Origin of the sequence: Streptomyces sp. NPDC051041, from assembly GCF_044456065.1 — a bacterium.
GTDB classification, from domain to species: Bacteria; Actinomycetota; Actinomycetes; order Streptomycetales; family Streptomycetaceae; genus Streptomyces; species Streptomyces glaucus.
Map to the genome: position 1 here is coordinate 55,965 of NZ_JBITFM010000003.1, position 54,937 is coordinate 110,901.

The window sequence follows — 54,937 nt, forward strand, 5'->3', positions numbered from 1 at the left end:
GTTGTCCGTCCTGGTGGCGGTGCCCATCAGCTCCCCGTTCCCGCGAGGAAGCGCTTGTTGATGGCCCGGAGCGTGCGGAAGTCCTCCAGGTCGATCTCCTCCGGGTCGATGGTCTCGCCGCTCAGCTCCTCCAGCAGGTAGAGGAACTCGACGAAGGCGAGCGAGTCGACCGCCCGGCGGTCGATCAGGTCGTCGTCCATGCCCAGCTCCCCCACCTCCGGGTTGCGCTGGTGGATGAAGTCGAGGATCTTGCGGAGCTTGTCGTCGCTCATGCCGTGGCTCCCTGAACCTGAAGGCCGTTGCGGGCGAGGAACTTGCGGGTGCGGTTGAGGATGTTGTCGTGGGCCGCCTTCCGGGCCGGGTGCTCCAGGAGCCGGCGCCGCAGCTCCAGGGGTTCGGGCAGGCCGGCGTCCCGGTAGACGGCGGGGTTGTACAGACTGCGGACGCTGTACTCGAGGTAGGAGTCCAGGTACTTGGCGAGGACGGGGATGTCCTGCGGGCTGGTCTCCCTGACCTGCTCGAGGAGCTGGGCGAACAGGTGCCGTCCGAAGGCGACGTGCCGGCTCTCGTCCTGGTGGTGGACCCGGTTGATCTCGCGTGCGATCTCCGGCAGGGCCTGGTCCGTGGCCATGCGGGCGTTGAAGTAGTCGACGATCTCCTCGAAGATCAGGATGCGGGCGAAGATCACCAGTTCGCTCGCGGCCTCGCACACGCCCTCGATCCGGTTGATGCCGACCTGCGGGACCGGTGGGTACACCTTTCCGCCGTACTTCAGGCAGAAGGTCCCGAAGAACCACATGTGCTCGTTCTCCTCGCCGATGAAGTGGTGGAGGAACTCCGACGCGTCGGCGTACACCTTGGTGTGGATGCGGAGCACGACCTCGCTGAGCAGTTCGCGGATGCCGTGCACGTTGAGGCTGAAGAAGTGCACGGCCTCGTGGCGGGTCAGGGCGAGCTGCTGCTCACGCGTCAGCGCGTGCCACTCCTCGGTCCCGGCCAGGGTGACCAGGTCCTCGCTCATCCACGGCCGGTCCTCCTCCAGCCTGTCCGGCCAGTTGAAGATCGTGTAGGGGTTGTAGTAGTCGGACTCCGCCATCGCTTCGAGCCGGTGCAGATCCAGCTTCACGGGCTTGACGGTCGTCACCATCGGCAGACCTTCTTTCCGAATGGGTGTGGTCGTGCGGGAGGGCGAGGCGGACGCCGGGCAGGCGGTCAGGCACGCTCGGCCAGGACGGACCACACGGGGAGCTGCGTACGCCCCTGAGCGTCGACCTCCACCCGCGTGCCGGTCTTCGCCAGGAACTCCCTGGTGGCCTCCGCCACGCCCCAGTAGACGGCCCGGCTCACCTCCGTCACCCTCCAGCCGGCCTCGGTCAGGATCCGACGCAGCGTCTGCTCGGGCACGGCGAGGGGCTCGGGCATTCCGCCGGGAACCGCGGCGAAGCACAGCATGTCGAGCCAGGCGCCCGGCCGGGTGGCCCGGTGCAGCGCGGCGGCGTACCGCCGGCGGCCGTCGGCGTCCAGGGTGTGAAAGAGCGCGCTGTCCAGCACGGTGTCGAAGCGGCCCTCGAAGCCGGCGAGGCTGGTGGCGTCCGCGACGGCGAACTCGACGTCCGCGCTCCCGGCCCGCTTCCTCGCCTGCTCGATCGCCGTGGACGCCGCGTCGACGGCGGTCACGTGGTAACCGCGGGACGCCAGAAAGACGGCGTTGTCGCCAAGGCCGCATCCGGCGTCCAGCACGGCACCGCGAATCCGTCCGCGCCGCTCGAATTCAATCACACCGGGCTGCGGTTCGCCGATGTCCCAGGGAACTCGGGTGATGCCGGCGTTCTCCAGCAATTCACCGCCCTGGTAGACGGCGTTGAAGTCGGCAGTCGAGAAATCGTAGGGCTGCTCGATGTTTTTGCTCATACGGGTCTCCCGGGGTGAAGGGTCCGGCATCCGGCGCTGCCGAGCCAAAGGAACTACCACGTGCTGTTCCGTGTGTAACAGGTGCGGTCGCTGTTCGACCGCGGCCGTGTTCAAGTGAGGAATCTCCTCGGTTGCACGGGTGGGGGACGTGCTGGTGGCGCCGGAACTCTCCGTCCCGAGGAACGGAATGCTCCATTTCTGGGACGCATTCGTTCGGGGTGGCCCGGGCAACCCGGCCCACGTACGATGCCGTGGCGGTCGGGAAAAGCGGACCGTTCAATAGCCGAGTGACAGCCGTGTCCAGGCATCCGCATCCCGAGAATCCGGAAGGAAATAAATTGCGTGGTTCAGGAGAGAACTCAGGTTCCCGCAATGCAGAACTGGTGAGCCGGGCCGCCGAGCTCCGGGAGGAACTCTGGAAGAGCGCCGTGGAGAGCGACCGGGCGCGCCGCCTGTCCGACGAGGTCATGAGCCGGATCACCGGCGCCGGCCTGACGGGGCTCATGACGCCCGCGCGTCTGGGCGGCCATGAGGTCCCGGTGCGTACCCTGCTGGATGTCTGCGTCGAGCTGGGCCGCGGCTGTGTGTCGGCCTCCTGGGTCACCGGTGTGCTCAACGTGGGGAACTTCGTCGTCTCCCTCTTCCCGGACCGGACCCGGGAGGAGGTGTGGGGGCAGAATCCCGACGCCCGCACAGCGCTGATCCTGGGCGTTCCGGTACGGAACGTGGAGCGGGTGGAGGGCGGCGTCCGGGTCAGCGGCGAGTGGCCGTACGCCTCGGGCTCGCTGCACGCGGAATGGATCGGCGGCCTCGTCCTCGCGGACAGCGGTGACAGCGGCCCCCAGGCGCACTTCGCGCTGATGCCCGCCACCGACGTGCGCATCCGGGACACCTGGCACTTCACCGGTATGCGGGGTACCGGCAGCAACACGGTCGTCGCGGAAGGGGTCTTCGTCCCGGACCACCGACTGCTTCCGTACCGTCCGCTCGTCGACGGCGAGACCGACGGCCTGGTGCCGGCGGACCGCCCGTATCGCAACAGCCTGACCGGGGTGTTCATGGTGGGCCTGATCGGCTCGCTGATCGGCGGCGTCGACGCGGCCCTCCAGTACGCGCTGGAGCAGGCACCGACGCGCCGGGTGGCCGGCTCGACCTACGCGAGTCAGGCGGAGTCGCCCAGCGCCCAGCTCGGTCTGGCCGCGGCCGCCACGAGGCTCGACACCGCGGTGTTGCACGCGCGGCGGCTGGCCGACCGGGTCGACGAGTTGGCCCGCGCGGGCGAGAACGCCTCCCTGCTGACCCGGGCACGGGCCCGCATGGACTCCACCCATGTCGTTCAGCAGTGCCGCGCGGCGGTCGACGAGATCGTCACGGTCTACGGCTCCTCCGCCTTCGACGAGTCCAACCCGCTCCAGCGGATCTGGCGTGACGTCAACGTCGGCAGCAGGCACGCCGGATTCGGCATGGGCATCCCCCAGCAGGTCTACGGCAGCGCCCTGGTCGGCAGGGATCCGCGCACGATCAGCATGCTGGTCTGACCCGCGCGGACGAGTCCCCCGTACCGCCGCCTGGGCCTCCCGCCGCCGCTTCACCGCACCGGGCTCCGCCGGCTCCCCGCCGCCGGATCCGTTCACCGTGCCCATGCGGGCCGTCCCGAACGGCATCAGTCCCGCCTCTCGACGGAAAGCGAGACCACGTATGTCCGACGACAACGAGATACGCGAGCACAACCGCGCCATCGTCGCGCAGTACATGAACACCCGTGGCCAGGACCGCCTGGAGCGGCACCTGCTGTTCACGGAGGACGGCACCGGTGGCCTGTGGACCACGGACACCGGCGAGCCCATCGTCATCCGGGGGCGGGACCGGCTCGCCGAGCACGCCGTCTGGTCGCTGAAGTGCTTCCCGGACTGGGTCTGGACCAACGTAGAGATCTTCGACACCCAGGATCCCAACCGGTTCTGGGTGGAGTGCGACGGCGAGGGCCAGATCCTGTTCCCGGGCTATCCGCCCGGGCACTACCGCAACCACTTCCTGCACTCGTTCCTGTTCGAGAACGGCAAGATCAAACAGCAGCGCGAGTTCATGAACCCCTGTCAGCAGTTCCGGGCCCTGGGCATCGAGGTCCCCGTGGTCCGCCGAGACGGCATCCCCACCTGACGTCCGCCACCGACCGTCGATCCTCGACCTGCAGGGAAGACCGTGCGCACCACAGTCCAGGACATCCACGCGTCACCAGCCCTTCAACAGCCCCGATGGGAGGACGCCGGCGCGGTACGGCGGGTGCGGGAAGCTCTCGGCGCCCGTCCGCCGCTCGTCACCGTCGAGGGCACGGCCCGGCTGCGGCACCTGCTCGCCGACGTGGCCGCGGGCCGGGCGCACCTCCTCCAGGCCGGCGACTGCGCCGAGGACCCCGCGGAGTCGACGTCCTACCACGTCCGGCGCAAGGCCGCGTTGCTGGACGGGCTCGCCGACACCGTGGCCGCGGTCACCGGGAAACCGGTCGTGCGGGTCGGGCGGATTGCCGGGCAGTTCGCCAAGCCCCGCTCCAAGCCGGTGGAGCAGGTCGGAGACCTCACCCTGCCCGTCTTCCGCGGGCACATGGTCAACGGGCCGGAACCCGACCCCGACCGCCGGCGCCCGGATCCCGAGCGCATCCTCACCTGTTACCGGGCCGCACAGGACGTCGTACGGGAGCTCGAGGTGGTCAACTCCGGCCGCCGGGACGCCGAACGGGTGTGGACCAGTCACGAGGCGCTGCTCCTCGACTTCGAGGTGCCGATGCTCAGGCCGGCGGGAGCAGGCCGGACGTTCCTCGGCTCCGCGCACCTGCCGTGGGTCGGCGAGCGGACGCGCCAGCCGGACGGCGCCCACGTCCGCATGCTCGCCGGTGTCGTCAACCCCGTCGCCTGCAAGATCGGTTCGGGTACGACGGCCGAAGACGTTACCGCCCTGGCCGCCCGGCTCGATCCGGCACGGCAGCCCGGCCGGCTCGTCCTCATCGCGCGGATGGGCACCGGATTCGTCTCAAGCCGGCTGCCCGCGCTGGTGGAGGCCGTACGGGCGGCCGGGCACCCGGCGATCTGGCTCTGCGACCCCATGCACGGCAACACCATCACCAGTCCCGACGGCCACAAGACCCGTCTGCTGGACGCGATGCTCGCCGAGGTCCACGGCTTCGGCGAGGTCATGACCCAAGTCGGCGGTCTCAACGGTGGGCTGCACCTGGAGACGACCCCCGACGACGTCACCGAGTGCGCCGCCGACGTCTCCGAGCTCGGCTCGGTGGGCGATCGGCACACCACCTTCTGCGATCCCCGGCTCAACCCCGGGCAGGCCCTGCGCCTCGTATCGGCCTGGGCCGAGGCGCTCTGAGAGCCGCCGTCCGGGCGCCGTCGCCGCGCCCGGACGGCCGCGCGGCCCGGCCCCTCCCGGTCCTCGTCCCTCACGGTCCCTGAAAGGAGCCGACCGGTGGTTGGCATACCCGTCATCGCCCCGTACGCCCTGCCGGCGCCGGACAGCCTGCCGGCCAATGTGGCCGACTGGACGCCGGATCCCCGGCGCGCGGTTCTGGTCGTCCACGACATGCAGCGCTTCTTCCTCCGCTCGCTGCCCGACCCGCTGCGCTCCCAGCTCGTCCACAACGCCGCGCTGCTGCGCAAGCGGGCCGCGAGCCTCGGAGTACCGGTCGCCTACTCGGCACAACCCGGTGGGATGACCCAGCAGGAGCGCGGGCTGCTGAGAGACTTCTGGGGCCCGGGCATGCGCACGGCGCCCGAGGACCGGGAAGTCGTGCCGGAGCTGGCCCCGGCAGAGGGCGACTGGTTGCTGACCAAGCGGCGCTACAGCGCCTTCTTCCGCTCCGGACTGCTGGAGAGGATGCGGTCGCAGGGCCGTGACCAGCTCGTGCTGTGCGGGGTCTACGCCCACATCGGTGTGCTGGCCACGGCGATCGACGCGTTCAGCCACGACATCCAGGTGTTTCTGGCCGCGGACGCCGTCGCCGACTTCTCGGCCGAGTACCACCGCCTCGCGCTGGAGTACGTGGCCCAGCGCTGCGGGGTCGTCACCGTCGGGGCGGAGGTCTTCGGATGAGCGCCCCGCACACCGGGCGGCACCTTCCCGGGCAGGGCGTCGGCGACGCGAGCGCGCCGGGCCGGCGGACCGGGCCCGAGCTGCTCGACCGGGTGCTGGACGGGCCCACGCCGCCCGGCTTCGCGCTGCTGCACCGCCCGGCGAGCGGTACCCCGGGCACGGTCGACATCCTGGTGGGTGAGGTCTCGTACCCCGAATCGCTGACCCGGCTGCCGCTGCCCGACCCGGCCGGCCGGCCTCCCGCCACGCCCCGTCACGAGGTACTGGTCGTGGTGCCCTACCGGCAACTCGCCGAACGGGGCTTCGCGGCTCCGGACGACGGAACACCCCTGGTCGCCCTGACCGTCACGGAGCAGGCCGCGCTGCCCCGCGCGGACGTCGTCTCCCGGCTGCCCGACGGCCCGGTCGCCGTGTCCGGGCAGCGCTTCGACCTGTCCGACGAGGAGTACGCCGAGGTGGTGCGGCGCGTCGTGGCCGAGGAGATCGGCACCGGCGAGGGCGCCAACTTCGTCGTCAAGCGCACGCTCCTGGCCGACCTCGGCGGCGCCTCGGCGCACACCGCGCTGGCCGTCTTCCGGCGGCTGATCGCGCTGGAGCCGAGCGCCTACTGGACGTTCGCCATCCACGTGAACGGCCGGACCCTGGTCGGCGCCACCCCCGAGCGCCACATCTCGCTGCGGGAGACCCACGCCGTGATGAACCCCATCAGCGGCACCTACCGCTACCCGCCCGGCGGCCCGACCCTGGAGGGCCTCACCGCGTTCCTGAGGGACCGCAAGGAGACCGACGAGCTGTACATGGTCCTCGACGAGGAACTGAAGACGATGTCCCGGATCTGCGACAACGGCGTCCGGGTCACCGGCCCCGGCCTCAGGGAGATGGCGCGGCTCGCCCACACCGAGTACTTCATCGAGGGCCGCACCGGCCGGGACGTACGGGAGGTCCTGCGCGAGACGCTGTTCGCGCCGACCGTCACGGGCAGCCCGGTGGAGAGCGCGGCCAGGGTCATCGCACGTCACGAGCCGCAGGGCCGCGGCTACTACAGCGGAGTCGCCGCGCTGATCAGCCATGAGCCGTCGGGCAGCCGGTCGATGGACTCGGCCATCCTGATCCGCACCGCCGACATCGCGCCCGACGGCCGCCTGGCGCTCGCCGTCGGGGCGACCCTGGTGCGCCATTCGTCCCCGGAGGCCGAAGCGGCCGAGACCCGGGCGAAGGCAGCCGGGCTGCTCGACGCCCTGGGCGCCGGTCCGGGCTCGGGTCCGGCACCGGGGCCCGGCGGCAGCCCGGCACCGGCCGCCCCCCGCTTCGCCGACCATCCCGCGGTACGGGACGCCCTGCGCGCCCGCAACACCGGCATCGCCGACTACTGGCTGGCGCCCACGGCCACCCGCCCCGTGACCGTGCCCGAGCTGGAAGGGCTGAAGGCCCTGGTGGTCGATGCCGAGGACGCCTTCACCGCGATGATCGTGCAACAGCTCGAGGCGCTGGGCGCCACGGCGGAGGCCCTGCGCTACGACCAGCCGTACGCCCTCGACGGGTACGACACCGTCGTCATGGGCCCCGGACCCGGCGACCCCCGCGACACCGCCGACCCCAGGATCGCGGCGCTCGACGCCGCCGTGGCGAGGCTCCTGGACGGCCGCCTCCCCTTCCTGGCCGTCTGCCTGAGCCACCAGGTGCTCAGCCTCCGGCTCGGCTTCGCTCTGGTGCGGCGGGCCGAACCCAACCAGGGCGTCCAGCGGACCATCGACCTCTTCGGCCGGCGCGAACGCGTCGGGTTCTACAACACCTTCACCGCCGTCAGCCCCGCCGATCACCGCGACGTGCCCGGGGTGGGGCGGGTCGCGGTCAGCCGGGACCCGGCCACCGGGGAGGTGGACGCGTTGCGCGGCCCGCGCTTCGCCTCCTTCCAGTTCCACGCCGAATCGGTGCTCACCGTCGACGGCCCCCGCTTGTTCGCCGATGCCCTGCGGTGGGTGATCGACCGGTGAGGCTTGAGATCGCCTGGTGGAACCTGGACGGCTCGCCGCAGACCGTCGAGTCGCTGCGCGAGCATCTGCGGGACGGCGTGACCGACGACTGGGCCGACGTACCCGGGCTGCGCCTGAAGTTCTGGGTGGCCGACCGGGCCCACAACCGCTGGGGCGCCGTCATGGTGTGGGAGACCGACCGGCCCACGGGCCGTCCCCTGCCGCCCAACCGGGCCGCCGAGCTCATCGGCCGGCCCCCCGGCCACCGCCTGCGCTTCGACGTCGAAGCCGTCGCCGAGGGCGTGCACACCCTGCCCGTCCTGCACGGACTCGGCGCCGCGCTGACCGATTGACACCCCTCCCCGCCCCTTTCAGGAGCCTCCCTCATGCACGAGTACGTCCTGGTGGACGCCTTCTCGCGAAGGCCGCTGTACGGCAATCCGGTCGCCGTGTTCCTGGAGGCGTCGGATCTGACGGCCGACCTGATGCAGCGCATCGCGCGGGAGATGAACCTCTCCGAGACCACCTTCGTGCTGCCCGCCACGCAGGGCGGCGACGCGCACATCCGGATCTTCACCCCGGTCAACGAGCTTCCGTTCGCCGGCCACCCGCTGCTCGGCACCGCCGTCGCCCTCGGCGAGACCCTCAAGCGGGACCGGCTCCGGCTGGAGACGGCGATGGGCGTCATCCCTATCGAACTCGGCGACGACGACGGCGCGGTGACGGTTCGTATGCGTCAACCGCACCCGGTCTGGGAGCCGTACGAGCACGCGGAGGAGCTGCTGGCCGCACTGGGCGTGGCCGCGTCCATCGCACCGGTCGAGGTGTACCGCAACGGGCCCCGGCACGTCTTCGTAGGCCTGGAGAGCGTGGCCGCGCTCTCGGCGCTGCGGCCGGACCACCGCGCCCTGTCCCGGTTTCCCGACATGGCGGCCAACTGTTTCGCCGGGGAGGGCCGGCACTGGCGCACCCGGATGTTCTCGCCCGCGTACGGCGTGGTGGAGGACGCCGCGACCGGCTCGGCGGCCGGGCCGCTCGCCATCCACCTCGCCCGGCACGGCCTGGCCGCGTACGGGCAGCGGCTGGAGATCCTCCAAGGGGTCGAGATGGGCCGCTCCTCGCTGATGCTGGCCACCGCGGAGGGCGACGGGGAACAGGTCCGATCCGTCCATGTCGGCGGCCACGGGGTTCTGGTGGGCCGCGGCGTCCTGCACCTCTAGGGCTGCCCTGAGGCCCCCGGACACCCGCCGCGAGGAAGGCACGGCATGCACGCAAGCAGGAACGCAAGTACGTACGAGAGCCTCACCGGGAAGACCGACCTCGGCTTCCCGGAATACGAGGACCCCCCGTCCGAACCGATGGGCCTGGTCCAGCGGTGGCTGGCCCGCGCCGTCGAGCTGGGCGTGCGCGAACCACGGGCGCTCGCGCTGGCCACCGCGGACAGGAAGGGCCGGCCGTCCACCCGCGTCGTGGCGTTCACCGCGGTCGACGACCAGGGGGTGCTGTTCACCACCCACGTCACCAGCCGCAAGAGCCGGGAGATCGGCGAGACCGGCTGGGCGTCCGGATTGCTGTACTGGCGGGAGACGGGCCAGCAGATCAGCCTGAACGGGCCGGCGGTGCCGGTCGGCGAGGCCGAGGCGGACGCCCTGTGGTACGCCCGGCCCGTCCCGCTGCACGCCATGTCGGCGGCGTCCCGGCAGAGCGAGCCGCTCACAAACCCGGCGGCCCTGCGTGAGGAGGCCGAACGCCTGGCCTCGACCGGCACGGCCCTCGCCCGCCCGGACCGCTTCGTCGGTTACCGGCTGCGGCCCCACGAGGTGGAGTTCTGGTGCGCTCGGCCGGACCGGCTCCACCACCGCCTCAAATACGAGCGGCACCGGGACGGCTGGCACGTCACCAGGCTCCAGCCCTAGCCCCGGCAGGCGACGTTCGCCCCGTCGCGACGCCCGGCACGCTCCCCCACCGCCCTCAAGGGCTGGAAGGTGCCCCCAGCCGCACCGGCCGAAAGCCCGACGGGCGGCCGAGCAGACCACGACAGCCATCGACCCCAGGAGCCACCCGCCCATGCAGGAGCGCGCGTTTCCCCTGATCTTCGCCGACCGTGTGACCGCGACCGCCGAGTTCTACGAGCGGCTCGGCTTCACCCGGCAGCGCCAGAACCCGCCCGAGGGCGAACCCACCTACATCGCACTGCGGCGGGGCCAGGCGGAGCTGGCCGTGGTGGCGTCGGCCTGGCCCGAGACCCAGTACGGCGCCCCGGCCGGTACTGGGCCGCGGTTCGAGATGTTCGTCCTCGTCGACGACCTGGACACCACGCTGAGGCGACTCGCCGAGGACTCGGTGCCGCTGCTGCGCGCCCCCGTCGACATGCCGTGGGGCGAGCGGATCGCCTATGTCACCGACCCGGACGGCAACCCTGTCGCCGTCGCCTCCGCCACCCACTCCTGACCACGGACTCCTTCTGGGGCGCACCATGACACTGGACATCGCCGAGATCACCGACATCCTCGAACCGCCGCTGGACTCCCGGCCCGACCCGGACGCCTTCGTGCAGGCCGCCATGGCCTGGCACTTCGATCCGGCCACCGGCTCCCCGTTCTGGCTCAGAAAGGCCGAGACCCTCGACTTCGACCCGCGCCGCGACGTCCGCACCCTGGAGGACCTCACCCTCTTCCCGAACGTGGCCGGTGAACTGCGGCACGTCCCGGCCAGGGATCTGATCCCGCGCGGTTACGGCGAACACCCCGACGTGGTGGGCGTCTTCGAGAGCGGGGGCACCACCGGCACCCCGAAACGGGTGGTCCTGCTGCGGGACTGGCTCGAGCGGATGCTGGCCTGGAGCAACACGGCTCTGGACGCACACGGCTTCCCGCGCGGTGTCGACTGGCTGGGCCTCGTGCCGAGCGGGCCGCACATCGTCGGCGAGTTCTTCCGGCGCTCGGCCGCCACCCACGGGCGGTACGGCTTCTCGATCGACCTCGACCCGCGCTGGGTGAAACGCGCCATCGCCGAGGGGCGGGGCGCGGAGGCGTCCGCCTATGCCGAACACGTCATCGACCAGGCCGCGGACCTGCTGCGCACCCAGGACATCGGCGTCATGACCGTCACACCGCCGCTGCTGGAGCGGCTGGCCCGCCGCGACGACCTGGTCGACCTGGTCAACGAGAAGGTGCGCGCCATCCGTTGGGGCGGGACACAGCTCGACCCCGATTCCCGTCATCTGTACCGCACGGAGGTGTTCCCCGGAACGGTGTTCAGCGGCAACTACGGCAGCACGATGATCCTCGGTTTCGCCGGCGAGCGCCCGGGGCTGCCCGGCGACGGCCCCTGCGTCTTCGACCCCCTCAGCCCGTACGTCACCTTCGGCGTCGTCGATCCCGATACCCGCAAGCCCGTCGCCGTGGGGGAGCGTGGGCGGGTGGTGGCCCACCACGTCAGCAAGTCGTTCCTGCTGCCCAACAACCTGGAGCGGGACGTGGCCACTCGTGTCGCACCGCCCGAGGGCGGACTCGGTGACTCCGTGGCCGACATCGCGCCCGTGGACACCTTCGAGGACGAGACGGTCATCGAGGGGGTCTACTGATGTCCGATTCCGCGCCCGGCATCCGGGCGGCAGGCGGCGACGCGGACCTGCTCCAGCTGGACGCTCTCGGCGCCGGGGCTCCCTACCGTGCCCGCAACCGGCTCGCGGTCACCGACGTCAGCGGCGCCGTCACCGCCGAACTCAGCCTGGTGCCCGGCCTGTTCGTGCACCGCACGCTGACCGCGCTGCGCCGTGCCGCCCCGCTCGCCCCGGACGACCGGGCCGCCGCGCTGCGCCGCGCCGCCGACCTGTTCGCCGGTGGCACGGTGGCCGGTCAGTCCGTCGCCGCGTACGAGCACCACGTCAGCAGGGTCGGTGGCGTGCCCATCACCGTCGTACGGGCGGCGACCCGCGCGATCGCCACCCGCCTGGCGGCTGCGTACGACAGTTCCCGACGGGCCCGGCCGCAGGGCGCGGCCGACGACTGGCGCGACCCGCTCACCCGCGCCGGCCGTGCGGTGTGGACCCGGCGCGGCGACGTCTTCGCTGTGAACGCCGCAGGAAACCACCCCGGCACCCACAGCCTGTGGCCCGAGGCGCTGGCGCTCGGCTACCGCGTCGCGGTGCGCCCCTCGCGCCGTGAACCCTTCACCCCGTATCGGCTGATCACCGCCCTGCGCAGCGCCGGCTTCGGCCCCGACCGGGTGGCGCTGCTGCCCACCGGCCACGAGCATGCCGACGACCTGCTGCACGGCGCCGACCTCGGCATGGTCTACGGCGGCGAAGAGGTGGTCCGCCGGTACGCCGGCGATTCCACGGTGCTGACGCAGGGACCGGGCCGCTCCAAGATCCTGCTGACCGCGGATGTCGACTGGCGCGACCATCTCGACACCATCGTCGACTCGGTGAGCCACCACGGCGGCACCGGATGCGTCAACGCCACCGCGGTCTACGTCGAGGGCGATCCGGCGCCGCTGTGCGAGGCGCTCGCCGAGCGCCTCGCCGTGCTGCCGGCCCTCCCGCCGGAGGACGACAAGGCGGTTCTGCCGGTCCAGCCCCTGGCCACCGCCCGGGCGTTCGCGGCCCATCTGGCACAGCGGTCCGTCGGCACCCGGCCATGGCTGGGAGCCGACGGCGTGGTGGCCGAACTCGGCGACGGCAGCGCCGCACTGCGTCCGGCCGTGCACCAGACGGACAGCCCCGACGCGCCCCAACTAGGCGTGGAACTGCCCTTCCCCTGCGTGTGGGTCGCGCCCTGGACCCCCGAGGCCGGGGTGGCCGCCGTGCGGCACAGCCTCGTCGTCACCGTCATCACCCGCCAGGAGGAGCTGATCGACCGGCTGCTGGACGAACCGACCATCAGCAACGTGTACGTCGGTGACGAACCGACGTACCGGATCGAGCCGGGACTGCCGCACGACGGTTTCCTCGGCGAGTTCCTGATGCGCAGCAAGGCGGTCATCCGGAGCTGACCCGCCCGACGCACCAGATCACCGAAGTCCGAGATCCGAGTCTCCCGAGAAAGGGATCACCGCACCCATGCACGCCGTTTCCTACACCGCCCAGTGGATGGCCGCTGCCCGGGCTCTGGAGTCCGAGCGTGAGGACGCCCTGTTCGTCGATCCGCTGGCGCGCGATCTCGCCGAGCCGAAGGGCTTCGAGATGATCGACCGCTACGTGGGCGGCGGACTGCTGCCGTTCATCTCCATCCGCACCCGCTTCCTCGACGACGCGATCCGCGACCTGCTGGCCGACGGCACCCTTCGCCAGGTCGTGCTGATCGCCGCCGGCATGGACACGCGGGCGTTCCGACTGGACTGGCCGGACGGCATCGACCTGTACGAGGTCGATCACGGCCCGCTCATCGAGGAGAAGCGGCGCCGCCTGGACGCGCTCGGCGCGAAGCCCGCCGTGCGCCGCCACGAGGTGTCCGCCGACCTCACCCAGGAGTGGCTGCCCGACCTGGAGAAGGCCGGCTTCGACCGCTCACGGCCCACCCTGTGGATCGCCGAGGCCCTGACCTTCTTCCTCACCGAGGAGCAGGCGGCCGGGCTGCTGCGGCTGCTGGCCTCGGTGTCCGCCCCCGGCAGCCACCTCGCGTTCGACATCCTCGGCAGGACGCTGCTGCGCAGCCCCTTCTCCAAGCCCTTCCTCGACCGCCTCGCCGCCGACGGGACCCCCTGGATCTTCGGCACGGACGAGCCGGAGGAGTTCCTGGTCGCCAACGGCTGGGAGACCGTCCTCCTCAAGGAGCCGGGCCAGCCCGGTGCCGGGGAGGGCCGGTGGCCCTACGAGGTACAGCCGCGCGGCCGCCGCCACGCCAACCGGCTCTGGCTGATCCGCGCCCGCGTGGCCGGGAGGTGACCGCTCCCGGACGCCCGGGGCGGCCTGTGCGGCTGCTCCGGGCGTCCGTGCTGCCCCTGTGCGGTGCGGATCACTCCCGCTGCTCCAGTTGGGCCCGCAGCGCGCGGTTCTCCTCCTCCAGCCGCTCGATCCGCTCGCGCACCGGCCGGAGCGCCCCGGCGAGTTCGGCCTCCGAATAACGGGGCGTGATGTGTTTGTGGCAGTTCCACGATATTCCCTCGACGCGGATCACCGTCAGCTGTTCCAGCTGCCCCGGGGTGCGAATATCGGCCAGCCGGTCGTGCAGTTCCGGGTGATCCCCGGGCGAGTGGAGCTCGGCGCGCCCGAAAATCTTCAGCCGGAGCCGGTGCGGATAATCCATGAAGAAGAGAGATACCCGGTCATCGGACCGGATGTTTCCCGTCGTGATGTACTGGCGGTTTCCCCGCACCTCGAGATAGGCGAGCGTCCCGCTGTCCAGCACGTGCACGAAGCCGGGTGGTCCGCCCCGGAACTGCACGTAGGGCCAGCCGTCCGCGGAGACGCTGGCCAGATAGAAGCCGTCGCGTGCCGCGATGAACGCCGCCTCGTCGGCGCCCAGTCGATCGGACTCCCCGGTGTCTCCGCCGAGCATCCGCTCCATCGCCTCCGCGCTGCCCCGTTCCTGCTGGACGCGCCGGACGCTTTCGGTGAACGCCAGATGGAAGTATCGGCTCATCGATTCCCCTCCCGGCTGGGGCCGGGCGGCCGCCAGCGCCGCAGATTTTACTGACGTGTCCGCAGGGGCAAAAGAAAACAAGTGCCGGGCGGGGCCATTCCCGGTGTTGAGTCTGTGACGATCACTCCTCTAACCTCGGTCTTGCATAAGGGGCCGCCGACGGAGTCGGTGGGTCCGTTCGCTTTCTGGAGCCGATTGAGCGGGTCGCTCGGGGGCCGAGCCGGCGGCGACGGCGGTCAGGAAGGCCAGGGCGAGCCGGCGAGGGTGATGTGCCGGTGCCAGGTGGTGGCGGGCAGGCGTCCGGCGACGGTATCCGCGCGGACGGGGGTGCGGCCGTGGTTGAGCCGCACCCGCGTCGAGCGCGCAGCAGCCATCACATAGCCGGTGCCACGGGCTTTCAGGGCGGCGCGAAGCCGAGGGGCCTGCCCGTGGGCTTCGTCGCCGGTCACCCACCGTGCCTTCACCCCGGCACCCGGCGCGGCGGCGATCACTCCCAGGCCAGGCGGGGCTTGGTCGCGAACGGGAGCCCCTCGGGTATCCCGGCCGCCCGGCGGCGCTCGGCGTCAGCGCACCAGGAGTGCTCGGGCAGATGGAACCTGCGGTCGATCATCGTCCGCCCCCGGCTGGTGGCGTAGGCGAGGAAGACCCCGACCCGGGAGTTCTTGACGCGCCCGGCGGTGCCGGTGTACTGGCGTTGCACTCCCGCCGAGGCGTGGCCCTTCTCCAGGAAGCCGGTCCCGTCCACGATCAGCACCGCCGTCGGTGCCGAGGCGTTCGACGGGCGTAGGCGCGCACGTCGTCACGGACGGCATCGGCGTCCCAACGGGCATGACGCAGCAGCCGCTGCATCGGCCCCGGCCGGGCCGGGGCCGGCTTGTTCGGCCGGCTGCCGGCAGTTCTTCCGCTCCGCCTTCGGCAGCAGCCCGAGCGGACGGGCACGGGCACCCGCCCGGGACTCGAATCGGCCGAAACGGCCCGCGAGCCGGGCCACGGCCTGGTCGGACATCTCCCGCCGGTGGCAGGGTCCACGCCATGGCCCGCGGCCACCGCACGATCTTCGTTCGTCCACACACCAACCGATGACCACGCGGCGGCCGTACCCGTTCCCGACCGGGTACGGCCGCAAGACCGCGAAACCGGACCGGAACACCAGGCCCCCGGCGGGCGGCGCCCGCCCCGTCGCGGCGCCCGGCGGGTTCCGCCGCCGCCTCACGGGCGCGGGGCAGGCGCACCCGTCCGCCGCACCGGCCGGAGAGCTCGGACGCCCCCGGTACGAGGGCTTCCGGGCCCGCCGAGCGGCATGCGCCGGACGCCGCTCCCCCCGCCACGCGGACCCGGCGCGGGAGCCCGGGACCGCCGGGCCGGCCGTCCCGGCCAAGTCCCCGCCCGCGCCGGGGGCTTCGCCGTGGTGCCACGCGGACGACCCGGGGCGAACGCCCCGTGAACCCTTCATGGCGGCGCGCCCGCGCGGCGCGCGGGGCCGAGGATTGGTCTTGACCAAGGGGGAGGGGCGTCCTATGGTCGCAGACAAGTGCAACAACCTTTAATAAACAAGGGCGCCGAAACGCCGCCGGGCCACAGCGAACACGCGGAGGACAGGGTGGGGACCACGCAGCTGGAAACGGTGCCGGAACCGAAGTACTGGCACCTCAAGACCGTGCTCAGCGAAGCGCTGGACTCGGAGTTCTCCGTGGGCGAGATCCTGCCCAACGAACGCGACCTCGCCGCCCGTTTCGGTGTCGCCCGCGCCACGCTCCGCCAGGCCCTGGAACAGCTCGAACTGGAAGGCCGGCTGCAGCGCCGCCGCGGCGTCGGCACGACGGTCGCGCCGCCGCGCGTGGGGGTGGCCGTCGGCACCGAGCAGCACGTCTGGCCGGGAGCGCCCGGCGACGCCTGGCAGCCCGTCGACTGCGCGCGGGCGGCTCCGCCGGCCGCCGTCGCCGACGCCCTGGGGACCGGCCGCGACGAGCCCGTGCACACCGTGCGCCGCTCCCGGACGACACACGGCCGGCCGGTGGCGGCGGAGCTGCTGTACGTCCCCTCCGCGTCGGTGCCCGACCTCTCCGCCATCGACACGCCGTCCGGGCCGGCGCGCGCACGTGCCGTCCTGCGCGAACTGCAGCGCCTGGAGCTGGACGGACGGGAGAGCGCCGTGGAACTGGGCTCGGCGCGCGCCGACGACGCCAGGGAACTGGACCGGCTCCCCGGCGCGCCCGTCCTCGTCGTCACCACCCGGTACATCGCGGACGGCCGCGTCGCGGCACTCTCCGTCGCCACGTACCGCGCGGACACCTGCCGGCTGACCTTCGGCGACTCGGGCGGCGTGGAGATCCACCACGGGCCGCACAGCCGGGCCTCCTGACCGGTCGCGGGGACGGGCGGCGCGCACCGGGTCTCACCGGGGCGTGCGGTGCCGTGCCGTCACCGTGCCCTCCACCGCGAAGAGCTGTTCCTCCACATGGTCGAGGGCGAGCCGCAGGGCGCCCGTCGCGACGGCGGCCTCGCCCAGCCGGGACAGCGCCACCCTCGGCGGGCGCAGACAGTAGCGGGCCAGCTCGCGCCGCAACGGCTCCAGCACGCCGTCCAGCCCGGCCGCCCAGCCGCCGATCACGACCAGCTCCGGGTCGAGGGCGAGGACCAGCGCCGCCACGTCGTGGACCAGCCGCCGGATGAAGCGGTCGACGGCCGCGAGCGCCCGCCGGTCGCCCTCCCGGGCCTGCGCGAAGACCTGGGCGACGGCCTGCTCGTCGAGCGGGTGCAGCGGCTCGTCCGTGGTGGACAGCAGGGTCTCCGGGGGGGCCTCCCGGCCCAGCAGGTGCAGCGCCCCGATCTCCCCGGCGGCCCCGCCGAACCCCCGGTGCAGCCGCCCGCCGATCAGCGAACCGGCGCCGGGGCTCAGCCCGGCCAGGACGAACACCACGTCGTCGGACTCGGCGGCGGCCCCCTTCCAGTGCTCGGCGACCGCCGCCGCGTTGGCGTCGTTCTCGACCAGCACCGGGCACTTGAAGGACCGGTTCAGCCGCTCGCCCAGCCGCAGCCCCGTCCACCCGGGCAGCGCGGTGCTCAGCCGGACCGTGCCGTCCGCCTCGACGATCCCCGGCGTGGCGACCCCCACGGCCCGCAGGGACCCGCGCGCGACCCCGGCCCGGCGCAGCAACTCGGCGACCGCGCCGCGCGACCGTTCCAGGCGCTCCTCGGCGCAGGCCGTCTCGTCGACGTCCTTGGTCTGGGCGCCGATCACCCGGCCGTCCAGGTCGGCGAGGAGCACGGCGATCCGGCGCGCGCCGATCTCCAGGCCCAGCAGGTGCCCCGCCTCGGCCCGGAACCGGAACCGCCGCGCCGGCCGCCCCTGACGCCGCGCCGCGCCCTCCTCGGCCGCCTTCTCGGCGACGAGTCCGGCTTCCATGAGCCCCTCGACGACGCCCTCGACGGTCGGCCGGGACAGCCCCGTCACCCGGGTGATCTCCGTCAGCGTCCCGCAGCCGGCGGCGCGCAGCGCGTGCAGCACCACCGCGGAGTTGATCCTCCGCAGCAGCGAGGGATCCCCGCCGGTCAGCCGTGCCACCGTCCGCCCTCCCCGCTCGTGCGCGTGTTGGCCGGATCGTACTCGGCGCACCGGTCCCCGGCGAGTGCCGGTCCGCCACGAGGCCGCCGGGCGGTCCGGACAGTCCGGACGGTCCGGACGAACCGCCTGATGCTCCGTCAGTCTCCGGAAGGACCGGGCGGGTTCCCGCGGACGTCCCGGACCCCTGCGGCCGTCGTCGGCCGGGAGGAGACGGGCGAGGCCCGGCTCCGGGCCACCGGCACGCGGACGGACCCGCCGTGAACCCTCAGTCCCGCACGGCCTCCGCGGCGGCCCGCAGCCGCGCGAACTCCTGCGCCATCGTCTCCGTGGTCCAGTGCGCGTTCAGCCCGCTCGGATTGGGCAGCACCCACACGCGCGTGTCCCCGATCGTCCGCTGCTGCGGACCCACCCGGGCCTTGCGGTCGTCGAACGCCGCCCGGTACGCCGTGACCCCCACCACGGCCAGCCAGCACGGCCGCAGCCGCGCCACCTTCAGCGCCAGCAGGCGGCCGCCCTCCCGGTACTCCTGCGCCGTCAGCTCGTCCGCCCGCGCGGTGGGCCGCGCGACGACGTTCGTGATGCCCAGCCCGTAGGTCAGCAACTCCTGCTGCTCCGACGGCTTCAGCAGCCTGGGCGTGAACCCGGACCGGTGCAGCACCGGCCAGAAACGGTTGCCGGGACGGGCGAAGTGATGGCCCGTCGCGGCCGTCATCAGACCGGGGTTGATGCCGCAGAACAGCACGCGGAGGCCGTCCGCGACGACGTCCGGCACCAGGCGGTCGCGGGCGGCCTCCAACTCCTCGGCCGTGAAGCGCGGCATGGGGCGCGGCGGGTCAGAGGATCGCCCCGGGCGTGTAGCCCGCGGCTTCCGGATGCTGCTTGACGATCTCCTCGATGCGGCCGACGACGACGCCGACCTGGTCGGCGGCGGCGCCCGTGAAGGACAGCTTGTCGGCCATCAGCGCCTCCAGTCCGGCACGGTCCAGCGGCAGCCGCTCGTCCGCGGCGAGCTTGTCGAGCAGGTCGTTGCGCTCGGCGCCGCGCTCGCGCATCGCGAGCGCGGTGGCGACGGCGTTCTCCTTGATGGCCTCGTGCGCGACCTCCCGGCCGACGCCCGCGCGCACCGCGCCCATCAGCACCTTGGTGGTGGCGAGGAACGGCAGGTAGCGGTCCAGCTCACGAGCCACGACCGCCGGGAACGCGCCGAACTCGTCGAGCACCGTCAGGAACGTCTCCAGCAGGCCGTCCAGCGCGAAGAACGCGTCCGGCAGCGCGACCCGGCGCACCACCGAGCAGGACACGTCGCCCTCGTTCCACTGGTCGCCCGCCAGCTCCCCGGTCATCGAGGCGTAACCGCGCAGGATCACCATCAGGCCGTTGACGCGCTCGCAGGAACGGGTGTTCATCTTGTGCGGCATCGCGGAGGAGCCGACCTGGCCCGGCTTGAAGCCCTCGGTGACCAGCTCGTGCCCGGCCATCAGCCGGATCGTCTTCGCCAGCGACGACGGCGCCGCCGCCAGCTGCACCAGCGCGGTGACGACCTCGTAGTCCAGCGAGCGCGGGTAGACCTGGCCGACCGAGGTGAACGCCTGCGAGAAGCCGAGGTGCGCGGCGATCCGCCGCTCCAGCTCGGCCAGCTTCGCGGCGTCCCCGCCCAGCAGGTCCAGCATGTCCTGCGCGGTGCCGACCGGGCCCTTGATGCCGCGCAGCGGATACCGGGCCAGCAGTTCCTCCAGGCGGCCGTAGGCGACGAGCAGCTCGTCGGCGGCGGTCGCGAACCGCTTGCCGAGGGTGGTGGCCTGCGCGGCCACGTTGTGCGAGCGGCCGGCCATGACCAGCTCGCCGTACTCGCCGGCCAGCCTGCCCAGGCGCGCCAGCACGGCCACCGCGCGGTCGCGCACCAGCTCCAGGGAGAGCCGGATCTGCAGCTGCTCGACGTTCTCCGTCAGGTCGCGGGAGGTCATGCCCTTGTGCACGTGCTCGTGCCCGGCGAGGTCGTTGAACTCCTCGATCCGCGCCTTCACGTCGTGCCGCGTGACCTTCTCGCGCTCGGCGATCGAGGCCAGGTCGACCTGGTCGAGCACCCGCTCGTAGTCGGCGATCGCCGTGTCCGGCACCTCGATGCCCAGGTCCTTCTGGGCCCGCAGCACGGCGAGCCAGAGCTGCCGCTCCAGCCTCACCTTCTGCTCGGGCGACCAGAGCGTGGCGAGTTCGGCGGAGGCGTAGCGTCCGGCGAGGACGTTCGGGATGCGGGGCTTGGCGGGAGCGGAAGTCACGAGTACGGATTCTACTGGCGATTCGTGCAGGCCGGAGCCGTGGGGTGGTTCGTCGGAACCTACGAGAGCGGTGCGGGCGGGCCGGCCGGGGCCGCGGGGGCGACGCGGGCCGGGGTCACGCCGCCGGCCTCGTACGGCAGCAGCTCCGGCCGCTTCGGCGGACGCCCGTCCCCGGACGACCGGCCCGTCAGCCGGCGGCCGATCCACGGCAGCAGGTGGTGCCGGGCGAACCGGACGTCCGCGATTCGCCGCGTGACCCATCCCGGCGGCGCCGAGGCGGGCATCGGCGCGTGCCAGTCGGGGTCCTCGGGCGCGTAGCCCAGTGCCTGCCACACGGCCTCCGCGACCCGGCGGTGCCCCTCGGCGGTCAGGTGCAGCCGGTCCACGTCCCACATCCGCGGGTCGGCCAGCGCGGGCGCCCCGTACAGGTCGACGACCAGGGCGCCGTGCCGTGCGGCGAGGTCGTCGACACAGGCGAACAGCGCCTCCATGCGCGGCCGGAACCGCTCCAGGACCGGGCCCCGGCGGCCGGGGCTGCGCATCAGCACCAGCTGCTTGCAGGAGGGCGCCAGCTTCTCGACGGCCTCCTCCAGCAGACCGCGCACCCGCGCCATGTCGCACTTGGGACGCAGGGTGTCGTTGAGCCCGCCCACCAGCGTGATCACATCGGCCCCCATGGCCGCCGCGGCGTCCACCTGCTCGTCGACGATCTGCCCGATGAGCTTGCCGCGCACCGCGAGGTTGGCGTACCGGAAGCCGGGGGTGCGGGCGGCCATCCGCGCGGCGAGGAGGTCGGCCCAGCCGCGGTAGGTGCCGTCGGGCAGCAGGTCCGACATGCCCTCGGTGAAGGAGTCGCCGACCGCGACCAGGCTGGTGTACGTGGGGTTCGTCTGCATGGCGACGAAGATGGTATCCCGTGCACATACCCGCCGGTCGGTCGGCCCGGACCCGCCGGTCCGCGGCCCCGCCCCCCCGGCCCGGGCGCACCCGCCCGCCGCCGGGGGAGCGGCCGGCCGCACCGTGTCAGGCCCGCTGCCCGAACAGCTCCCGCAGCACGTCCTCCATCGTCACCAGGCCCGCCAGGCGCCCGTCGGAGCCCAGCACGGCCGCCAGGTGCGTCCGGCTGCCCCGCATCGCGGTGAGGACGTCGTCCAGCGGGGTGGTCTCCCGCACCCGCGCGATGGGCCGCATGTCCCGCAGCCGGAACGGCAGGACCCGCGGGGAGGCGTCCAGGGCGTCCTTCACGTGCAGGTAGCCGACGATCCGGCGCCCCTCGTCCACGACCGGGAAGCGGGAGAACCCGGACCGGGCCGACAGCCGCTCCAGTTCCTCCGGGGTGACGCCCACGTGCGCGTAGACGACGCGTTCCAGCGGCAGCACCACGTCGCGCACCGGCCGGCGGCCCAGTTCCAGCGCGTCGTGCAGCCGCTCCTGGGCGCGGGCGTCGATGAGACCGGCCTGGCTGGCGTCCTGCACGATCTCGGCCAGCTCCCGGTCCGTGAAGGTCGCCGAGACCTCGTCCCGCGCCTCGACCCTCAACAGCCTCAGCAGCGCGTTCGCGAAGGCGTTCACCGTGAAGATCACCGGACGCAGCGCCCGGGACAGCGCCACCAGGGGCGGGCCGAGCAGCAGCGCGCTGCGCACCGGCTCGGCGAGCGCGATGTTCTTCGGCACCATCTCGCCGAGCAGCATGTGCAGATACGTCGCCAGGGCCAGCGCGATCACGAAGGACACCGCGTGCCCCGCGCCACTGGGCACGCCCACCGCGTGGAACGCCGGCTCCAGCAGGTGCGCGATGGCCGGCTCCGCGACCACGCCGAGGACCAGGGTGCACAGCGTGATGCCGAGCTGCGCCGCCGCCATCAGCGCGGACACGTGCTCCAGCCCCCACAGCACGCTCCTGGCGCGCCGGTCGTCCTGCTCGGCGTACGACTCGATCTGGCTGCGGCGGACGGAGATCAGCGCGAACTCGGCGCCGACGAAGAAGGCGTTGACGACCAGCGTCGCCAGACCGATCAGCAACTGTACGACGGTCACTTCCCGGCCTCCTGCCGCTCGGTCCGCTCGTCGCCGAGCGGCGCGCGCAGCAGCACGCGGGCCGCCCGGCGGCCGGTGGCGTCCACCACGTCCATCCGCCAGCCGGCGACGTCGACGCCGTCGCCGACGGCGGGGATGCGGCCGAGCGCGGTCGCGACCAGGCCGGCCAGCGTCTCGTACGGCCCCTCCGGCGCGCGCAGCCCGACCTGCGCGAGCTGGTCCAGGCGCGCCGAGCCGTCGGCCGAGTACAGGGCGTGGCCGTCCTCGTCCGTGCCGGCCGGGGCCAGGTCGGGCGTCTCGTGCGGGTCGTGCTCGTCGCGGACCTCGCCGACGACCTCCTCGACGATGTCCTCCAGGGTGGCCACGCCCGCGGTGCCGCCGTACTCGTCGATCACCACGGCCATGGTGTGCTTGCCGGACAGGCGGTCCAGGAGCCGGTCGACGGTGAGCGTCGCCGGGACGAGGAGCGGCTCGCGCATCAGCTGGGAGACGGGCACCAGGCGCCGCTGGTCGGCGGGCACCGCCAGGACGTCCTTGACGTGCGCGGTCCCGACGACGGAGTCCAGGCTGCCGCGGTAGACGGGGAACCGCGACAGCCCGGTCGCCCGGGTCGCGTTCGCCACGTCCTCGCAGGTCGCCTGGGCGTCCAGGGCGACCACCTGGACGCGCGGGGTCATCACGTTCTCCGCGGTCAGGTCGGCGAGGTTCAGGGTCCGTACGAACAGCTCGGCGGTGTCCGGCTCCAGCGCGCCCTGCCGGGCGGAGTGCCGGGCCAGGGCCGCCAGCTCCTGCGGGCCGCGCGCGGAGGCCAGTTCCTCGGCGGGTTCCACGCCCAGGCGGCGCACCACGCGGTTCGCGGTGTTGTTGAGGTGGGTGATGAAGGGCCGGAAGGCGGCGCTGAACCAGCGCTGCGGGGTGCCGACCCGTTTGGCCACGGCCAGCGGCGAGGAGATCGCCCAGTTCTTGGGCACCAGCTCGCCGACGACCATCAGGAACACCGTCGACAGGGCCGTGCCGAGCACCAGCGCGAGCGAGCCGGCCACGGAACGCGAGACGCCGGCGTCCCGCAACGGGCTCGAGATCAGCGCGGCGATCGACGGCTCGGCGAGCATGCCGACCACCAGGTTGGTGACCGTGATGCCGAGCTGGGCCCCGGAGAGCTGGAAGGTCAGGTTCCGTACGGCCTTCAGGGCGCCCGGGGCGCCGCGCTCACCGCGCTCCGCGGCACGCTCCAGCGCGCTCCGCTCGACGGTGGTCAGCGAGAACTCCGCCGCGACGAAGGCGCCGCAGGCGAGGGAGAGCAGGATCGCCACCAGCAGGAGGAGTACTTCGGTCATCGCGTCGTCACCTCCGTCCCATGGTCGGTCGTGACGGGGAGGAACGCGCGGTGTCCGCTCCGGGGCGGCTCGCCCCCGGGCGGACGCTCACAACCTTTCATGGAGGACCGAGTGGCCCTCCGTGCGTAAAGGATGTGCAAAGAAGTGCGCCGGGCGGTCGCGCGGCCTACTCGCCGGGCCCGCCGAGCGGCTTCACCCAGCGCCGCCACTGCTCCTCGGGCGCGTACCCGGCGGCGCGCCACGCGTGGTGCGCGGTCTCGTTGCGCCGCAGCACCATCGCGTCCCCGCGGCGCCCGCCGAGCCGTACGAACCGCTCCTCCGCGGCGGCGAGCAGCGCCGAGGCGATGCCCTGCCGGCGGTGCTCCGGGTGCACCGCCAGCCGGTACAGATGGCAGCGCCAGCCGTCGAAGCCCGCGATCACCGTGCCGACCAGCTCACCGCCCCGCTCGGCCAGGACGAGCGCCTCCGGGTCGCGCGCGACCAGGCGTTCGACGCCGTCGGTGTCGTCGCTGATGCTGGTGCCCTCGGCGGCCGTCCTCCAGAAGGCCAGCACGGTGTCCACGTCCTGGGGGCCGGCGGCCCGTATCCGCAGATCGGTCATGCGGTGATCCCATCACGCGCGGGCCGGCGGGACGCGGAATTCCGGTATGCGGACGGTCAGGCGCCGCGCAGGGCCTCGACGACGGGCGCGAAGACCTCCATGCAGGGCTCCAGGACGGTCAGATAGCTGAAGCCGTAGCGCTCGCGCCGCTCCAGGAGCTGCGCGGTGATCTGCTCCCGGGTGCCGACCAGGACGACGGGCAGGTCCAGCACCTGCTCCGGGGTCAGGTGGGGCACCAGCTCCAGGAACGGCCGGACGGCGGCCTCCCGGTCCTCGGTGACGACCACGATCTGGAGCAGCAGGTTCAGTTCCGCCGGCTCCGCGCGGCCCGCGGCCAGCCGCCGGTAGCGCGCCATCCGCTCGTCGAGCTCCTCGGCCGTGACCGGGGTCAGCTGCCCCGACGCGCTGCCCGGCACGGACCGGGCGCCGGTGAACGCCGCGATGTCGGCGTGCTCGGCGGCCAGGCGGAGCATCCGGTCGCCGTTGCCGCCGATCAGCAGCGGCACCCGGGGCCGCTGCGCCGGCCGCGGCCGGTGCTCCGCGGAGGCGAGCAGCCGGTTCAGCTTCTCGACCGTGTGCCGCAGCCGGTCCACCCGCTCGCGCGGCGAGCCGAAGGGCAGCCCGGCCGTCCCGTGCTCCGCCGGCACGTAACCGGTGCCGAGTCCGAGCTCCAGGCGCCCGCCGGTCAGGGCGTCCGTGGTCGCCACCTCGCGGGCGAGCAGCGCGGGGTTCCAGAACCCCGCGTTGAGCACGAACGTGCCCAGGCGCGGCCGCTCGGTCGCCTCGGCCGCCGCGACCAGCGCCGGGAACGGCGCGACCATGCCGAGATGGTCGGGGACCAGGATCACGTCGTAGCCCAGTTCCTCGGCACGGCGGCACTTGGCGCGCCACTCGCGGGCCGGGGCGGGGACGGTCAGGTTGACACCGAAGCGGAACGGGCGCGGCATGAACTCTCCTCCACGGCAGAGGACTCGAGACCGGGAAGGGAGTCAATCACTCGTGTGCGACGGCCGCCAGCACATTCATGCGGGACGCACGCGACGCGGGCAGCAGCGCCGCCACCACGCCCACCACCACCGAGCCGGCGACCACCGCGACGACCGTGCCCCAGGGGACGGCGAACGCGGTCATGCCCTGCAGCGCCAGCACCTGCTGGGCGCACACGCCCCACAGCAGGCCCAGCGCGAGCCCCAGGACGGCCCCGAACACCGCGATCACCACCGACTCCAGCCGGATCATCCGCCGCAGCTGGCGCCGGGCGAGGCCGATCGCCCGCAGCAGCCCGATCTCCCGGGTGCGCTCCACCACCGACAGGGCGAGCGTGTTGACCACGCCGAGCACCGCGATGACGATCGCCAGCCCGAGCAGGGCGTACACGAGGCGCAGCAGCACGGCGATCTGGTCGTGCACCAGCTCCTTGTAGTCGGCCAGGTCGCGCACCTGCACCTGCGGGTACGGGGCGAGCGCCCGCTCCAGACCGGCCCGCAGCTCGTCGTCGCTCGTGCCGGGGGCGGCGTTGACGTACAGCGCGGACTCCTGGCCGCCCGGCGCGTACCGCTCCAGCGTGCCGAGGCCGAAGTAGATCCCGCCCCGCGGGCCGAACCCCTCGGCGGTCTCCCGGCCGGTGAGCGCGCCCACCGTCAGCCGCGCGGCGCGCCCGCCCTGGAACTCCACGGGGACGGTGTCGCCGAGGCGGACGCCGTGCTCGCGGGCGAAGTCCGCCTCCATCGCCATCCCGCCGGGCGCGAGCGCGGCGGCCGTGTCGCCCCGCGCGTACGTGATGCTGGCGACCTCGTCGAGCCGCGGGTCGTAGCCCGCCGCGGTCGTCTCCACCCGGTCGCCGTCCGGCAGCCGCACCGCGACCGGCGCGAACCGGCCCCGTACGACGAGCCCGGCGCCCGGCGTGTCGCGCACCCGCTCGGTGACCTCCCGCGGGAACGGCACGAAGGTGCCGTTCTGCACGACGAAGTCGGCGCCCAGCGTCCTGTCGATCTGCTCGTCGAAGGACTCGGTCAGCGAGGCGCCCGCCACCGACATCCCGCCGACCAGGGCGATCCCGACCATGAGGGCGGCGGCGGTGGCGCCGGTGCGGCGCGGATTGCGCAGGGCGTTGCGCCGGCTCATCCGGCCGACGGCCCCGAACAGCGCCGGGAAGGCCGCGCCGAGCACCCGGATCACCGGGCGGACCAGCAGCGGGCCCGCGACCACGGTCGCGATCAGCGTCAGCACGACACCGAGGCCCAGCAGGGACACCGCCGGGGCGGTCCGGGTCGCGGCGGCGCACCCCGCGAGCGCGGCGACGCCCACCGCCCCGACGGCGGCGCCGGCCGCTCCCCGGACCCGCAGCGGCCGCCCCGTCCCGGCGGCCTCGGTGTCGCTGAGGGCGGCCATCGGGGAGACGGCCGCCGCGCGGCGGGCCGGCGGATGCGCGGCGACGAGGGTCACGCCGATGCCGACGGCGTACGCGGCGACCGGCGCGGTCCAGCCGACGACCATCTCGGCGGAGCCGATGCTCATGCCGAGCGCGTTCACCAGCCCGATCAGCCCGGCCGCCAGCCCGACGCCGGTGACCAGGCCCAGCGTGGCGCCGGCCACGCCGAGCAGCAGCGCCTCGGCGAGGACCGAGCGGCGGATCTGGCGCCGGTCGGCGCCCAGCGCGCGCAGCAGCCCCAGCTCGCGGGTGCGCTGCGCGATCAGCATCGAGAAGGTGTTGACGATCAGGAAGACGCCGGCGAGGACGGCGACCCCGGCGAAGCCGAGCATCACGTACTTGACGACGTCGAGGACCCCGCCCAGCTGCTCCACGTCCGACTCGGCCTGTTCGGCGGCGGTCCGGTACTCGTACCGGTCCGCGCCCAGGGCCCGGGCGACGCGCCGTTCGAGTTCGGCGTCGCTCACGCCGTCCGCGGCGTCGACGGAGATGCGGGTGGCCGCCCGCGCGTCGCCCAGCAGCCTGGTCTGCGCGGCCGGGGTGTCGAGGAACAGCAGGGCGGTGCCGGGGCTGGCGGTGGTGAACGTGGCGATGCCGACGACCTTCACCTCGAACGAGCCCGGCGCGGCGACGACGGTGAGGGTGTCGCCGATGCGCACGCCGCTGCGGCCGGCGGTCTGCGCGTCGAGCAGCGCCTGCGCCGGCCCCTCGGGCGCGTGGCCCGAGGTGAGCTCCACGGGGCCGCGCGCGGCCGGGTCCCAGTTGGCGCCGGTCGTGGGGGCGCCGGTGGTCGGGCTCACCGGCTCGTTCTCCTCGTCGACGACGGTGATGCGCTCGGCCTCCGCCACGACGCGGGCGGCGGCGACCCCGTCGACCTCGGCCACGCGGCCGGCGAGCGCGGCGGGCAGGGTCGCCGTCCGGCCGGAGGGGACCGCCTCGTCGAGCCCCTCGCGCGGGCTGACGGTGACGTCGGCCGCGGTCGAGGCGAACAGCCGGTCGAAGGTGCGGCCGAGCGTGTCGGAGAAGATCAGGCTGCCCACGACGAACGCCACGGACAGGACGACGGCCAGCGCGGACAGCAGCAGCCGCCCCTTGTGCGCGAGGAAGCTCCTGAGCGTCGCCCTGAGCACGACGTCACCCCCCGCCCGCGGCCGGGTCCCGGCTCTCGCCGAACGGGCCGCGGATCACGTCGAACCGTTTCATCCGCTCCAGCACCGCCTCCGCCGTCGGCCGCGCCATCTCGTCGACGATCCGCCCGTCCGCCAGGAAGAGCACCAGGTCGGAGTGGGCGGCGGCCCCCGGGTCGTGGGTGACCATGACGACCGTCTGCCCCAGCGCGTCGACGGCCTGCCGCAGGAAGCCGAGCACCTCCAGCCCGGTCCGCGAGTCCAGGTTGCCGGTCGGCTCGTCCGCGAAGATCAGTTCGGGCCGGGAGGTCAGCGCCCGCGCGCACGCCACCCGCTGCTGCTGCCCGCCGGACAGCTGGGACGGCCGGTGTGCGAGCCGGTCCCTCAGTCCCAGCGCGTCGATGACCTGGTCGAGCCACTCCCCGTCGGGCTTCCGGCCCGCGATGTCCATCGGCAGGGTGATGTTCTCCAGCGCGTTCAGCGTCGGAACGAGGTTGAACGACTGGAACATGAAGCCGATCCGGTCCCGGCGCAGCCGGGTCAGCTCGCGCTCCCGCAGCCCCGTGATCTCGGTGTCGCCGAGCCACACCCTTCCGGCGGAGACCGTGTCGAGCCCCGCCAGGCAGTGCATCAGGGTGGACTTCCCGGAGCCCGACGGTCCCATCACCGCGGTGAACCGGCCGCGCGCGATGTCCACGTCCACCGAGTCGAGGGCGAGCACGGCCGTCTCGCCCGAACCGTACGCCTTGGTCAGGCCGCGGGCGCGGGCCGCGATCCCGCCGGCCCGCGCGAGGCCCGGCGCGTGCTGCGCAGCAGATGCGGACAAGGGGGCCTCCTTGCTCGGGGAGGGAGGACTTGCTCGGGAGGGGGACTGCCTCGTCCCGGCCGAGCCTAATGTGATCCGGCCCACAGCCGGTATCCGCCCCGGGATCCATTTCGGGTGCCCCCGCCCCCGGCGCCGGTGACGGGGAGCGCCTTCCGTCCGGACCGTCCCTTGCCCGCGCTAGCGGTCCGGCGCTAGCGTCGAGGTATGGCGAAGACCCAGCTGAACGTGCGGGTGGACGAGGGCACCGCCCGAGCCGCCCGGGAGCGTGCCTCGGCCCGCGGCATGAGCGTCAACCGCTACATCGAGGAGCTGGTCAGACAGGACACCGGCGAGGCGGGCCACACGTTCGTGGAGGCCGCCGCCGACTTCATGAAGCGGTACGAGCAGGTGTTCGCCGAGGAGGCCGGCGAGACGCGCCGCTGAACCGTTGGACGACCTGCGCATCGACCTCGCCTGGCTGCTGATGCTCGCCGAGCAGCGGACGCCGGGGGACCCCCGGGTCACCGACTGGGGCGCCCTCGTCGCCGCCGTCGCCCGCCACCGGGCCGAAATCCTCGACGTCCCCGTCTACGACAGCCCGCACGCGCGCGCCGCCGCGCTGCTCCAGCTCCTCGTGCACGTCCCCGCCCTGGAGCGCTCCAACGTCCTGTTCGCCTCCGCCGTCGCCTACGCCTACCTCGTCGCCAGCGGCCTGCGGGTCGTCACCTCCCCCGAGCAGGTCCGCGACCTGGCCCGGCTGGTCAAGAGCGGTGAGGCGTCGGTGCACGACATCGCCGGGGAACTGCGCCGCTGGTGCCGGTGACCGGGCACCGGTGCGGCTCCCGCGCGGCGCCGGGCCCCTCGAGCACGGTGCGACGCGGGCGCCCGACGGTCAGGGGACCGCCTCGGAAGCGGACCGGGCCCGCCGCGCGGTGCCGCGGCCGGCCGGGGCGGAACCGCCGGAACGCGCCGGACGGCCCGCTCCGGGAGCAGGCGGACCCTGCCGCGGCTCCCCGCTCCCGCCCCGTACCGGCCCGGCCGCGGGTGCGCGCCGGGACCGACGCCCCCGGCGGCCGGGGACGCGCGGGGCGGCCTGCTCAGGGCGCGTGCCGCATCCGGAACACCTCCGCGTCCCACGTGCCGTCGAGCCGGGGCGCCAGCCAGTGCGGTGCCGCCGCCTGGAACGCGGCGGGGGCCAGCGCCGCCGCCCCGGCGGGCAGGGCGCCGAGCAGGGGCGCCCCGGCCACGTCCGGCAGGTCGGCCAGATTGCAGCGCGCGGCGAGATCGGGGGCGCCGGGCCAGCTGCCGATCACCACGCCCGGCGACTCAAGGCCGCGGGAGCGCAGCTCGCGAGCGGTCAGCTCGGTCGTGTTCAGCGTGCCCAGGCCCGCCGACGTCACGATCAGCACCGGAGCCCCCAGCAGCCCGGCGACGTCGGCGAGCGTCCCGCCCGCCGCGTCGAACCGTACGAGCAGTCCGCCCGCCCCCTCCACCAGCACCAGGTCGTGCTCGGTGGCCAGCTTGGCGGCGGCCTCGGCCACGTCCCGGGGGTGCACCGGCGCGCGACCGGCCCGGCGCGCGGCCGTCGCCGGAGCCAGCGGGTCGGGATAGCGGGCGACCTCGGCCGCCGCCACCGCCCCGGCGAGCCGCGCGACCTCCCGGGCGTCCCCCGGCTCGTCCGGGCCGACGCCCGTCTGCGCGGCCTTCAGCACGGCCACCGACCGGCCGGCCGCCAGCGCCGCCGCGGCGACGGCGGCGGTGGTGACGGTCTTGCCGACCTCCGTGCCCGTGCCCGTGATCACCAGGATCGGCATGTCATCCCTCCCGCGCGGCCGCGCACACCGCGCGCGCGATCCGCGCCACGTCCTCGTCGCCCGTGACATAGGGCGGCATGGTGTAGATCAGATCGCGGAACGGCCGCAGCCACACGCCCTCGCGCGTCGCCGCCCGGGTGGCCGCCGCCATGTCCACGGGGTGGTCGAGCTGCACCACTCCGATGGCGCCGAGCACCCGCACGTCCGCCACACCGGGCAGCTCGCCGGCGGGGGCCAGCCCGTCCCGCAGGCCCGCCTCGATGCGCTTGACCTCCGCCGCCCAGTCCTGGCCGAGCAGCAGCCCGATCGAGGCGCAGGCGACGGCCGCCGCCAGCGGATTGCCCATGAAGGTCGGGCCGTGCGCGAGCACCGGCACCTCGCCCCGGGAGATGCCGTCGGCCACCCGCGCGGTGCACAGCGTCGCCGCCATCGTCAGATAGCCGCCGGTGAGCGCCTTGCCCACGCACATCACGTCCGGTGCCACCGCCGCGTGCTCCGCCGCGAACAGCGCGCCCGTGCGCCCGAAACCGGTCGCGATCTCGTCGAACACCAGCAGCACGTCGTGCGCGTCGCACGCCTCCCGCAGCACCCGCAGATACGCGGGGGAGTGGAACCGCATCCCGCCCGCGCCCTGCACCACCGGCTCGACGATCACCGCGGCCAGTTCCCCGGCGTGCCGCTCGACCAGCTCACGCAGACGGCCGGCGTACGCCTCCACGTACCGCGCCGGCGGGGGATCGGCGAACACCTGGCGGGGCAGGACCCCGCTCCACAGCCGGTGCATCCCGCCCTCGGGGTCGCACACCGACATCGGCTGCCAGGTGTCGCCGTGGTAGCCGCCGCGCCAGGTCAGCAGCCGCCGCTTGGCGGGCCGGCCCAGCGAACGCCAGTACTGCAGGCACATCTTGACGGCGACCTCGACCGCCACCGAGCCGGAGTCGGCGAGGAACACGTGCTCCAGGCCGTCGGGCGACAGGTCGACCAGGAGCTTCGCGAGGCGGACGGCGGGTTCGTGGGTGAGCCCGCCGAACATCACGTGGCTCATCCGCCCCAACTGCTCGCGGGCGGCCTCGTTCAGCACCGGGTGGTTGTAGCCGTGGATGGCCGACCACCAGGACGACATGCCGTCCACCAGCTCGCCCGAGCCGTCCGCCAGCCGCAGCCGCACCCCGCTCGCCGACTCCACGACGAGCGGTTCCTGCCGGCCGGGCATGGGGCCGTACGGGTGCCAGACATGCCGCCGGTCGAGCTCCAGCAGCTCGGTCACGGACGGCTCAGGCATTGGGCGCGAGGTCCGTCCCGGCGCCCCGGCGGCGCACGGCGACCAGATCCGTACGGGGTTCGCCGGCCCGGGGCGCGGAGCCGCACGGACCGCCGCCCTGCGGGGAGCAGCCGCCCGTCCGGTGCTCCGGCAGCGTCACCTGGTCGGCGCCCTCCACCTCGAACCCGGCGTCCGCGATCATCTCCAGGTCGGCCTTGCCCGCCTGGCCCTCACTGGTGAGGTAGTCGCCGAGGAAGATCGAGTTGGCCAGGTGCAGGGCGAGCGGCTGCATCGTCCGCAGATGGACCTCACGGCCGCCCGCGATGCGCACCTCCACGTCCGGGCAGACGAACCGGACCATCGCCAGGATGCGCAGGCAGCGCTGCGGGGTGAGGTTCCACTCCTTCGCCAGCGGGGTGCCCTCGAACGGGATCAGGAAGTTCACCGGAACCGAGTCCGGGTCCAGCTCGCGCAGCGCGAGGACCACGTCGACCAGGTCCTCGTCGCTCTCGCCCATGCCCGCGATCAGCCCGGAGCAGGCGGACAGGCCCGCCGCGTGCGCCTTGCGCACGGTGTCCACGCGGTCGGCGTAGGTGTGGGTGGTGGTGATGCCGGCGTACGTCGCCTCGGAGGTGTTGAGGTTGTGGTTGTAGGCGTCGGCGCCCGCCGCGCGCAGCCGCTCGGCCTGGCCGTCGGAGAGCAGCCCGAGGCAGGCGCACACCTCGACGTCCTCGTTCCGCTCCTTGATGGTCCTGATGGTCTGTGAGACCCGGTCCACGTCACGGTCGGTGGGGCCGCGTCCGCTGGCCACCAGGCAGACCCGCTTGGCGCCCCCGGCCACGCCCGCGGCGGCGGCCTCGGAGGCCTCGTCGGGCTTGAGCCAGGTGTACTTGAGGATGCCGGCCTCGGAACCGAGCCGCTGGGAGCAGTAGGAGCAGTCCTCGGGACACAGCCCGGACTTCAGGTTGACGAGATAGTTGAGTTTCACCCGCCGGCCGAACCAGTGCCGGCGCACCTTTCCGGCCGCGGCCACCACGTCGAGCAGGTCGTCGTCGGACGTGGCGAGGACGGCCAGCGCCTCCTCGCGGGTCGGCGTCTCGCGCCGAAGCCCCTTGTCCACCAGCGTGTTCAGCAGGTCCATGGGAGCCGATCCTGTCGTAAGGAGCGGCCCCGGGCCAAGGAGACTTTGCACAACGCTGTCACTTCGACGTGTGGGCGTTGCCACATTCTGGGCCGCGGGCGCTGCCGCTAGTGTCTGTTCACTGCCTACAAAGACGCGGAGGACCGATGGCGTTCGGCTGGATCGACGAACAGGCGGAACTGCGCCGCCGCGCCGGGCTCGTGCGGACCCTGCGTCCCCGTCCCGCCGACTCGCCGCTGCTCGACCTGGCCGGCAACGACTACCTGGGCCTCGCCCGCCATCCCGAGGTCGCCGAGGCCGCGGCCCGGGCCGCGCGGACCTGGGGCGGCGGCGCCACCGGCTCCCGGCTGGTCACCGGCAGCACCGAACTGCACCAGGAACTGGAGCGCGAACTGGCCGGATTCTGCGGCTTCGAGGCGGCCCTCGTCTTCTCCTCGGGGTACGCGGCCAACCTCGCGGCGGTCACCGCGCTCGCGCCGCACGGCTCGCTGATCGTCTCCGACGCGGGCAACCACGCCTCGCTGATCGACGGCTGCCGGCTGGCCCGCGGCACCACACAGGTCGTCGCGCACGCCGATCCGGACGCGGTGCGCAAGGCCCTCGGCGCGCACGACGGGCCCGCGATCGCCGTGTCCGACACGGTGTTCTCGGTGGACGGCGACGCGGCCCCGCTCGCCGCGCTCGCCGGGGCGTGCCGCCGGCACGGCGCGGGACTGGTCGTGGACGACGCCCACGGCCTGGGCGTCCTCGGCGACGGCGGCCGCGGCGCCCCGCACGCGGCGGGGCTCGCGGGCGCCGACGACGTCGTCGTCACGGTCACGTTGTCCAAGTCGCTCGGCAGCCAGGGCGGGGCCGTGCTCGGCCCCGCCCGGGTGATCGACCACATGGTCAACGCGGCCCGGACGTTCATCTTCGACACGGGCCTCGCCCCCGCGGCGGCGGGCGCGGCGCTGGCCGCCCTTCGGATCCTGCGCCGCGAGCCGGAGCGCGCGGCGCGGGTGCGCGCGGTGGCGAGCGCGCTGCACGCTCGCCTGACCGCGGCGGGTCTGGCAGCGGTGCGTCCGGACGCCGCGGTGGTCTCCGTGCGCGCGCCCTCCCCGGAGGGGGCCGTGCGGTGGGCGGCCGACTGCCGTGCGGCGGGCCTGTCCGTGGGCTGCTTTCGTCCTCCTTCCGTACCCGACGGCGTCTCACGGCTCAGGCTGACCGCCCGCGCGGACCTCTCCGGGGAGCAGATCGAACGCGCTGTACAGGTGATCGGCGAAACGCGACCATGAGTCGGCGTGACACGGCCGTGTCTCGCACGATACGGAACGTGATTGATTTTGACCGAGATTGATCGGTCTCAATCGATCAACTTCCGTCGTCGATCAGATGCGATGTACTCCGGCCGTGAAGTCCGCCCAGCTGTCGGGGGAGAAGAGCAGCGCGGGCCCGGCCGGGTTCTTGGAGTCGCGCACGGCGAGCAGTCCGGCGAGCGGGCCGGCCCCGGGCCGGGCCGTCTCGACGCAGTTGTTCGCTCCCGTGCTGTAGCTGCTGCGCAGCCACCGCACGCCGTGCAGTTCGGAGGGGAGGGTGATGGTGCGAGGCAGTGCGGACATGGTGCCTCCTTACGCGCCGGCGGCTATCCCGGCGATGTAATCCAACGAGTCCTCGGGGGAAAGGGCGTGGATCCGAAGGGCGTCGAAGGCCTCTGTGTAGGCCTCCAGGTCTTCTTTCCGCTCGAGGTAGAGGCTACTCGTCAAGTGGTCGAGAACAACCACGTCCAGATCAGAAGTGCTCGAAAATGAGAAGATAACGAAAGAGCCGGTGACGCCGATGTGCGCCCCGGCGCCGAACGGCAGGACCTGCAACCGCACGTGGGGCAGGCGCGCCGCCTCCACCAGCCGGGTCAGCTGACGGGCCATCACGCCGGGCCCGCCGACCTCCCGGCGCAGCACCGCCTCGTCGAGGACGGCGCTCAGCCTGAGCGGCGGATCCGCGCGCAGCACGTCCTGCCGGGCCAGCCGCACCTCCACCAGCGTGTCGAGCCGGTCCTCCGACAGCCCGTCCACCGCGGCCCGCGTCACCGCCCGGGCGTACTCCGACGTCTGCAGCAATCCGGGCACGACGGTGGTCTCCAGCGTGCGCATCGCCGCGGCCTGGGACTCCAGGCTGATGAAGTCCCGGTAGGTCGGCGGCAGCACCCCCCGGTACGCGTGCCACCAGTGGTGCCGGCCGCCCCCGGCGTCGGAGCCGGCCAGGACCAGCAGCAGGTCCCGCAACTGGGCGTCCCGCACCTCGTAGGCGTCCAGGAGCAGGCGCACATCGGCCGGTTTCACCCCGCTCGTGCCGGTCTCGATCCGGCTCACCTTCGACTGGTGCCAGCCCACCAGGCGAGCCGCCTCACCACTGGTGAGCCCCGCCGCGGCGCGCAGCGCGCGCAATTCGGCACCCAGTTTCCGGCGGCGCACCGCGGGACCGTGCTGCATGGGCTCCTCCTTACCCCCTCCGCGCCGCCCCCGTACGGTCTCGCGCCGCAGACTTCACCGTATCGGGCGACAGATATATGCATATCTCGATGGATCGCCGTCCTCACCGGCCCGGTGATGGCACTCTGACGGCGAGGCACCAGTCCGGGACCGTACTCGAACCATCCGCTGTCGTGTCGGACCGCGGTCCCGGGGGAAAGGGACGACGCCGTCATGGCAGACCATCTGGAAGCATCCGTCACTCTGCCGAGCGAGCCCGCCTCGGTCTCCGCGGCCCGCGCCCATGTGGCCGGCACGCTCCTGGAGTGGGGTCTGCCGGCGGACGCGGACATGGCCGACACCGTCCGCCTCATCGTCTCCGAACTCGCCACCAACGCCGTTCAGCACACCCTCGGCCGGTCGCCCACCTTCACCGCGGCCCTCGCCCTCGATCCGGACGGCCGGCTGCGCATCGAGGTCACCGACGGTCACCCGCGCTTCCCGAAGCGACTGCCCGCCGCCGTCCAGCAGGACAACGGCCGCGGAATGGTGATCGTCCGCTGGCTGACGGCGGAGCACGGCGGCCGGCTGACCGTCCGGCCGACCCGTGAGGGCGGCAAGACGGTCTCCGTCGAACTGCCGTGGCAGGTTCCGGCCGAGCCCCTCCCGACGGCGGGCCGGCAGGAGCCGTAACGGTCACGCGACCGCCCGGCGCACTCCGCCAGGGGGCCGGGAGGCGCCGCCGGCCGGGGCGCCGGGAGGGTCACCGGTGCCGCGCCGGCGGCACCCGGGGCGGCACCGCTGCGCGAGCCCGGGGAGCCGGCCGGACGACGGCGGGCCCCCGGCCCTGGTCCGGGCCCGCGCGCCGGACCAGCAGGGGCAGCAGCCCCCACAGGCCGAGGCACACCAGGAGGGTCGCCGCGCCGGCGGCCAGCCCGCCGGCCCGGCTCGTCGTCACGTCCACCACGAGCGTCACCGACCCGGTGAACGCGAGCACCAGCACGCCCAGGCCGGCCGTGGCGAGCCGTGAGGACACCTGCACGACACGGGGCTTGGCGCCCTTCTGGAAGAGCGAGCGGTGCAGGGCGGCCGGTGCCGTGAAGAGCGCGGCCGAGAGGACCGCGAGCAGCAGCGTGGCGACGTACACGGCGCGCTGGACGGAGTCGAGGTCCTCGAAGCGCTCGGTGAAGGCCAGCGACAGCAGGAAGGCGAACAGGATCTGCACGCCGGTCTGGGTGACGCGCAGCTCCTGGAGCAGTTCACCGAAGTTGCGGTCCGCGCGTTCCAGCGGCGTCTCGTTGCGTGCGGTGCAGGGACGGTGGTCGGCCATGGCGCCACGGGTAACCACGTGGACCCGCGTCACGCCCCGAGGGGGCGGCGGCGCCCCGACACGCCGCCGCCCCGCCGGGAGGGTCAGCTGACCCGGCCGTACCAGACGCTCTTGGTCCAGATCTTCTGCAGGCGCACCACGTCCCCGGTCTTCGGGGCGTGCCAGATCTTGCCGCTGCCGGCGTAGATGCCGACGTGGTACACGTTCGAACCCGAGTGGAAGAACACCAGGTCCCCGGCCCTGCGGCTCTTGGCGGAGATGTGGCGGGTCTTGTTGTACTGCTGGGCCGCCGTGCGCGGCAGCTTCTTGCCGGCCTTCTTGAACGAGTACAGCGTCAGCCCGGAGCAGTCGAACCGGGACGGCCCGGCGGCGCCCCACTTGTACGGGGAGCCCTTCTTGGAAGCCGCCACCTGGAGCGCCTTCGTCGCCGGACTCGCCGCCGCCGCTTCGGAGGCGACACCCGGGACCGCGATCGAGCCGCCCACGGCGGCGATGGTCAGGGCCGAGGCCGTACCGGCCCGGGCCATGAGCGACGGGACACGATTGAGCGCAGTCATGCGCAACCCTTCGTCAGCCGCCTGTGAAGGATGACCTGTCGGATTCGGGCTGGCGAAGTTGCCCGGCCGCTGACGCGGCTTCACCCCAAGGGCTGCTCGGCCCGGCGTCTCCCGTGCGGGGACGACCGTTCCGGCGACCCGTCGTGCTTGGGTCCTCCACTCCTGCCGATCCACTCCTGTCGACCGGTCGTCCGGGCGGCGGCAGGACTCGGCGTCCGCCCGGACCGCCCCGCCGCGGTGGCGGGGGCTTGTCGTCAGACAGGGATCTTGGCGCATGGATGTCCGAAAATCCCAATGGAACCGGGGATTTGTGTTGTTACTCACCACTCACCCGTTCGGGTGGACAGGTGTGCGTCCGAGTCGCTGTCAAGACCGCCCGCACCCCTCGGACCAGCGAAGAAACCCTCCCATTCCACCCTCGGGACGCGGCTGTTGCGCAACCTCGAAGGCCCCGAAAGAGCAGGAATGCGTACGCCGATAGGAGGTAAGCCGTTCAGCCGGTTCCAACGGCGGTCCGGGACGCTCCGCCGCCGGGCGGGCGGCCCGGCCCGGGCGCGGCGTGCCTCAACTGTCGGAGCGCGGCGGCAGGGTGACGCGCGCCGTGCGGCGCTCGCCGTCCAGCGCCCGAAGCGCCCGCGCCAGCGTGCGGGCGTGCAGTCCGTGCTCGCCGCGGTGGTGCATCAGCGCGAGCGCGTCACGCAGTGCGGCGGCCTTGCCGACCAGCGCCTGGGCGGCGCGCAGTCCGCGGTAGGTGTCGCCGTGGTGCGCCGGGTCGATCCGGCCGAGCGGATCGACCACGTCGAGGTAACGGCCGATCAACTCGGCCTCGGCGCCGGTGAGCGCGGGCAGCGGCGGAGGTTCGGCATCGCGGCGGAACACCGGGGGCCCGCGGCCTCGTAGCGGGCCGCCCGGCGGGAGAGGGCCGCGCACCTCGTCCGCCGCGGCGGGGACGCCTTCCCGCGGCCGGCGGCCCGGACGCGGCCGGGGCCCGCGGCGCCGACGGATCCAGCGGCCGTCCCCCGGGAAGGGGCGCGGCGCGGCCCGGGAGCGCGCCGTCGAGGCCCGTCAGGGGGCCGGGACGGTGCGCGCGGTCGTCCCGCCGGACCGCGGGCCCGCGCGACGACCGCCGCCGTGCCGGACCCCGTGGCCCGGCGGCCCCTCCCCGGCCCCGCCCGGTCGGCGTGCCGCGGGACGGCCCGCGGGCCTCGGCGGGGGAGCCCGCACCGGATCGGGGAACGGGCGGGCCATCACGCGGTTAACGCGCCCGAAACCCGCCCCGATTAGCCTGCCCCCTCATGCCACCAGGGATTTTGCCCCGGGGCTGCGGCGACCGGACCCCGCACGGTCCGGAGCGAGATGGTGAGGTGGGACGTGCAACTGACCCCGCACGAGCAGGAGCGGCTGCTCATCCATGTGGCCGCCGACGTGGCCGAGAAGCGCCGGGCCCGCGGCCTGAGACTGAACCACCCGGAGGCGGTCGCGCTCATCACGTCGCACCTCCTCGAAGGCGCGCGGGACGGCCGCACCGTCGCCGAGCTCATGGCCTCCGGACGCACGCTGCTCACCCGGGACGACGTGATGGAGGGCGTCCCGGAGATGATCCACGACGTGCAGGTCGAGGCGACCTTCCCGGACGGCACCAAGCTCGTCACCGTCCACGAGCCGATCGTCTGACGGGGGCCCGATGATCCCCGGAGAGATCCTGTTCGCCGACGGGCCGATCGCCTGCAACGAGGGCCGCGAGGTCACCCGGCTGACCGTCCTGAACGCGGCCGACCGGCCCGTCCAGGTCGGCTCCCACTACCACTTCGCCGAGGCCAACCCCGGCCTGGAGTTCGACCGCGCCGCCGCACGCGGCAAGCGGCTGAACGTCGCCGCCGGCACCGCCGTGCGCTTCGAGCCCGGGATCCCCGTCGACGTCGAACTCGTCCCGCTCGCCGGCGCCCGCGTGGTGCCGGGGCTGCGCGGGGAGACCGGAGGTGCCCTCGATGCCTGAGATCCCGCGTGCCGCCTACGCCGACCTGTTCGGCCCGACCACCGGCGACCGCATCCGGCTCGCCGACACCGACCTGCTGATCGAGATCGAGGAGGATCGTTCCGGCGGGCCCGGGCGCGCCGGGGACGAGGCCGTTTTCGGCGGCGGCAAGGTCATCCGCGAGTCCATGGGCCAGTCCCGGGCGACGCGCGCGGACGGCACCCCGGACACGGTCGTCACCGGTGCGGTGATCGTCGACCACTGGGGCGTCGTCAAGGCCGACGTCGGCATCCGCGACGGCCGGATCACCGGCATCGGCAAGGCGGGCAACCCCGACACCATGGACGGGGTCCACCCGGACCTGGTCATCGGACCGGAGACGGAGATCATCGCGGGCAACGGGCGGATCCTGACGGCCGGCGCCATCGACGCGCACGTCCACTTCATCTGCCCGCAGATCGCCGACGAGGCGCTCGCCGCCGGCATCACCACCCTGGTCGGCGGCGGCACCGGACCGGCCGAGGGCTCCAAGGCGACCACCGTGACGCCCGGCCCCTGGCACCTGGCCCGGATGCTGGCGGCGATGGAGGCCTACCCGCTCAACGTCGGCTTCCTCGGCAAGGGCAACACCGTCTCCCACGAGGCGATGCTGTCGCAGATCCGGGGCGGCGCGCTCGGTCTGAAACTGCACGAGGACTGGGGCTCCACCCCGGCCGTCATCGACGCCTCGCTGACCGTCGCCGAACGGACCGGCATCCAGGTCGCGATCCACACGGACACGCTGAACGAGGCCGGGTTCGTCGGTGACACACTGGCCGCGATCGCCGGGCGGGGCATCCACGCGTACCACACCGAGGGCGCGGGCGGCGGACACGCGCCGGACATCATGACCGTGGTCTCCGAGCCGCACGTGCTGCCCAGCTCCACCAACCCGACCCGGCCGTTCACCGTCAACACCGCCGAGGAGCACCTCGACATGCTGATGGTGTGCCACCACCTCAATCCGGCCGTGCCCGAGGACCTGGCGTTCGCCGAGTCCCGGATCCGGCCCTCGACGATCGGCGCGGAGGACGTCCTCCACGACCTGGGCGCCATCTCCATCATCTCGTCCGACTCCCAGGCCATGGGCCGGGTGGGCGAGGTCGTGCTGCGGACCTGGCAGACGGCCCACGCGATGAAGCGGCGCCGGGGAGCGCTGCCGGGCGACGGCCGGGCGGACAACCGCCGGGTGCGGCGCTACGTCGCCAAGTACACGATCAACCCCGCCCTCGCGCAGGGCCTCGCCCGGGAGATCGGCTCCGTCGAGACCGGCAAACTCGCCGACCTGGTGCTGTGGGAGCCGGCGTTCTTCGGCGTCAAACCGCACCTCGTCCTCAAGGGCGGGCAGATCGCGTACGCGCAGATGGGCGACGCCAACGCGTCCATCCCGACGCCGCAGCCGGTCCTGCCCCGGCCGATGTACGGGGCGGTCGGCCGGGCGCCGGCCGCGAACTCGGTCAACTTCGTGGCGCCGCTCGCCGTCGAGGACGGGCTGCCGGAGCGGCTGGGCCTGGGCAAGCGGTTCGTGGCCATCGAGTCGACCCGGGGCGTGACGAAGGCCGACATGCGGGAGAACGACGCGCGGCCCGACGTGCGGATCGACCCCGACAGCTTCGCCGTGCACATCGACGGGGAGCTCGTCGAGGCGGTCCCGGCCGCCGAACTGCCCATGGCCCAGCGGTACTTCCTCTTCTGAGGAGCGGCCGGATGACACGCACGGCACTTCTGGTCCTGGCCGACGGCCGCTTTCCGGCCGGGGGCCACGCGCACTCCGGCGGGGCCGAGGCCGCCGTCCGGGCCGGGCGCGTCACCGGGGCGGCGAGTCTGGAGGACTTCTGCCGGGGCCGGTTGCACACGGCCGGGCTGGTCGCGGCCGGGCTGGCCGCGGCGGCCGCGCTGGGAGCCGACCCGGCGGAGCTGGACGCCGCCGCGGACGCGCGGACACCGTCGCCCGCGTTGCGCGTCGCCGCGCGCCGACTGGGGCGGCAGCTGACGCGGGCCGCTCGCGCGACCTGGCCGTCACCGGAACTGGACGCCCTGGCGCGGGCGTTCCCCAAGGGGGCGCACCAGCCGGTGGTGCTCGGGCTCGCGGCCCGGGCGGCCGGACTGGAGGCCGCGGACGCGGCGCACTGCGCGGCGTACGAGAGCGTGAGCGGGCCGGCGGCGGCGACGGTGCGGTTGCTGAGCCTGGACCCCTTCGACGCCACCGCGGTACTGGCCCGGCTGGCGCCGGAGACGGACCGCGTGGCCGACCGGGCGGTGGCGGCGGCACGGCGGGTGGCCGGCGAGGGGACCGACGCGCTGCCCGCGGGATCCGCGCCGCTGCTGGAGATCGGGGCGGAGGCGCACGCGGGATGGCCGGTGCGGCTGTTCGCGTCGTAGCCGGCCCCGGCCCGCCGTTCCCGCCCCGCCCCCACCCGCCCCGGGGCCTCGCCCCGCATCCCCGTGCGGGGCCTCGTCCCGCACCCGCCGGGGGCTTCGCCCCCTGTCCCCCCTCACGGACCGAACGGCCGTGACCGCGAACGCCGGACGGGCCGGAAGGGCCCGGGCCGGCTGTGAAGGAGCCGCCTCATGCACCTCGACCACTCCCACGACGGCCCCGCCGCCGTCAGCGCCGACGCCCGCCGCCCCGACGGCGGCCGCCGGGCGTTGCGGATCGGGCTCGGCGGGCCCGTCGGATCCGGGAAGACCGCCACCGTCGCCGCGCTCTGCCGGGCGCTGCGCGACGAGTTGTCGCTCGCCGTCGTCACCAACGACATCTACACGCGCGAGGACGCCGAGTTCCTGCTGCGCGAGGCCGTGCTGCCGCCCGAGCGGATCACCGCCGTGGAGACGGGGGCCTGCCCGCACACCGCGATCCGGGACGACATCTCCGCCAACCTGGAGGCGGTGGAGGACCTGGAGGACGAGGCCGGACCGCTGGACCTGATCCTCGTCGAGTCCGGCGGGGACAACCTCACCGCCACCTTCTCCAAGGGGCTCGTCGACGCGCAGATCTTCGTGATCGACGTCGCCGGCGGCGACGACATCCCGCGCAAGGGCGGGCCCGGTGTCACCACGGCCGACCTGCTCGTCGTCAACAAGACCGACCTCGCGCCGCACGTCGGCTCCGACCTCGGGCGGATGGCCGCCGACGCCAGGGCGCAGCGGGGCGGGCTGCCGGTCGTGTTCCAGTCGCTCAGGAGCGAAACCGGTGTGCGGGACGTCGCCGACTGGGTGCGGGCGCGGCTTGCCGCGTGGGCCGCGTGACCGGGACCCGGGTACGGGCCACCGCGCGGATCCGCGCGGTGGCCGACGGCCGGGGCGACACCGCCCTGCCCGTGCTGGAGAGCGACGGGCCGCTGGCGCTGCGGCGGACCCGGGGCAGCGGCGCCGGGGCGCGGGTCATGCTGGTCGGGGCCATGAGCGGCCCGCTGGGCGGCGACCGGTTCACGGTGGCGGCGGACGTCGGCGACGGGGCCCGGCTCGACGTCGGCTCGGCCGCCGCCACCCTCGCGCTGCCGGGGCAGACCAGGGGCGAGGCCCGCTACGACGTACGGCTCACCGTCGCCGACGGCGGCGAACTGTACTGGCTGCCGGAGCAGCTGGTCTCCGTACGGGGCAGCGACCTGTACGTCACGACCCGCGCCGACCTCGCCGCGGGCGCCCGGCTCGTGCTGCGCGAGGAGCAGGTGCTCGGGCGGGCCCACGAGGAGCCCGGACGGCTCACCAGCCGGCTCGCCGTGCGGATCGCGGGCCGGTGCGTCCTCGACCAGGAGCTGGCCTGCGGGCCCGGCGCGCCGGGCGGCTGGGACGGTTCCGCCGTGCTGGCCGGGCACCGTGCCGTCGGCCAGCTCGTCGTCGTACGGCCGGAGTTCGCCGGGCGGCCGCCGGCGGCGCGGATGCTGGGGGAGGGCGCGGCGGTCGTCCCGCTGGCCGGGCCCGCCGCCCTGGTGACCGCGGTGGCGCCGGACGCGCTGCGGCTGCGGCGACTGCTCGACGAGGCCCTGGCCCTTCTCTCCCCTGATCCGCCGACCGAACGCTGAACTCCGGTTATCGGATTGGCAAAGAAGTCCGGCCGACTCTGTTCTCAGCCGACGCACAACCGCGAGGATCCCCCGTACTCATGTCAACGACACTCCGGGAGGACCCTCTTGAGAGGGAGCAGACTGAAGCGGCGGGTGACGGCGCTCGGTTCGGCGGGCGCGCTGGTCACCGCCACGCTGATAGCCGGCGCCGTCACGGCACCGTCCGCGAACGCGAGCACGGCCGCCCGGCAGGGCCTGGACCGTGAGGCCCGCGGCGCCGCGATCGCCGCGGCCCGGGCCGCCGAGACCGGGATCGACTGGCAGGACTGCCCCGCCGACTGGGGTCTGCCGAAGCCGATCCAGTGCGGCTGGGTCACCGTGCCGCTCGACTACGCCGAGCCCCACGGCAAGCAGATCAAGCTCGCCGTCGACCGCATCGGCAACACCGGGACGCAGGAGGAGCGCCAGGGCGCGCTCATCTACAACCCGGGCGGCCCGGGCGGCTCCGGGCTGCGCTTCCCGACCCGGGTCACCGGCAAGAACCCCGTCTGGGCCGGCATCGCCGAGGCGTACGACTTCGTGGGCTTCGACCCCCGCGGCGTCGGCCGGTCGACGCCCATCTCCTGCGCCGACCCGCAGGAGTTCGTCAAGGCGCCCAAGCCGGACCCGGTGCCCGACTCCGAGGCCGACAAGCTCGCCCAGCGCAAGCTGGCCCGCGAGTACGCCGAGGGCTGCCACGAGCGCAGCGGCGCGATGCTGCCGCACATGACCACGCCGAACACCGCGCGCGACCTCGACGTCATCCGGGCCGCGCTCGGCGAGAAGAAGCTCAACTACCTCGGCGTCTCCTACGGCACCTACCTCGGCGCCGTCTACGGCACCCTCTTCCCCGGCCACGTCCGCCGCATGGTCCTCGACAGCGTCGTCAACCCCTCCCGCGACAAGATCTGGTACCAGGCCAACCTCGACCAGGACGTCGCCTTCGAGACCCGCTGGCGGGACTGGCAGGACTGGGTCGCCGCGAACGACGCCACCTACCACCTCGGCGACACCCGCGCCGAGGTCCAGCAGAAGTGGCTCCAGCTGCGCGCCGACGCCAAGAAGAACCCCATCGGCGGGGTCGTCGGCCCGGCCGAGCTGATCTCCTTCTTCCAGAGCGCCCCGTACTACGACTCCGCGTGGGCGACGGTCGCCGCGGTCTTCAGCAAGTACGTCGCGGGCGACACCCAGGCCCTCGTCGACGCCGCCGCCCCGGACCTGTCGGACACCGCGGGCAACGCCGCCTCCGAGAACGGCAACGCCGTCTACACGGCCGTCGAGTGCACCGACGCCAAGTGGCCCACCAGCTGGCGGACGTGGGACCGCGACAACACCCGCCTGCACCGCGACTACCCCTTCCTCACCTGGGCCAACGCCTGGATGAACCTGCCGTGCGCCACCTGGCCGGTCAAGCAGCGGACCCCGGTGGACGTCAAGACGGGCAAGGGGCTGCCGGGCGTGCTGATCGTGCAGTCCGAGCGGGACGCCGCCACCCCGTACGGGGGCGCCGTCGAACTGCACCAGCGGTTCAAGGGCTCCCGCCTGATCACCGAGCGGGACGCCGGCTCCCACGGCGTCACCGGCCTGGTCAACCCGTGCGTCAACGACCGGGTGGACGCCTACCTGCTCACCGGGAAGCTGGACGGCGCCGACGTGACCTGCGCGCCGCACGCCACGCCGAAGCCGTAGCCGCACACCACGGCCGGCCGCGAGGGGCGGCGGGGGACGGCCCCCGCCGCCCCTCTGTCACGCTCCGAGCCAGGCGTCCTCGGCCGCGTAGTCGAACAGGTCGCCGTAGGACCGGAACATCTTCGGGTACGCCTCCCGCCAGTCCCGCCCGGCGAGCCGGCCCTCGATCCACGCGACCGTCTCCGGCAGGGTCCGCGCGTACCGGACCACCGGGCGGTAGCCCAGCTCCCGCTCGGCGGCGGACATGTCGCACACCACGTCCGCCGGCACCGACCACGGGGTGTCGCCCACACCGGGCGCGGGCGGCGGGCCGTCCACCAGCACGGTGTCCGTCTCCACGCCCATCACGGCGTCGATCTCCGCCGCGATCTCCGCCACCGTCGGCGCCTCGGGGTCGACCGCGTTGAGGACGCGGCTGCCCGGCCGCGCGGCGGCCAGCCGGATCAGCTCCGCGAGGTTGTGGACGCTCGCCGGATGGAAGCGGCTCCTGCCGCCGAAGGCGAGGACCCGCCGCCTGCGGCCGTCCAGGTTGCGCTTGACGAAGTACAGCTCGCGCGGGGTCCGGCAGTGCGGCCCGTGGACCGCGCCCGCCCGCAGCAGCGTCGTCGGCAGCCGGTCGCCGGCGGCCAGCAGCTCACGCTCCAGGGCCGCCTTGCGGGTGCTGTACGAGGTGTCGCCGGGACGGATCGTGCGCTGCTGCTCCGTGACCGGCACGGGGTAGTGGGGGAAACCGTCCGGTTCGTCCTGCGTGTCGAAGGTGCGTCCCTCCCCGTCCTCGTAGACCGCCACGCTGGAGATCACCACGGCCGAGCCGACGCGGCCGGCCAGCGAGGTCAGCTGCCGCGCGTGCGCCGCCGAGAAGGCGACCACGTCCACCAGCACCTCGCAGCCGTCGCCGACCACGGCGGCGAGCGCCGCGTCGTCCTCCCGGTCGGCCCGCGCCACCCGCACGCCGTCCGGCCAGTCCGCGTCCCGGCCGCCGCCCCGCGAGACGGCCGTGACCTCCCAGCCGTCCCGGGCCAGCGCGCCCACGGCCACCCGCCCGATCTGTCCCGTCGCCCCGATCACCACAGCACGTCCCATGCCGCGACCGTACGGTCACCGGCGCGCCGGTTCCAGGCGGTTCTGCCGAGGGCAGAGGTCAGCTCAGCGGCATCCGGGGGAACCTGCGCTCTTTCGCGGCGGCCTGCTTCTCCTTGACGACGGCCGCGTACTCGTCGACGTACTCCTGCCCCGACAGCGACAGGATCGCGTACATGATCTCGTCGGTGACCGCGCGCAGGACCGCCCTGTCGTCCTCCAGGCCGGCGTGGCGGGAGAAGTCCAGCGGCTCGCCGAAGCGGATCGTCACGGGGCGGACGCGGGGCACGACCCTGCCCGGCGGCTGCGCCTCGAAGGTGCCGATCATCGCGCACGGCACCACCGGCACCCCGGCCTTCAGCGCCATCACCGCGACGCCGACCTTGCCCTTGTAGAGCCGGCCGTCGTGCGAGCGGGTGCCCTCCGGGTAGATGCCGAGCAGCTCGCCCCTGCGCAGCACGCCGAGCCCCGCGCGGATCGCCGCCCGGCCCGCCTCCTTGCCGGAACGGTCGACCGGGATCTGGCCGGCGCCGCGGAAGAAGGCCGCGGTCAGCCGGCCCTTGAGGCCGGGGCCGGTGAAGTACTCGGCCTTCGCGAGGAAGGTGATGCGCCGTCCGAGGACCGCGGGCATCAGGAAGTGGTCCGAGAACGACAGGTGGTTGCCGGCGACGATGGCCGGGCCCGACGACGGGACGTTGTCCAGCCCCTCGATCCGCGGGCGGAAGACCAGTCTCAGCAACGGACCCAGCAGCACGTACTTGAGCAGGTGGTAGAACAAGGCCTCGCTCCTCACTCGAGCGCCGCGTCCGCGCGGCTCACCCCGTGGGCCCGGCGGGGTGCAAGTGTAGGTGCGGGACAGGCCGGCCGGAACCGGGCCGGGTAGGCTCCCGGACATGCGGATCGCCGTTTCCTCGGACATGGACGAACCCGTGGCCCGCCTCCTCGTCGAGGAGTTGCGCGGGCGCGGCCACGACGTGCGGACGCACGGGGCGCTGCGCCCCGGGGCGGACCCCCGGTGGGCCGCGTGCACGGAGACGGCCGCCCGGGAGGTCGCCGCCGGGACGGCCGACCAGGCGGTGGTGTGCTGCTGGACCGGGACGGGCGCGTCGATCGCCGCGAACAAGGTGCCGGGCGTACGGGCGGCGCTGTGCACCGACGCCTACACGGCGGACGGCGCCCGCCGCTGGAACGACGCCAACGTCCTCGCCCTCAGCCTGCGGCTGACCTCCGGGCCGCTGCTGAAGGAGATCCTCGACGCCTGGTTCGCCGGCGGGCCCAGCGACGACGCCGAGGACCGGGGGAACGTCGAGCACGTGGCACGGCTCGACCGGGACCGGGCCGCCGGACGCGCGGGCGGCGCGGCGCAGCCGGACGGGCCGCGGCCGCCCCGCGACCGCCCCGCGGGCTGACGGCCGCGGCCGTTTCGCGCGCCGACGGGCCGGCGCCGGACACCGGACCGTTCCGCGGCTCGCCCGCGGCTCAGGCCCTTTCCGCGAGTCCTTCGGCGAGGACCTTCTCCAGCGTCTCGAGCGCCCCCCGAAGCTCCTCGGCCGTGATCGTCAGCGGCGGGGCCAGGCGGATGGTGGAACCGTGGGTGTCCTTGACGAGGATGCCCTCCCGCATCAGCCGTTCGCTGACCGCGCGGCCGGTGCCGAGCACGGGGTCGACGTCGACGCCCGCCCACAGGCCCCGCGCGCGGAAGCCGACGACGCCCTTGCCGACGAGCGCCGTCAGGCCCTCCCTCAGCACCTCGCCCAGCTCGGCGGCGCGACGCTGGAACGCGCCGGTCTCCAGCAGCTCCACCACCGCCGTGCCGACCGCCGCCGCCAGCGGGTTGCCGCCGAACGTCGAGCCGTGCTCGCCCGGGTGCAGCACCCCGAGCACCTCCCGGCGCGCCACCACCGCCGACACCGGGACGATGCCGCCGCCCAGCGCCTTGCCCAGCAGCACGACGTCCGGGACGACCGACTCGTGCTCCACGGCGAGCGTGCGCCCGGTGCGGCCCAGGCCCGACTGGATCTCGTCCGCCACGAACAGGCAGCCCGCGCGGCGGGTCAGCTCCCGCACCCCGGCCAGGTAGCCGTCGTCCGGGACGACGACGCCCGCCTCGCCCTGGACGGGCTCGATGAGCACGGCCGCCGTCGTGTCGTCGACGGCCGCCTCCAGCGCGGCCAGGTCGTTGTACGGCACGATCCGGAAGCCCGGTGCGAAGGGGCCGAAACCGGCCCGCGCCGTCTCGTCCGTGGAGAAGCCGACGATCGTCGTCGTGCGGCCGTGGAAGTTGTCCGCCGCGACCACGATCGTCGCCCGGTCGGCCGGGACGCCCTTGACGTCGTACGCCCACTTGCGGGCCACCTTGATGCCGCTCTCCACGGCCTCCGCGCCGGTGTTCATGGGCAGCACCATGTCCTGGCCGGTCAGCGCGGCCAGCCGTTCGGCGAACTCGGCGAGCCGGTCGTTGTGGAAGGCGCGCGAGGTGAGGGTGAGCCGGTCCAGCTGGCGGTGGGCCGCCTCGATCAGCGCCGGGTGCCGGTGGCCGAAGTTGAGCGCCGAGTACCCGGCCAGCATGTCCAGGTAGCGGCGGCCCTCCACGTCCTCCACCCAGGCGCCCTCGGCACGGGAGACCACCACGGGCAGCGGATGGTAGTTGTGCGCGAGGACCGGCTCCTCCGCCCGGATCAGCTCGTCGGAGGTACGGGTGCGGGCGGGTGCGGTCATGAGCGGTTCTCCCGGATCTCCTGGGTGCAGCACTTGATGCCGCCGCCGGCCTTGTGGAACTCGGACAGGTCGACGGGGACGGGGACGTAGCCGCGGTCGGCCACCTGTCCGGCCAGGGCCGTCGCCCCCGGCGAGACGAAGACGTGACGTCCGTCGGAGACGGAGTTGAGGCCGAACGCCAGCGCGTCCTCGCGGGTGGCGGTCACCGCGTCCGGGTACAGCCGGGCGAGCACCTCACGGCTGCCGGGCGAGAACGCCCCGGGGTAGTAGGCGACGTTCCCGTCGCCCTCGTCGTCGAGGACGAACAGCGCCGTGTCCAGGTGGTAGAAGTACGGGTCCACCAGCGTCAGGCCGATCACCGGGACGCCGAAGAACTCCTGCGCCTCCCGGTGGGCCTCGGGGGTCGTGCGGAAGCCGGTCCCGGCGAGGATCCAGCGGCCCGCCGGCACCAGGTCGCCCTCGCCCTCGCAGACCGATCCGGGCCGGTGGACCTCGAAGCCCGCCTGCTTGAACCAGGCCTCGTACGGGAGGGACTCGGCGCGGCGCTCGGGCGCGTGGAACAGCGAGCCGAGGACCCGCCCCTCCAGCACGACCGCCGCGTTGGCGGCGAAGACCATGTCCGGCAGCCCGGGCACGGGCGCCACGGTCTCGACGGTGTGGCCGTGGGCGCGGTAGGCGTCGACCAGCGCCTGCCACTGGTCCAGGGCGCGGATGACGTCGACGGACCGGCCGGGATCCATCCAGGGGTTGATCGCGTAGTGCACGGCGAAGTGTCTGGGTTCGCAGACGAGGAAGCGCCGCCGGCGCGGGACACGGGAGTCGGGCACAGAGGGGTTCCTCCGCTTCCTGACGGTGCGTGACGAGGGGTGACACCACGGTAGGAAGCGAGCGAGACGGGCGACAAGCGACGAAAGCTGCGTGTCGGCGCAGGAATGCTGCGTCGTCGACCGGATCAGCGCAGGTCTGCTGCGTCGTCCGGGGCGGCGTGGCTGGCCCCGGCCTCCGGGCTGTCCGGGATCAGATGGGACAGCACCATCACGCTGATCGTCTTGCGGATGAACGGCTCCGCGCGGATCCGCTCCAGCACCTCCTCGAAGTGCTGCACGTCCCGCGCCCGCACGTGCAGCAGCGCGTCGGCGCCGCCGGTCACCGTCATCGCCGCCGTGATCTCCGGATGGTTGCGCACCACCTTCGCCAGCCGCCGGGGCGGGGCCGCCCCCTCGCAGTACACCTCCACGTACGCCTCGGTGCGCCAGCCCAGCGCCGACGGCTTCACCGTGGCCGTGAACCCGGTGATCACCCCGGTCTCCCGCAGCCGGTCCACCCGGCGTTTGACCGCCGTCGCGGACAGCCCGACCTCCGCGCCGATCTCGGCGAAGCTGGTCCTGGCGTTCGCCATCAACGCGGTGACGATCTTCCGGTCGAGCTCGTCGAACGGCGCGGGCCTGCTGTCCATGCGGGCACTGTATCCATCCCGCCCCCGCCACCGTACCCAGCGGAAACGTCCACACCGATCCCGTGTCCAGGCGTACGGATTCCACCTACACTCCACGTTCATGCTGCGCGCCCTGGCTGTCGACGACGAACGCCCCTCCCTGGAGGAACTGCTCTACCTGCTCAACGCCGACCCGCGCATCGGCAGCGCGGAAGGCGCCGGCGACGCGACCGGGGCGCTGCGCCGCATCAACCGCGCGCTGGAGTCCGGGCCGCACGGGCCGGAGGCGATCGACGTGGTCTTCCTCGACATCCAGATGCCCGGCCTCGACGGCCTCGACCTCGCCCGGCTGCTCACCGGGTTCGCCCGGCCGCCGCTGGTCGTGTTCGTCACCGCGCACGAGGACTTCGCCGTGCAGGCCTTCGACCTCAAGGCCGTGGACTACGTCCTCAAGCCGGTCCGCAGGGAACGCCTCGCCGAGGCCGTGCGACGCGCCGCCGAGCTGCGCGGCACCGCCCCGCGCGTCCCCGTGCACGAGCCCGACCCGGACCACATACCCGTCGAGCTCGGCGGCGTGACCCGCTTCGTCGCGGTCGACGACATCACCCACGTCGAGGCGCAGGGCGACTACGCCCGCCTGCACACCGACAAGGGCAGCCACCTCGTCCGCATCCCGCTGTCCACCCTGGAGGAGCGCTGGCGCTCCCGCGGCTTCGTCCGCATCCACCGCCGCCACCTGGTCGCCCTGCGCCACATCGGCGAGCTCCGGCTGGACGCGGGCGCGGTCAGCGTGCTGGTCGGCTCCGAGGAACTCCAGGTCAGCCGCCGCCACGCCCGCGAGCTGCGGGACCTGCTCATGAGGAGGCTCTGACGGTGCCGAACCAGGACCCCGCCGAACGCCGCGTCGTCGTCACCGGCCCGCCCCGCCGCGCCCTTCCCCACGCCCGGCTCCGCTCGCGCGGGCGGTACCCCCACGCCTTCGGCTACTACCGGCCCCGCACCGAGATCGACGAGCAGACCACCCTCGGCCACACCTACGTCCGCTCCCTGATGCGCACCCAGCTGCGCGCCGCCCTCGCCGTCCTCGCGGTCCTCGGACTGCTGGTCGGCCCGCTGCCGCTGCTGTTCGCGGCGCTGCCCGGCGCCCGCCGCCTGGAATGGGCCGTCCTCGGCTTCTGCCTGTACGCCCCGCTCGTCCTCCTCGCCCGCTGGTACGTACGCCGCGCCGAGCGCAACGAACGCGACTTCGTGCGCCTCGTCGAGGACCGCTGAACCCCGGACGGCCACGACCGATGAACTCCAGCTACGCCGTCCCCGCCGTCGCCCTCGTCGTCGTGGCGACCGTCCTCGTCGGCGCGTTCGGCCTGCGCATCTCCCGCACCACCTCCGACTTCTACGTCGCCTCCCGCACCGTCGGCCCCCGCCTGAACGCCGCCGCCATCAGCGGCGAGTACCTCTCCGCCGCCTCCTTCCTCGGCATCGCCGGCCTGGTGCTGGTGCAGGGCCCGGACATGCTCTGGTACCCGGTCGGCTACACCGCCGGCTACCTGGTGCTGCTGCTGTTCGTCGCCGCCCCGCTGCGCCGCTCCGGCGCCTACACCCTGCCCGACTTCGCCGAGGCCCGGCTCGCCTCGCCGGCGGTGCGGCGGCTGGCGGGGGCGTTCGTCGTCGGCGTCGGCTGGCTGTACCTGCTGCCGCAGCTCCAGGGCGCGGGGCTGACCCTGACCGTGCTCACCGGTGCGCCCGCCTGGCTCGGCGGGGTGATCGTCGCCGTCGTGGTCACCGCGATCGTCGCCGCCGGCGGCATGCGCAGCATCACCTTCGTGCAGGCCTTCCAGTACTGGCTGAAACTCACCGCCCTGCTGGTCCCCGCGCTCTTCCTGCTCCTGGCCTGGCAGGGCGACGGAGCCCCCCGGCACGCCTTCGAGGAACCGGCGGCCTTCCGCGAACAGCGGTCCGTCCACGTCGGCGACAGCCTCGACCTGAGGCTGGAGCGGCCCCTGACCGTCACCGTCAGCGGCACGGTCGACGGCCGCGCCCACCAGGACACCCGGCTGAGCCTGCCCGCCGGCACCCACCGCATCGAGGCCGGCACCCGCCTCACCTTCGACCGGGACACCCCGGTCCCGGCAGCCGAACGCACCGGAGGGAACCTGCTGCCCTCACAGGCCGAGAGCCGCGAGGAACGCCCGCTGTACGCCACGTACGGGCTGATCATCGCCACCTTCCTCGGCACCATGGGGCTGCCGCACGTCGTGGTCCGCTTCTACACCAGCCCGCACGGCGTCGCCGCCCGCCGCACCACCGTCGCGGTGCTGGGCCTGACCGGCGCCTTCTACCTCCTGCCGCCCCTGTACGGCGCCCTGGGCCGCCTCTACGCCCCCGAGCTCGCCCTCACCGGCGACGCGGACGCCGCCGTCCTGCTGCTGCCCGACCGCATGATCGGGGGAGTGGGCGGCGACCTGCTCGGCGCGCTGGTCGCCGGCGGCGCCTTCGCCGCGTTCCTGTCCACCGCCTCCGGGCTGACCATGGCCGTGGCGGGCGTCCTCACCCAGGACGTCCTGCCCGCGCGCGGCGTCCGGCACTTCCGGCTCGGCACGGTGCTCGCCATGGCCGTCCCCCTCGCGGCGAGCTTCCTCGTCGGCGGGCTGCCGGTCGCCGACGCCGTCGGGCTCGCCTTCGCGGTGTCCGCGTCGTCGTTCTGCCCGCTGCTCGTCCTCGGCATCTGGTGGCGGCGCCTGACCCCGCCCGGCGCCGCCGCCGGGATGCTGGTGGGCGGCGGCTCCGCGCTGCTGGCCGTCGCCGCGACCATGGCGGGCCTGCCCGGCGGCGGGGCGCTGCACGCGCTGCTCGCCTGGCCCGCGCTGTGGTCGGTGCCGCTGGGCTTCCTCACCATGGCGCTGGTGTCCCTGGCCACCCCGGGCCGGGTGCCGGCCGGGACCGGGGCGATCCTGGCCCGCTTCCACCTGCCGGAGGAACTGCGGACGGAGACGGCGGCATGAGCGGCTTCCTGGCCGGCCTGTGCGTGGCCGCGCTCCCGCTGCTGGCCGCCGGTTTCTGGCTGGGCCGCCGCACGGCCCGGCCCGCCGGCCTCGCCGGGCTCGGCACCCCCGTCGAGCACGCCACCTTCCAGACCCTGCACACCGCCTCCCTGGCCGCGCCCCCGCTCCGGGCGGGCCTGACGGAGGAGACCGCCCGCAAGGCGGCCCGCAAGCTGCGCTCCCTGCTCGGCACCGACGCGCTGTGCCTGACGGACCTCAAGGAGGTCCTGGTCTGGGACGGGGCGGGCGCCCACCACCGTGCGGAGATCATGGAGCGCCTGGCCGGGCCGCTGGAGACCGGCCGCGGCGAGGCGTTCCGGCTCACCTGCGACACCCCCGACTGCGCGGTCCGCTGGGCCGTCGTCACCCCGCTCACCGTCGACGACCGGGTGCACGGCGCCCTCGTGGCCTGCGCGCCCCGCGAGTCCGCCGTCCTGGTCCGGGCCGCCGGCGAGGTGGCCCGCTGGGTCTCCGTCCAGCTCGAGCTCGCCGACCTCGACCAGTCCCGCACCCGCCTCATCGAGGCCGAGATCAAGGCCCTGCGCGCCCAGATCTCCCCGCACTTCATCTTCAACTCGCTCGCGGTGATCGCCTCCTTCGTCCGCACCGACCCCGAGCGCGCCCGCGAGCTGCTGCTGGAGTTCGCCGACTTCACCCGCTACTCGTTCCGCCGGCACGGCGACTTCACCACCCTGGCCGACGAGCTCCACGCCATCGACCACTACCTGGCGCTGGTCCGGGCCCGCTTCGGCGACCGCCTGGCCGTCACCCTGCAGATCGCCCCCGAGGTGCTGCCGGTCGCCCTGCCCTTCCTGTGCCTGCAGCCGCTCGTGGAGAACGCCGTCAAGCACGGCCTGGAGGGCAAGGCCGACACCTGCCGCATCCAGATCACCGCGCAGGACGCGGGCGCCGAGGCCCTGGTCGTCATCGAGGACGACGGCGCCGGGATGGACCCCGTCCTGCTGCGCCGCATCCTCGCCCGCGAGGTCAGCCCCTCGGGCGGCATCGGGCTGTCCAACGTCGACGACCGGCTCCGCCAGGTCTACGGCGACGACTACGGCCTCGTCATCGAGACCGCCGTCGGCGCGGGCATGAGGGTCACCGTCCGGCTGCCGAAGTACCAGCCGGGCGTGCACTCGGCGGGACGGCTCACCCGGGAGTGAGCCGTCGGACGCCGCGGGCGCGCGTCAGGTGCTGCGGGTGGTGGCGATCATGCCGAGGGTGATCAGCCCCAGGACGATCCAGCCGAACCACAGCCAGCCGTTGCTGCCGAGCGCCACCGTGTAGGCGGTCACCACGACGAGTCCGCCGACGGTGAGCACCCCCATCGCCTTCGTGGAGCCGTCCGTAGAACCGGGCATCGCGACACCCTCCTCATGGTCCGTCCCCTCCATGGTGCCCCCGTTCCGCTTCCGCACGGGGTCCATGGCCGGACGAGTGCCGGATTTCCCCGGGCCGCGGCCGGGGCGGGTCCGCGCAACCGCGCCCGCCCGGCCCGCAGGGCGCGCACCGGCGCCCTCCCCGGGCGTCCCGTGGCGCCGCCGTCCCCGCCCCGTCCGGCCGGCGAGGACCCGGCCGCCCCCGGCGACGGCGATCCCGGCCGCCGGCCGCCCGGGGCG

The 54,937-nt window shown here is 73.8% G+C and carries 60 protein-coding genes and 1 riboswitch (1 of these 61 running past the window's edge); of the genes, 29 read left to right on the plus strand and 31 right to left on the minus strand.

Going from position 1 to position 54,937, the window contains the following annotated elements; genetic code table 11:
- The 4 genes from ACIBAI_RS06355 to ACIBAI_RS06370 all read right to left on the minus strand — a co-directional run.
- Window positions 1-27: the 5' end (the start) of a hypothetical protein gene (locus ACIBAI_RS06355; RefSeq protein ID WP_399031468.1), read on the minus strand. It extends 810 nt beyond the left edge of the window; the window shows 27 of its 837 coding nt (coding positions 1-27); its start codon is at window positions 25-27; its stop codon lies beyond the left edge, outside the window.
- Window positions 27-272: an acyl carrier protein gene (locus ACIBAI_RS06360; protein ID WP_399031469.1), complete on the minus strand. Its 246-nt coding sequence runs from the start codon at window positions 270-272 to the stop codon at window positions 27-29. Before ACIBAI_RS06360 ends, ACIBAI_RS06355 begins: the two co-directional genes overlap by 1 nt.
- Window positions 269-1,147: a diiron oxygenase gene (locus tag ACIBAI_RS06365; RefSeq protein ID WP_399031471.1), complete on the minus strand. Its 879-nt coding sequence runs from the start codon at window positions 1,145-1,147 to the stop codon at window positions 269-271. Before ACIBAI_RS06365 ends, ACIBAI_RS06360 begins: the two co-directional genes overlap by 4 nt.
- Before the next feature lie 65 nt (window positions 1,148-1,212).
- Window positions 1,213-1,911, minus strand: coding sequence for a class I SAM-dependent methyltransferase (locus ACIBAI_RS06370; protein WP_399031472.1), 699 nt, complete (start codon window positions 1,909-1,911; stop codon window positions 1,213-1,215).
- Window positions 1,912-2,249: 338 nt separating this feature from the next.
- Here ACIBAI_RS06370 and ACIBAI_RS06375 point away from each other — a divergent pair, with 338 nt between their 5' ends.
- The 12 genes from ACIBAI_RS06375 to ACIBAI_RS06430 all read left to right on the plus strand — a co-directional run bounded on the left by ACIBAI_RS06375 (window position 2,250) and on the right by ACIBAI_RS06430 (window position 13,869).
- A complete protein-coding gene (locus ACIBAI_RS06375; protein WP_399031473.1) occupies window positions 2,250-3,449 on the plus strand; it encodes an acyl-CoA dehydrogenase family protein in 1,200 nt (399 codons plus the stop codon).
- Between the two features lie 160 nt (window positions 3,450-3,609).
- Entirely contained in the window at window positions 3,610-4,071 is a 462-nt protein-coding gene (locus tag ACIBAI_RS06380) for a PhzA/PhzB family protein (RefSeq protein WP_399031475.1), read from the plus strand.
- Between the two features lie 42 nt (window positions 4,072-4,113).
- The gene (locus ACIBAI_RS06385) at window positions 4,114-5,286 is read left to right on the plus strand and encodes a 3-deoxy-7-phosphoheptulonate synthase (RefSeq protein ID WP_399031477.1); all 1,173 of its coding nucleotides are present in this window, start codon (window positions 4,114-4,116) and stop codon (window positions 5,284-5,286) included.
- Between the two features lie 96 nt (window positions 5,287-5,382).
- Window positions 5,383-6,006 (plus strand): isochorismatase family protein, encoded by a 624-nt coding sequence (locus ACIBAI_RS06390; protein WP_399031479.1) that lies wholly within the window; start codon window positions 5,383-5,385, stop codon window positions 6,004-6,006.
- Window positions 6,003-8,000 (plus strand): anthranilate synthase family protein, encoded by a 1,998-nt coding sequence (locus ACIBAI_RS06395; protein WP_399031481.1) that lies wholly within the window; start codon window positions 6,003-6,005, stop codon window positions 7,998-8,000. Before ACIBAI_RS06390 ends, ACIBAI_RS06395 begins: the two co-directional genes overlap by 4 nt.
- Window positions 7,997-8,332, plus strand: coding sequence for a hypothetical protein (locus ACIBAI_RS06400; RefSeq protein WP_399031483.1), 336 nt, complete (start codon window positions 7,997-7,999; stop codon window positions 8,330-8,332). Before ACIBAI_RS06395 ends, ACIBAI_RS06400 begins: the two co-directional genes overlap by 4 nt.
- Window positions 8,333-8,365: 33 nt before the next feature.
- Window positions 8,366-9,199, plus strand: a complete 834-nt coding sequence (locus tag ACIBAI_RS06405) for a PhzF family phenazine biosynthesis protein (protein WP_399031485.1) — start codon at window positions 8,366-8,368, stop codon at window positions 9,197-9,199.
- A 45-nt stretch (window positions 9,200-9,244) separates the two neighbouring features.
- Window positions 9,245-9,895, plus strand: coding sequence for a phenazine biosynthesis FMN-dependent oxidase PhzG (gene phzG / locus ACIBAI_RS06410; protein ID WP_399031487.1), 651 nt, complete (start codon window positions 9,245-9,247; stop codon window positions 9,893-9,895).
- A 151-nt stretch (window positions 9,896-10,046) separates the two neighbouring features.
- Window positions 10,047-10,430 (plus strand): VOC family protein, encoded by a 384-nt coding sequence (locus ACIBAI_RS06415; RefSeq protein WP_399031488.1) that lies wholly within the window; start codon window positions 10,047-10,049, stop codon window positions 10,428-10,430.
- Window positions 10,431-10,455: 25 nt separating this feature from the next.
- Window positions 10,456-11,565, plus strand: coding sequence for a phenazine antibiotic biosynthesis protein (locus tag ACIBAI_RS06420; protein ID WP_399031490.1), 1,110 nt, complete (start codon window positions 10,456-10,458; stop codon window positions 11,563-11,565).
- Window positions 11,565-12,977 (plus strand): aldehyde dehydrogenase family protein, encoded by a 1,413-nt coding sequence (locus tag ACIBAI_RS06425; RefSeq protein ID WP_399031492.1) that lies wholly within the window; start codon window positions 11,565-11,567, stop codon window positions 12,975-12,977. The genes ACIBAI_RS06420 and ACIBAI_RS06425 overlap by 1 nt, the downstream gene beginning before the upstream one ends.
- 67 nt (window positions 12,978-13,044) lie before the next feature.
- Complete coding sequence (locus tag ACIBAI_RS06430) at window positions 13,045-13,869, plus strand: class I SAM-dependent methyltransferase (RefSeq protein WP_399031494.1); 825 nt, start codon at window positions 13,045-13,047, stop codon at window positions 13,867-13,869.
- A gap of 70 nt (window positions 13,870-13,939) precedes the next feature.
- Here the strand turns inward: ACIBAI_RS06430 and ACIBAI_RS06435 are convergent, their stop codons facing one another.
- The 3 genes from ACIBAI_RS06435 to ACIBAI_RS06445 all read right to left on the minus strand — a co-directional run bounded on the left by ACIBAI_RS06435 (window position 13,940) and on the right by ACIBAI_RS06445 (window position 15,311).
- A complete protein-coding gene (locus ACIBAI_RS06435) occupies window positions 13,940-14,566 on the minus strand; it encodes a pyridoxamine 5'-phosphate oxidase family protein (RefSeq protein WP_399031496.1) in 627 nt (208 codons plus the stop codon).
- 236 nt (window positions 14,567-14,802) lie between these two features.
- Window positions 14,803-15,015 carry a hypothetical protein gene (locus ACIBAI_RS06440; RefSeq protein ID WP_399031498.1) on the minus strand — a complete coding sequence of 71 codons (213 nt, stop codon included), beginning with the start codon at window positions 15,013-15,015 and terminating at the stop codon, window positions 14,803-14,805.
- 38 nt (window positions 15,016-15,053) lie between these two features.
- Entirely contained in the window at window positions 15,054-15,311 is a 258-nt protein-coding gene (locus ACIBAI_RS06445) for a transposase (protein ID WP_399031500.1), read from the minus strand.
- Window positions 15,312-16,166: 855 nt separating this feature from the next.
- Here ACIBAI_RS06445 and ACIBAI_RS06450 point away from each other — a divergent pair.
- On the plus strand, window positions 16,167-16,928 hold the full coding sequence (locus tag ACIBAI_RS06450; RefSeq protein WP_399031502.1) for a GntR family transcriptional regulator: 762 nt from the start codon (window positions 16,167-16,169) through the stop codon (window positions 16,926-16,928).
- 33 nt (window positions 16,929-16,961) lie between these two features.
- Here the strand turns inward: ACIBAI_RS06450 and ACIBAI_RS06455 are convergent, their stop codons facing one another.
- The 10 genes from ACIBAI_RS06455 to ACIBAI_RS06500 all read right to left on the minus strand — a co-directional run bounded on the left by ACIBAI_RS06455 (window position 16,962) and on the right by ACIBAI_RS06500 (window position 28,766).
- Entirely contained in the window at window positions 16,962-18,131 is a 1,170-nt protein-coding gene (locus ACIBAI_RS06455) for an ROK family protein (RefSeq protein ID WP_399031504.1), read from the minus strand.
- Window positions 18,132-18,396: 265 nt separating this feature from the next.
- Window positions 18,397-18,951, minus strand: a complete 555-nt coding sequence (mug, locus tag ACIBAI_RS06460) for a G/U mismatch-specific DNA glycosylase (RefSeq protein ID WP_399031506.1) — start codon at window positions 18,949-18,951, stop codon at window positions 18,397-18,399.
- A gap of 13 nt (window positions 18,952-18,964) precedes the next feature.
- A complete protein-coding gene (gene purB, locus ACIBAI_RS06465) occupies window positions 18,965-20,407 on the minus strand; it encodes an adenylosuccinate lyase (RefSeq protein ID WP_399031508.1) in 1,443 nt (480 codons plus the stop codon).
- 59 nt (window positions 20,408-20,466) lie between these two features.
- Entirely contained in the window at window positions 20,467-21,303 is an 837-nt protein-coding gene (locus ACIBAI_RS06470; RefSeq protein ID WP_399031510.1) for an SGNH/GDSL hydrolase family protein, read from the minus strand.
- A 127-nt stretch (window positions 21,304-21,430) separates the two neighbouring features.
- Window positions 21,431-22,444: a hemolysin family protein gene (locus ACIBAI_RS06475; RefSeq protein ID WP_399031512.1), complete on the minus strand. Its 1,014-nt coding sequence runs from the start codon at window positions 22,442-22,444 to the stop codon at window positions 21,431-21,433.
- Complete coding sequence (locus ACIBAI_RS06480) at window positions 22,441-23,781, minus strand: hemolysin family protein (RefSeq protein ID WP_399031514.1); 1,341 nt, start codon at window positions 23,779-23,781, stop codon at window positions 22,441-22,443. Before ACIBAI_RS06480 ends, ACIBAI_RS06475 begins: the two co-directional genes overlap by 4 nt.
- A gap of 166 nt (window positions 23,782-23,947) precedes the next feature.
- Window positions 23,948-24,382, minus strand: coding sequence for a GNAT family N-acetyltransferase (locus ACIBAI_RS06485; RefSeq protein WP_399031516.1), 435 nt, complete (start codon window positions 24,380-24,382; stop codon window positions 23,948-23,950).
- A 56-nt stretch (window positions 24,383-24,438) separates the two neighbouring features.
- The gene (locus ACIBAI_RS06490) at window positions 24,439-25,329 is read right to left on the minus strand and encodes an LLM class F420-dependent oxidoreductase (protein ID WP_399031518.1); all 891 of its coding nucleotides are present in this window, start codon (window positions 25,327-25,329) and stop codon (window positions 24,439-24,441) included.
- Between the two features lie 46 nt (window positions 25,330-25,375).
- Window positions 25,376-27,943 carry an ABC transporter permease gene (locus tag ACIBAI_RS06495; protein ID WP_399031520.1) on the minus strand — a complete coding sequence of 856 codons (2,568 nt, stop codon included), beginning with the start codon at window positions 27,941-27,943 and terminating at the stop codon, window positions 25,376-25,378.
- Window positions 27,944-27,947: 4 nt separating this feature from the next.
- On the minus strand, window positions 27,948-28,766 hold the full coding sequence (locus ACIBAI_RS06500) for an ABC transporter ATP-binding protein (protein ID WP_399031522.1): 819 nt from the start codon (window positions 28,764-28,766) through the stop codon (window positions 27,948-27,950).
- 204 nt (window positions 28,767-28,970) lie between these two features.
- On the opposite strand from ACIBAI_RS06500, the gene ACIBAI_RS06505 reads away from it, so the two are divergent.
- A complete protein-coding gene (locus ACIBAI_RS06505) occupies window positions 28,971-29,189 on the plus strand; it encodes a toxin-antitoxin system HicB family antitoxin (RefSeq protein WP_344604466.1) in 219 nt (72 codons plus the stop codon).
- A 4-nt stretch (window positions 29,190-29,193) separates the two neighbouring features.
- Window positions 29,194-29,568 (plus strand): fic family toxin-antitoxin system, toxin component, encoded by a 375-nt coding sequence (locus ACIBAI_RS06510; RefSeq protein WP_399031524.1) that lies wholly within the window; start codon window positions 29,194-29,196, stop codon window positions 29,566-29,568.
- Window positions 29,569-29,842: 274 nt separating this feature from the next.
- On the opposite strand, the gene bioD is transcribed toward ACIBAI_RS06510, so the two are convergent.
- Genes bioD through bioB form a run of 3 tightly spaced genes read right to left on the minus strand, consistent with a single transcriptional unit; the run spans window position 29,843 to window position 32,961 of the window.
- A complete protein-coding gene (gene bioD / locus ACIBAI_RS06515) occupies window positions 29,843-30,559 on the minus strand; it encodes a dethiobiotin synthase (RefSeq protein WP_399031526.1) in 717 nt (238 codons plus the stop codon).
- A gap of 1 nt (window position 30,560) precedes the next feature.
- Window positions 30,561-31,841, minus strand: a complete 1,281-nt coding sequence (locus tag ACIBAI_RS06520) for an adenosylmethionine--8-amino-7-oxononanoate transaminase (RefSeq protein WP_399031528.1) — start codon at window positions 31,839-31,841, stop codon at window positions 30,561-30,563.
- A complete protein-coding gene (gene bioB / locus ACIBAI_RS06525; protein ID WP_399031530.1) occupies window positions 31,834-32,961 on the minus strand; it encodes a biotin synthase BioB in 1,128 nt (375 codons plus the stop codon). Before bioB ends, ACIBAI_RS06520 begins: the two co-directional genes overlap by 8 nt.
- 146 nt (window positions 32,962-33,107) lie before the next feature.
- On the opposite strand from bioB, the gene ACIBAI_RS06530 reads away from it, so the two are divergent.
- Window positions 33,108-34,235, plus strand: coding sequence for an 8-amino-7-oxononanoate synthase (locus tag ACIBAI_RS06530; protein WP_399031532.1), 1,128 nt, complete (start codon window positions 33,108-33,110; stop codon window positions 34,233-34,235).
- Between the two features lie 93 nt (window positions 34,236-34,328).
- On the opposite strand, the gene ACIBAI_RS06535 is transcribed toward ACIBAI_RS06530, so the two are convergent.
- Entirely contained in the window at window positions 34,329-34,559 is a 231-nt protein-coding gene (locus ACIBAI_RS06535) for a DUF397 domain-containing protein (protein WP_344604478.1), read from the minus strand.
- Between the two features lie 9 nt (window positions 34,560-34,568).
- A complete protein-coding gene (locus tag ACIBAI_RS06540) occupies window positions 34,569-35,429 on the minus strand; it encodes a helix-turn-helix domain-containing protein (protein ID WP_399031534.1) in 861 nt (286 codons plus the stop codon).
- Window positions 35,430-35,642: 213 nt separating this feature from the next.
- Between ACIBAI_RS06540 and ACIBAI_RS06545 the strand changes: the two genes are divergently transcribed.
- Complete coding sequence (locus tag ACIBAI_RS06545; RefSeq protein ID WP_399031535.1) at window positions 35,643-36,101, plus strand: ATP-binding protein; 459 nt, start codon at window positions 35,643-35,645, stop codon at window positions 36,099-36,101.
- A gap of 70 nt (window positions 36,102-36,171) precedes the next feature.
- On the opposite strand, the gene ACIBAI_RS06550 is transcribed toward ACIBAI_RS06545, so the two are convergent.
- The 3 genes from ACIBAI_RS06550 to ACIBAI_RS06560 form a co-directional block, all read right to left on the minus strand.
- The gene (locus ACIBAI_RS06550) at window positions 36,172-36,738 is read right to left on the minus strand and encodes a DUF6328 family protein (RefSeq protein WP_399031536.1); all 567 of its coding nucleotides are present in this window, start codon (window positions 36,736-36,738) and stop codon (window positions 36,172-36,174) included.
- 83 nt (window positions 36,739-36,821) lie between these two features.
- Entirely contained in the window at window positions 36,822-37,295 is a 474-nt protein-coding gene (locus ACIBAI_RS06555) for a C40 family peptidase (protein ID WP_399031537.1), read from the minus strand.
- Window positions 37,296-37,298: 3 nt separating this feature from the next.
- Window positions 37,299-37,519, minus strand: a riboswitch (cyclic di-AMP (ydaO/yuaA leader).
- Window positions 37,520-37,859: 340 nt separating this feature from the next.
- Entirely contained in the window at window positions 37,860-38,174 is a 315-nt protein-coding gene (locus ACIBAI_RS06560) for a hypothetical protein (protein ID WP_399031539.1), read from the minus strand.
- 492 nt (window positions 38,175-38,666) lie between these two features.
- Between ACIBAI_RS06560 and ACIBAI_RS06565 the strand changes: the two genes are divergently transcribed.
- From ACIBAI_RS06565 to ACIBAI_RS06595, 7 genes are all read left to right on the plus strand, one after another.
- Window positions 38,667-38,969: an urease subunit gamma gene (locus ACIBAI_RS06565; protein ID WP_399031540.1), complete on the plus strand. Its 303-nt coding sequence runs from the start codon at window positions 38,667-38,669 to the stop codon at window positions 38,967-38,969.
- 10 nt (window positions 38,970-38,979) lie between these two features.
- The gene (locus tag ACIBAI_RS06570; RefSeq protein ID WP_344604494.1) at window positions 38,980-39,291 is read left to right on the plus strand and encodes an urease subunit beta; all 312 of its coding nucleotides are present in this window, start codon (window positions 38,980-38,982) and stop codon (window positions 39,289-39,291) included.
- The gene (locus tag ACIBAI_RS06575; RefSeq protein WP_399031542.1) at window positions 39,284-41,005 is read left to right on the plus strand and encodes an urease subunit alpha; all 1,722 of its coding nucleotides are present in this window, start codon (window positions 39,284-39,286) and stop codon (window positions 41,003-41,005) included. Before ACIBAI_RS06570 ends, ACIBAI_RS06575 begins: the two co-directional genes overlap by 8 nt.
- A gap of 11 nt (window positions 41,006-41,016) precedes the next feature.
- Window positions 41,017-41,691, plus strand: a complete 675-nt coding sequence (locus ACIBAI_RS06580; RefSeq protein ID WP_399031544.1) for an urease accessory protein UreF — start codon at window positions 41,017-41,019, stop codon at window positions 41,689-41,691.
- A gap of 189 nt (window positions 41,692-41,880) precedes the next feature.
- Window positions 41,881-42,558, plus strand: coding sequence for an urease accessory protein UreG (gene ureG / locus ACIBAI_RS06585; protein ID WP_399031545.1), 678 nt, complete (start codon window positions 41,881-41,883; stop codon window positions 42,556-42,558).
- Window positions 42,546-43,334 (plus strand): urease accessory protein UreD, encoded by a 789-nt coding sequence (locus ACIBAI_RS06590; RefSeq protein WP_399031546.1) that lies wholly within the window; start codon window positions 42,546-42,548, stop codon window positions 43,332-43,334. The genes ureG and ACIBAI_RS06590 overlap by 13 nt, the downstream gene beginning before the upstream one ends.
- 108 nt (window positions 43,335-43,442) lie before the next feature.
- The gene (locus tag ACIBAI_RS06595) at window positions 43,443-45,044 is read left to right on the plus strand and encodes an alpha/beta hydrolase (RefSeq protein WP_399031547.1); all 1,602 of its coding nucleotides are present in this window, start codon (window positions 43,443-43,445) and stop codon (window positions 45,042-45,044) included.
- Window positions 45,045-45,101: 57 nt separating this feature from the next.
- On the opposite strand, the gene ACIBAI_RS06600 is transcribed toward ACIBAI_RS06595, so the two are convergent.
- Together ACIBAI_RS06600 and ACIBAI_RS06605 are read right to left on the minus strand one after the other, a co-directional pair.
- Window positions 45,102-46,115 (minus strand): NAD-dependent epimerase/dehydratase family protein, encoded by a 1,014-nt coding sequence (locus tag ACIBAI_RS06600; RefSeq protein ID WP_399032200.1) that lies wholly within the window; start codon window positions 46,113-46,115, stop codon window positions 45,102-45,104.
- 70 nt (window positions 46,116-46,185) lie between these two features.
- Entirely contained in the window at window positions 46,186-46,902 is a 717-nt protein-coding gene (locus ACIBAI_RS06605; protein WP_399031549.1) for a lysophospholipid acyltransferase family protein, read from the minus strand.
- Window positions 46,903-47,017: 115 nt separating this feature from the next.
- On the opposite strand from ACIBAI_RS06605, the gene ACIBAI_RS06610 reads away from it, so the two are divergent.
- The gene (locus tag ACIBAI_RS06610; RefSeq protein ID WP_399031551.1) at window positions 47,018-47,533 is read left to right on the plus strand and encodes an RpiB/LacA/LacB family sugar-phosphate isomerase; all 516 of its coding nucleotides are present in this window, start codon (window positions 47,018-47,020) and stop codon (window positions 47,531-47,533) included.
- A 70-nt stretch (window positions 47,534-47,603) separates the two neighbouring features.
- On the opposite strand, the gene rocD is transcribed toward ACIBAI_RS06610, so the two are convergent.
- The 3 genes from rocD to ACIBAI_RS06625 all read right to left on the minus strand — a co-directional run bounded on the left by rocD (window position 47,604) and on the right by ACIBAI_RS06625 (window position 50,298).
- Complete coding sequence (gene rocD, locus ACIBAI_RS06615; RefSeq protein WP_399031552.1) at window positions 47,604-48,842, minus strand: ornithine--oxo-acid transaminase; 1,239 nt, start codon at window positions 48,840-48,842, stop codon at window positions 47,604-47,606.
- Entirely contained in the window at window positions 48,839-49,669 is an 831-nt protein-coding gene (gene ddaH / locus ACIBAI_RS06620; protein WP_399031553.1) for a dimethylargininase, read from the minus strand. Before ddaH ends, rocD begins: the two co-directional genes overlap by 4 nt.
- Before the next feature lie 125 nt (window positions 49,670-49,794).
- Entirely contained in the window at window positions 49,795-50,298 is a 504-nt protein-coding gene (locus tag ACIBAI_RS06625; protein ID WP_344604512.1) for an Lrp/AsnC family transcriptional regulator, read from the minus strand.
- A 100-nt stretch (window positions 50,299-50,398) separates the two neighbouring features.
- Between ACIBAI_RS06625 and ACIBAI_RS06630 the strand changes: the two genes are divergently transcribed.
- The 4 genes from ACIBAI_RS06630 to ACIBAI_RS06645 are packed head-to-tail and all read left to right on the plus strand — an operon-like array spanning window position 50,399 to window position 54,481.
- Complete coding sequence (locus ACIBAI_RS06630) at window positions 50,399-51,148, plus strand: LytR/AlgR family response regulator transcription factor (protein ID WP_399031554.1); 750 nt, start codon at window positions 50,399-50,401, stop codon at window positions 51,146-51,148.
- 2 nt (window positions 51,149-51,150) lie between these two features.
- Window positions 51,151-51,549: a hypothetical protein gene (locus ACIBAI_RS06635; protein WP_344604516.1), complete on the plus strand. Its 399-nt coding sequence runs from the start codon at window positions 51,151-51,153 to the stop codon at window positions 51,547-51,549.
- A gap of 20 nt (window positions 51,550-51,569) precedes the next feature.
- Window positions 51,570-53,279, plus strand: coding sequence for a cation acetate symporter (locus ACIBAI_RS06640; RefSeq protein WP_399031556.1), 1,710 nt, complete (start codon window positions 51,570-51,572; stop codon window positions 53,277-53,279).
- On the plus strand, window positions 53,276-54,481 hold the full coding sequence (locus ACIBAI_RS06645) for a sensor histidine kinase (protein ID WP_399031558.1): 1,206 nt from the start codon (window positions 53,276-53,278) through the stop codon (window positions 54,479-54,481). Before ACIBAI_RS06640 ends, ACIBAI_RS06645 begins: the two co-directional genes overlap by 4 nt.
- Before the next feature lie 24 nt (window positions 54,482-54,505).
- On the opposite strand, the gene ACIBAI_RS06650 is transcribed toward ACIBAI_RS06645, so the two are convergent.
- Window positions 54,506-54,679: a hypothetical protein gene (locus tag ACIBAI_RS06650; RefSeq protein ID WP_399031560.1), complete on the minus strand. Its 174-nt coding sequence runs from the start codon at window positions 54,677-54,679 to the stop codon at window positions 54,506-54,508.
- Window positions 54,680-54,937: the final 258 nt, after the last annotated feature.

Bases quoted from the DNA above. Each gene is read 5' to 3' on its own strand.
- ACIBAI_RS06485 (WP_399031516.1), bottom strand. From the start codon at position 24,382: ATGACCGATCTGCGGATACGGGCCGCCGGCCCCCAGGACGTGGACACC.
- bioD (WP_399031526.1), bottom strand. From the start codon at position 30,559: ATGCCGATCCTGGTGATCACGGGCACGGGCACGGAGGTCGGCAAGACC.
- ACIBAI_RS06610 (WP_399031551.1), top strand. From the start codon at position 47,018: ATGCGGATCGCCGTTTCCTCGGACATGGACGAACCCGTGGCCCGCCTC.
- ACIBAI_RS06650 (WP_399031560.1), bottom strand. From the start codon at position 54,679: ATGCCCGGTTCTACGGACGGCTCCACGAAGGCGATGGGGGTGCTCACC.
- ACIBAI_RS06520 (WP_399031528.1), bottom strand. From the start codon at position 31,841: ATGCCTGAGCCGTCCGTGACCGAGCTGCTGGAGCTCGACCGGCGGCAT.
- ACIBAI_RS06435 (WP_399031496.1), bottom strand. From the start codon at position 14,566: ATGAGCCGATACTTCCATCTGGCGTTCACCGAAAGCGTCCGGCGCGTC.
- ACIBAI_RS06555 (WP_399031537.1), bottom strand. From the start codon at position 37,295: ATGACTGCGCTCAATCGTGTCCCGTCGCTCATGGCCCGGGCCGGTACG.
- ACIBAI_RS06370 (WP_399031472.1), bottom strand. From the start codon at position 1,911: ATGAGCAAAAACATCGAGCAGCCCTACGATTTCTCGACTGCCGACTTC.
- mug (WP_399031506.1), bottom strand. From the start codon at position 18,951: ATGCCGCGCTTCACGGCCGAGGAGTTGGAGGCCGCCCGCGACCGCCTG.
- ACIBAI_RS06365 (WP_399031471.1), bottom strand. From the start codon at position 1,147: ATGGTGACGACCGTCAAGCCCGTGAAGCTGGATCTGCACCGGCTCGAA.
- ACIBAI_RS06575 (WP_399031542.1), top strand. From the start codon at position 39,284: ATGCCTGAGATCCCGCGTGCCGCCTACGCCGACCTGTTCGGCCCGACC.
- ureG (WP_399031545.1), top strand. From the start codon at position 41,881: ATGCACCTCGACCACTCCCACGACGGCCCCGCCGCCGTCAGCGCCGAC.
- ACIBAI_RS06540 (WP_399031534.1), bottom strand. From the start codon at position 35,429: ATGCAGCACGGTCCCGCGGTGCGCCGCCGGAAACTGGGTGCCGAATTG.
- ACIBAI_RS06470 (WP_399031510.1), bottom strand. From the start codon at position 21,303: ATGCAGACGAACCCCACGTACACCAGCCTGGTCGCGGTCGGCGACTCC.
- bioB (WP_399031530.1), bottom strand. From the start codon at position 32,961: ATGGACCTGCTGAACACGCTGGTGGACAAGGGGCTTCGGCGCGAGACG.
- ACIBAI_RS06645 (WP_399031558.1), top strand. From the start codon at position 53,276: ATGAGCGGCTTCCTGGCCGGCCTGTGCGTGGCCGCGCTCCCGCTGCTG.
- ACIBAI_RS06405 (WP_399031485.1), top strand. From the start codon at position 8,366: ATGCACGAGTACGTCCTGGTGGACGCCTTCTCGCGAAGGCCGCTGTAC.
- ACIBAI_RS06550 (WP_399031536.1), bottom strand. From the start codon at position 36,738: ATGGCCGACCACCGTCCCTGCACCGCACGCAACGAGACGCCGCTGGAA.
- ACIBAI_RS06415 (WP_399031488.1), top strand. From the start codon at position 10,047: ATGCAGGAGCGCGCGTTTCCCCTGATCTTCGCCGACCGTGTGACCGCG.
- phzG (WP_399031487.1), top strand. From the start codon at position 9,245: ATGCACGCAAGCAGGAACGCAAGTACGTACGAGAGCCTCACCGGGAAG.
- ACIBAI_RS06425 (WP_399031492.1), top strand. From the start codon at position 11,565: ATGTCCGATTCCGCGCCCGGCATCCGGGCGGCAGGCGGCGACGCGGAC.
- ACIBAI_RS06535 (WP_344604478.1), bottom strand. From the start codon at position 34,559: ATGTCCGCACTGCCTCGCACCATCACCCTCCCCTCCGAACTGCACGGC.
- ACIBAI_RS06360 (WP_399031469.1), bottom strand. From the start codon at position 272: ATGAGCGACGACAAGCTCCGCAAGATCCTCGACTTCATCCACCAGCGC.
- ACIBAI_RS06480 (WP_399031514.1), bottom strand. From the start codon at position 23,781: ATGACCGAAGTACTCCTCCTGCTGGTGGCGATCCTGCTCTCCCTCGCC.
- ACIBAI_RS06490 (WP_399031518.1), bottom strand. From the start codon at position 25,329: ATGCCGCGCCCGTTCCGCTTCGGTGTCAACCTGACCGTCCCCGCCCCG.
- ACIBAI_RS06640 (WP_399031556.1), top strand. From the start codon at position 51,570: ATGAACTCCAGCTACGCCGTCCCCGCCGTCGCCCTCGTCGTCGTGGCG.
- ACIBAI_RS06430 (WP_399031494.1), top strand. From the start codon at position 13,045: ATGCACGCCGTTTCCTACACCGCCCAGTGGATGGCCGCTGCCCGGGCT.
- ACIBAI_RS06570 (WP_344604494.1), top strand. From the start codon at position 38,980: ATGATCCCCGGAGAGATCCTGTTCGCCGACGGGCCGATCGCCTGCAAC.
- ACIBAI_RS06545 (WP_399031535.1), top strand. From the start codon at position 35,643: ATGGCAGACCATCTGGAAGCATCCGTCACTCTGCCGAGCGAGCCCGCC.
- ACIBAI_RS06625 (WP_344604512.1), bottom strand. From the start codon at position 50,298: ATGGACAGCAGGCCCGCGCCGTTCGACGAGCTCGACCGGAAGATCGTC.
- ACIBAI_RS06505 (WP_344604466.1), top strand. From the start codon at position 28,971: ATGGCGAAGACCCAGCTGAACGTGCGGGTGGACGAGGGCACCGCCCGA.
- ACIBAI_RS06380 (WP_399031475.1), top strand. From the start codon at position 3,610: ATGTCCGACGACAACGAGATACGCGAGCACAACCGCGCCATCGTCGCG.
- ACIBAI_RS06420 (WP_399031490.1), top strand. From the start codon at position 10,456: ATGACACTGGACATCGCCGAGATCACCGACATCCTCGAACCGCCGCTG.
- ACIBAI_RS06395 (WP_399031481.1), top strand. From the start codon at position 6,003: ATGAGCGCCCCGCACACCGGGCGGCACCTTCCCGGGCAGGGCGTCGGC.
- rocD (WP_399031552.1), bottom strand. From the start codon at position 48,842: ATGACCGCACCCGCCCGCACCCGTACCTCCGACGAGCTGATCCGGGCG.
- ACIBAI_RS06630 (WP_399031554.1), top strand. From the start codon at position 50,399: ATGCTGCGCGCCCTGGCTGTCGACGACGAACGCCCCTCCCTGGAGGAA.
- ACIBAI_RS06580 (WP_399031544.1), top strand. From the start codon at position 41,017: ATGACACGCACGGCACTTCTGGTCCTGGCCGACGGCCGCTTTCCGGCC.
- ACIBAI_RS06530 (WP_399031532.1), top strand. From the start codon at position 33,108: ATGGCGTTCGGCTGGATCGACGAACAGGCGGAACTGCGCCGCCGCGCC.